Here is a 56577-nt window from a genome sequence, read left to right as displayed (position 1 = left end):
AGGCTAAAGAATGAATAGAAAAAGAGTAGGCAACTGCTGCCGCACATGGCTTAAGCTATCGCCTACTCATTTCATGCTACCATTGTATCTTTTTTGTTTTCCCATGTAAACACCACGTTTTTACCACGATATTACCCGCTGCTGCTCTGTTATCATTTCTCTTACTGGCACGCCTGCTGCTCTTAGCTGCTCGTATATACTCCTTATCTCGTGTCTAAACCAGCCTACATACTGCATGGGTACTGGCTGATATTGCCGCCCCATAAATGGGTTATCTGCATACGCTGCCACCTGTGAAAACTCATATAGCAGCAGTGGCTTACTCTGGTCTAATAATAGCCGCAATATATATGCTGTCGTTCTTCCGTGTAGCCGTCCCTCTGGCGGCTGCCATATCCCAGTTATTATATATAACCTCTGCCACTCGTAAAGCTCAAATCCTAACGCCTGCTCTATATGCTTTATCAACCTGTCTGCCGCCTGCTGTTCTCTCGCTGTTTCCCGCTTTCTTTTTATCCATGCTTTTATTTTTTCAAACACTTACTTTACCCTCTCTTCGTCAATCCCCCACAATAATACTGACAGCTCGTTTATGATGCCCGTAACCCAGCGCCTCGGTGTGTTCTTTCCTGTGTCCAGTTCCTCTGCAATTTCCGCATAGTCCATACCCTGCATGAAATACATTTCAAAAGCCTTGTACTCTACGCCTCTGCCTGCTGCCTCTCTGCGACGCTCTATCTCTTCTACTGCCTTGTCTATATGTGCTGTCATTATCAATGTCTTAAAGCGTGTGCGTCTGATACTCTCTAAGTATGTACGCTGCTGCTCGTCCGTCATGCCCTTAAGCTCTAACTGCTGCCCGTCGCTTATGGCGTTCTCGATATGAAAAACCGCATCACGGTAACATTTCATAAGCGTAAAAGTGTTGTGGTATTTCTCTTTCTTCCTCTCCTGCTTTTCCTGTCGTTTCAGTTCCGTTATTGCAGCCTTTGCCTGTTTCTGCATCAGCTCTGTTAATTCGCTTTCATGCAGTTGTACCCAGCTTTCAGCCTCTGGCGGCATTTCTACCCCTGCCGCCGCTGTTGTCTTTGTTTCTTCCTGCTCCATGTTCTGTACCTCGCTTTCTGTTAATTAAACGGCAGCTCTTCGTCTGCTCCCTCTGGGATATTCATAAACCCGTCACTCTCCGGCAGCTGCTGCCCTCTCGCCTCTGCCTCTGCTTTGCTCTCTCCAAAGCCTACGCTATTTGCCACAACCTCTGTGTAATATACCTTACTGCCCGTGCGCTGGCTCTCGTAGCTGCCTGTTTTAATCTTGCCAGTAACCTCTGCCCTACTGCCTTTGCTTAACCATTTCTGCGCCCATTCCGCAGTACGTCCGAAACACTTAATATTTATAAAATCTGTGTCTTTCCCGTCGTCTACCGCAAGCGTAAAGCGGGTAATAGCTGTGCTATTGTCCTGACCGCCATATCTAAGCTCTGGCTCTCTTGTAAGCCGCCCTGTAAGTGATACGTTATTCATTCTCTCTGCCCCTCTCTTCCAGTTTGTCCAGCTTTGAAAATATAGCCAGCAATTCCAGTGCTATAATTCCCAGTAAAATATTAGTCATTTTCTACCGCCTCGCTTTCTTCTCTCAATCCCGCTGCCATATTGCTAAACGCCGCTGCTACGTTCTCGCATAATGTCGCCAGTGCTGGCTTTATACTCTGCACCCAGCTGTTAATAGCTGCCGTCAATGTTTCTGCTGCTGTTGGCAATGTTTTATTTATCTGTCTTGCCATTTTTCTTGCAAGCCTGCGCTGTTTTCGCTTGTCCAGCTCTAACGGCGGGTTTACTCCGTGCTTTTTCTTGTAGTTCTTTTTCCACTGTCTGTATTTCATTCCTTGCGCCCCTTTCTCCACATTTTATACGGCAGTAGCCATACTGGCGCTGTTATTATCAACGCCAGTATAGCTACACATATCAGCATATATACCGCTATGTCTACTGCTGCCTGTCCAAATTCTTCCACTGCATTTACTATGCCGTCCATATACTCAAACATTTACTACCCCGTTTTCCTGCTTAATCTCAATATTTCTGCCGCCTCGCTGCTTTATAATTGCCTCTACGTGCAAGTATGCAGGCAGCATAACCACGCTGCCTGTTCGTAACTGATATTCTGCGCTTTTCCTCATCTTCTCGTATTGCTCTGCCTTGCAAAATGCCGTACAACCCAGAATAATTGTAAATACCTGTGCTTTCTTCTTTTTCCGCTGCCGTCTATTCATGCTCTACCCCGCTTTCTGTGTCCGTTTCGGACACCTTACCCGTATAGTCTGTTACTCTGATACCCAGAATACAGTAGCCATCTGTAAGCCCTGTATAATCTTCCAGCATATAAATAATATCTGCATCAATCGTGCGCCCTGTATGCTTACCGTCCTTAAATTCCAGCATTTTAAGGCTGTCGCCCTGTTTATAGCCTCTGTCATTCTTCCGCAGTTCAAAGCCTTTTTTTCCGCTTACTACGTCCTCGTAATAAGATGCCGCTATTTTTATCTCATGCTGCTTATGCTCTGTGTTTCCCTCGCTTGGCAGATGCTCCATTTTTTCTGCGTCTGCCCGCTCCTGCAATTTCTTCTTTGTCTGGCGGTCTATAGCGTCCTGCTCTTCGCTGTACCGCTGTTCGTCCGTCTTTTCAGCCTCTGCCTTGTTTATGTACTGGTCGCATTTCTGGCACGTTCCCGTTTTTACGTTGCAGTCCTTGTATTTCTGGCAGGAATAGCACAAAGACGTTATGCTTTCTGGGTGCGGTGTCTCGTAATCGTCGCCCGCCTTTTTCTCGGCTACTTTTTCCGCTATCTCTTTTGCCCTTACGTTCTCGCCTGCTGCCGCTTTCTCTGCTATTTCTCTCTGCTCGTCCTCTCCCAGTTTTGCTGCCTCATACGCTGCTGTAATTCCTAATTTTCCCTCTTTCAGCTGCTCTTTAATCTCTGGCGTAGCATTGTTGTTGATTGCGTCCATTCTGGCTACGTTTGTGCTGCTTTCGTTTATCATAGCCGCCACTAAATCACGCATTTTGCCTTGTATCTCTAAGCCGTCCTCTTCCTTGGCTCTGATAAGTGCAGCTTTTGTGCGCTCTACTAATCTGGTTTTTTCATAGGCTGTAAGTTCCTGCGTATATCCGTTGCCCGCCAATAAGCGCAGCTCATACATTGCCTCGCTCATATCCATAAAGCGGTAAAGCACTTTCTCATACTCCTTATGCCCCCGCTCTAAGTTCAAAATATTTGCCGCATTACGTCTGTGTCCGTCGATTATACGGTATTCCCCATTTACTCTCGCCAATACTGTAGGCTGTTCCTGTCCTACGTGTAAAAAGCTGTCTGCCAGCTCTTCTATGTTCTCTAATTTCTGGTGTGTATTCTCCTGCGCTGCCTTTACCTCATAAGGGCTTAAATAAATCTCTTTGTATCCCTCTGTCTGTGCCTGTTGCCCTGCCGCTTTCGTCTTTGCGTTCAGAATGTCGTTAATGCCAAACTTTGCCATATTCTCTACCTCGCTTTCTTCTCTGTTCCCGTTCCCAGTCTTAAGCAGCCGCCGTTTTTATATGCCATGCACTTACTGCCGCTGCATCTTACAAACAAATTACGCACATTCCTTGCACCGTTCCTGTAATCTACCTGCATACTGCTTTTGAACGGGCAAAACCGTTTTTCTTTATCCATGCCCGCTACCTCTCTTTCCCTGTATACGCTGTTACAAATTTCTTGTATCCCTGCGCCGCTCCGCAGCATGGGCTATACTCATAAATCGGCTTACGCATGAAAGTATTTTCTGCTACTTTCTTGGAATACCGAATAATACCCAAAATATTAAAATCTGTCTTTTGTTCCAGCCACTCTACGCCTGCTGCCTCGCCGTCTGTGTTCTGGTATGACGTAATCAGCACGCCTGCCAGCTTTAATGCTGGGTTAAATGCCTTTGCGTCCTCTATCTGCTCTGTCACAATGTCCAGCCCCTCTAAAGCGTCCTCGTCCACCTTTACGGGTACTATTACCTCGTCCGTGATTGCCAGCGCATTTACAACATTAAGCCCAATATCCGGCGGGTTATCAATGATGCAGTAATCATACTTGCCGTATATGGTGCAATCTCCGTAATACTGCATCTTTGCATATACCAGTGCTTTATATCTCTCTATCTGGTTTTCGCTGTCCTCTTTGGTTAAATTCCATGTAGCCCCAAATAATGACATATTCGCCGTTACAATGTCGATACCCTCATACTCTGTATGCTGTATCAGCTCGTCTGCGTTTTCCCAGTCCCCAGCCAGTAGCCTTGTAACTGGTGCTACGTTCTCTGCATCATATCTGCTGTACGCCTTGCTTAAGTTTCCCTGCTTATCGTTGTCAATCAGCAGCACCTTATAACCTCGCCTGTAAAGCTCATACGCCATGTTTGCCGCTGTAAAGGTCTTGGCTACGCCGCCCTTTAAATTCAAAATGCTTATTGTTTTCATTCTTTGCCTCTCTTTCCTGCGTCGCCCCTAACGCATGGTTACTGTTTCCTGTTCTTTTGTAAGCTCGTCTGAATGTAATAAATACTGCTCTATCAGCTGCGCTGCTGGCTGCCAGCCGTAGCAGACGGCGGTATAATAGCCCTGCTGCCGCAGATACTCTAACCACTCTTTCTGTTTCTTGGTCGTCGTGTTCTCGCCTGCCTTAAGCTCTATGTAAAGCCCATGATACCCAGCCCTTGCGGCTGGTAGCATAATGTCTGGCACGCCAGCCTTTACGCCCTGCCTCTTAAGCACCGCTGCTGTTGCTTTATCACGTTTGCCGCCGTTTGGCACATGATACATATATTGCAGTTCCGGCATAATCTCTGTTCTGTATGCAGCCCAGCTAAATAATGCCTCTTGATGCCCGCTTTCGTCGTCCAGTCTAAAGTTTCTCATTTTCTCGCCTCGCTCTCTGCTTAAATTCTACATACTGGCAAATTCTAAAAGGTAGCCCGTCCTTATGCGGCTTGCTGTTCTCTATCACCAAAAGCGTTATTGTTTCCTCGCTTTGTAGTCCTGCATTTCCCAGTACGTCCCAGCGGCATATATCGTAGTATCTGCACCGCAGGCAGCAGCGCTTACAGTCCTTGCCTTTCTGGAATAACCAGTATTTAATTTTTTCTATCATGTTTTCTGCCCTTTCTGCTGCCGCTGTCTTTCCAGCTCTCTTGCTGTTCAAAAATAGCCGCCGCAATTCTAAACGCCAGATATGCTGCCACAATCAGCGCCAGCAGTCCGGCTATTATCAACACTGCTGCAATGGCAATGCCCTTGATTATCTGCATTTCAGCCCCCCTATCTGTTATTTTTACTAAGGTGTATCTTAAATACCCATAGCCGTAATACTCTGGGCTGTGTACCCCCATGCTTACGCTGTTCTTGTCCACGTAATAGCCCTTTATTGCCTTTGGCTCTTTCTTGAAATACTCACGGTCTGAAATTATGTGATACTCTGGCTCTGGTCTTACTAAATTCTTGCTGCAATTCCAGCGCTTACCCTGTAATGCTCCGTCAGTACCCTTTTTGTGCGTTCCTGTGTACTTGATTAAATAGCTTGCCAGTTCTGCATAGTTGCCGCTGTCGTCCAGAGGGAATACCTTTACTCTGTTATGCCCCTCGTATGCCTTATACCAGCAGCGCTGTAAAATCTCTGTGTCAATTTTATTTACTACAAGGTGGTGATGCCTCGCACCTTTCTTGCCTATCTCCATAACGTGTATGTATTTGAACTCTAACCCTGCTTTTCTGTACTCCTTTCTGCACTCCCTCAAAAATACGTCTATGTCCTGCCGCATCTGCTCCGGCGTTCTGTCCGACTCTCCTTTCCTGCGGATATAGTCAAGCACTAAATGGTAGTCCCCATAGCCATAGTTTGCATTTATGAGTATCCTTAACTTTCTCTCTGCCTGTCTGGTGTTTACTTTCTCCTGCTCTTCTTTTGTTGGCTTTACCTTATCCCCTCTGCTGATACCTTTCTTTTTGTATCTGCTGGTAAAGTACCTCTCTATCTCTATCGTATTTCCCGCTTTTGTTACCCTCTCTACGTACGGCATATATCTACCTCTCTGTCGGTTCGTTAATACTTTTATCAAGTGTTAAAACGGGCTGCCTGCCCGTTAAATTTCTTGACTTTGCGCCATACATAGCTTATAATTTTTATAGTATTTCAAAGCTGTATAGCTTAGCGCCTATGGTGTTTCCCCACCGTAGGCGCTTTTATTTTTCATGTTTCCTGCCACTCTCTTATGCGGCTTAAGGCATACTCATAAGCCCGTTTATATGCAGCTGTGCAAGCGCTGGCGGTACAGCAGTTCTCATGCCCCATAAGGCTACATAATCTACGCTCGTAACAATGCTTGCACTTATGCAGCTTTGCGTAGTCGCTCGCTACCCGCTCCTGTCGCTTTTCCTCATATTCCAGATGCCGTTTAATCTGGTTTGCATCTATAACCGCAATTCCCAGCATATTTGCTGTATGTATTTCTCTGTCCATTTCCTCTGTTATGCCGTATTTCACGCCAGCAATAACAAAATCGCAGCCTTTCAGCAGCGTAAGCCCCGCAGCCATACCTCTTGCCCGCTCTTCCGGCTTTTTATCGTCCATGCACTGCGTCATATATAAATGCGGCGTAATGGGTGCTAAGCCCGCCTCTAACGCCTGCCGTGTCAGCTGCTGCGCATAATCTATGTTTCTGTCCAGCTCTGCGCCGTCTTTCGCCCTGTATGGGCTGCATATATAAACCTTTCTCATGCCTTTTTACCCGCTTTCTGTTGTGCCTCTGCCCGTGCCTGTTCATTTCCTGCCAGATATGCTGCTAAGCACATCAGCTCGTCTGCTCCCTTTTGGTCTATAAAATTACAATCAACGCAACATTTACAATACCCCGTAATCTGTAAATATCTGTCGTATACTTCCTGCGGTGTCTGGCACTGCTTTAAGCTGTCCACCATGCCTGCAAGCTGCTGTATTGCCTTTATGCCTGCCTCGCCGCCCTTTCCGTGTATCCCTACTGTAATCTGTCGCATTTTTGTTGCGCCGTCTGCTCCTAAAATTGTTTTACTCTTCATTCTGTACCTCGCTTTCTTCCTTAAACCCAGCCAAAAGCATAGTCATTGCATCTATCGCCGTATCAAAATGTTTTCCCAGCTCTGCTGCGTCAATAAGCCCCTGCTTTGTGTTTCTTCCATTCCCTTTCATTACTTGCGTTTGCAAAATAGGTTTTAACTGGCTAAGCCCAGCTATGCTGTTCTCTAACTCTTCCTCACTCACGCAGATTTTTACATAGCCCTTACCAATGCGTTCAACGCTCATTTTCTGCCTCTTCCTTTCTTCTAATCAGCCGTACCGATACCTCATAAGCTGTACGCTGTTCTCTTTCTCCTGTGGCTGCGTCAAGCACCTTTTCATACTGGCGGCTCTGATACCGCCCCAGCAGCTCTACAGTATCGCCCTGCTGCCACTGCGCCGCCTCGTCTGCCTGTTCCTGCCAGCAGATGCACGGTAAATAGCAGCTGCCGCCTGTAAGCTCATTTCTTACCCTTACCGTAATATCAGTAATGCGCTTGCCTCTCGGCGTTTCTCTGTGTGTTGGCGTATTTGCTATAATGCCTCTTACTGCTACCTCGTCCTGCTCTACTGCCTTTTCTGATACCGCCACAAAATCTGCCAGAATATATACCAGCAGTCTACCGCTCTGGAAGTCCTTAAGCGTCTGCGCCTTGCCCGTCAGTAAAAGCCTGCTGCCCTCTACAAATTCCTGCATAACGTCAAACTCTATGCCGTTGCAATCCCTGTATGGTACGTCCTCTGCAAATACTACCGTTACCTCGTCCGGCACGCCGCTTGGTCTTACCGTTTCCAGCTTTGCCATATAACCACAAAACGGCAGCCCGCATAGCTGCTTAATTTCCTTAATCTGTGTAAGCGTTCCTACCAGTCCCGCTGCATTTTCCTTGATACCGCCACCTGTAAGCTCGTCCATGATTGCAGTATCTAAATCCCGTAAAAAATCCGGCTTTTTCTTTGTCATACTTCCTGCCCTTTCCTTTCCTGTATGTATATGGTGTAGTAAAGTGACATCTGCAAATCACTAAACTTATACTGCGCTGTCTGGTCTGGCTCTAATGGTTTCATAAGCCCCAGCTCTTTCCAGCGTCTGTGCGTTATCTCCGGCACTGCCCTAAACTTCTTTACCTCATGCTCGCTGTATTTTCGGTATTCCTCGCTTATCTCATGGTCTGCAAACGGTCTGAACGCTGCCAGATACCCTACGTAAACCTCTGCTTTGCCCTCGATAATGCGCAGGCGGTCTGAACTTTCCAGCGTGCCTATAAATTCCTTTACTGTCACTGTCTGCCTCTCCTATTTCTCCGGCATTTCGTACAGCCTCGGTATTACTACTGCAAACGGCTGTACGTCCATGCCGCCCCTTACTATGGCTGCGCCGCCAGCCGTAAACAGATAGCTTACGCACGCTTTCTGTATCTCGTCCAGAACCTCTAAGCAGCGCTCTTTTGTGGCATACTCTCCGATTTCCTCTAAACACCCGTCACTTATGCAAATTACGTGGCGCTTTTTGTCTGCCTCTGCGCCGCCTCTCTTTTTCTTTACGTCCTCGTACTCTCCGTACTCTACGCAGGCGTAATTACCGCCCAGTCTATACAGCTTTTCTTTATTCTGGCTGCGTATGTATACCTCACTCATTGCCTGCCTCGCTTTCGTCCTTATGCTCTTGGTAGCCCTCTAAGTAGCCTATTGCCTCTACGTCAATGTCCTTGCCGTTCTTACCGTCGTTGTTTATCCGAATTTTGCCGTAGTAGGCATAAATACAGCAGCCGTCATAGTCGTATACTCTTATGCTGCCCTCTGCGGCTGTCTCTGGTGTTTCAATAACCAGCGGCTCTGCCTGCTGCATCTGCGCTGCTACCTGTTCGTCTGTTACTGGCTCGCTGTTCTTTCCTCTGTACCAGATAGCCAGCATAAACAAAATGATTGCCAGCACGCCTGCCGCTATAATGGCTACGCACTGTATCAGTTTCTTAACTGTTTGTCGTTTTCGTTTTCTCATTTCCCGCCTCGCTTTCCTCTATCATTGCAGTCCTGCTACGCCGTTCTATCCCAGTAGCCATAAACGCTATTTTCATATCTCTTTCGTTAAATTCGTCGTAGTCTCCTGTTGGTGCATCTTCTGGGAAAATCTGCTGTGCTTGTATGAAAGCGTCCATAAATGTGCTTAATTCCTCATAAAATACATTTCTGTAAAATTCAAACTCTAACTCTATTTCGATTTTCTGCGCTTTCGTGCAATATATGCCGATTTTCTGCCGCCGTCCGTATGGCTTGTATGCTGTTCTGTCAGATTTAGCACCCATGACCTTATACATACACTGTCGCAGCAGTTTTATTTCGTGCTTTCCGTTGTAGGAAAATATCGTATATTCATACTCTTCCTTTTGCAGTTCGTCTAAGGAATTTATACCGTTATCCTTAAGCAGCTTTGCAAGTTTCTTTTGCGCTGTCGTTTTCTCGCCGCCTACGCCCCGCTCTGCCAGTGCTTGCAGCTTTTTAATACGCTGTATTGTTTTTTCGTCCATGTATTGCCCTCTCTTCTGTAGCAAAATAGTAGTCGTCTACTATCATCATTTTTTTACTGAAAAGGCACATAAGCCCCAGCGGTACGGTAATAACCGCTATTGTTATGTCGCCCTCTGTCGCCCATACCGCCAGCACGGTAACTGCCAGCATTGCAAGCCCGTAGGCTTTCTGCTTAATGAAATACCAGCGGCGGGCTTTCTTTGCCTGCTCCCGCTGCCGCCTCTGCTCTTTTTTCTTTCGCATATCTGCTATGGCATCTGCATAGCCTCTCTGGTATGCGTCCTCTACTATCAATGCCTCTGCTGCCATTCTCTGCCTCTCTTCCTTTCGGCGGCGCTCTCTGTCTTTCCATGTGTGCCGCTCTCCTGTTCTGGCGTTTGGTTTTACCGTGCGGGCTGCTTTTCGCATTAAAAAGCAACTGAAAACCTGTTGACTGTCCACATACTTTCTGGCTGGTATGACCGCCGCTATTTTTCCACGGTATACAGATTGCAGCTATTAGCCTGCTGCCCTCTGCCGCAGGCTCGCCATGCCTGCTACGCAATGTGCCGTGTGGGACTTGAACCCACGACTTGCCGCTTATGAGGCGGCTGCTCTAACCAACTGAACTAACGGCACTCGTGGCGGCTGCTGCCGCCTATTATTCTCCTCTATTTCCAGATATGAACCATAAATATAATGCTTTCACTTCGTAACCGCTTAATAATTCCATTTGCTCCATGCACTCTAAAAACCCTCTAAGTTTTCCTCTGTTCCGTTCGTTCTCTTCTTTAAGTCCTTTTATCTTTGCCCTATCAATCAGCGCTGAAAGTGTTTTACAGTAATTCATTTGCTTTTCATTTAATTTCTTAAGTGCCTCTCTTGTCATATCTCTTTTACCTCTCTTTCGTTATCTTATCTCGGTCTATCTGCTTTCTTATTTCCTCGCTTTTCTTGCTATACCACCCGTCCACGGTATAGCGTAAATATCTTATGTACGCCCCTTTACTGCCTCTGGTTTTATCGTATGGATTTTGTTTTAATGCGTCCTCTAATTTCATTATTTTCCCTTTTTTATAGTGCCTGCTGCCCCGCTGCTGCCGTGTAGGTTTTCAATGTAAGCCCGCAGCGTTTGAACTCTCTATAAATCGTGTCTCTGTGTGTTCCCAGCACCTCTGCAATATCACTTACACTGCTGCCCTGCTTACTCATAGCCTCTATGGTCTGCCTGTCCTCGTAATGCAGACGCTTGTACTTTCGTTTCGCCATGTTCTATGCTCCTTTCCGTCCTCATTTGCTTTTATGGTAAAAAAATAAGCGTGTCAGAGTTTTTACGCTCTGCACGCTCTTCTTTTCTGCTGTTTCCTATAAAAAAGAAAATCGGCAGAGGCTTTATTACCTCTTGTCGATTTTCATTCTAAAACTTATCCAATTTCCTCTTGTTTTTATTCGAAATCCTTCTAATTTCCCTTCAAATTTCGGACATATCCACACTGCTCGTTTGCGCAGACCAGTTTATTCCCTTTTTCCACCATGTATCCGCCACATTCCGGACATTTTTCTTTGGACGGTTTCTGCCATGACATAAAATCACATTCCGGATTATTTTCACATCCGTAATACTTTCTTCCCTTCTTCGTCTTGCGGATCACAACTTCTTTTCCACAGACCGGGCAGGCAACACCGATCTTCTCCAGGTACGGTTTTGTGTTGCGGCAATCCGGAAATCCCGGACAGGCCAGGAATTTTCCGTGAGGACCGTATTTGATCACCATGTTTCTTCCACACTCTTCACAGATTACATCCGTTACTTCATCCTCGATCTTCACGCTCTCTAATTCTTTCTCCGCAGTTTTCACTGCTTCATCCAGATCCGGATAGAAGTTACTTACGACAACTTTCCACTGCACTTTTCCTTCTTCCACCATATCCAGAAGCCCTTCCATGTTGGCCGTAAAGTTGACATCCACAATACTAGGAAACGACTGCTTCATAATATTGTTGACTACTTCTCCGATCTCTGTGATATACAGATTCTTGGCTTCTTTGGTAATATAACGTCTTCCGAGAATTGTGGAGATTGTTGGTGCATAGGTACTCGGACGTCCGATTCCAAGCTCCTCCAGTGCCTTTACAAGTGTTGCCTCTGTATAGTGTGCCGGAGGCTGTGTGAAATGCTGTTTGGTATCAAACTCTTCTTTCGTCAGTTCCGAATCCATGCTCAATCCGTTGACCAGAACATTGCTCACTTCTTTTTCTTCATCCGCCTCTGTATATACCGTACGGAATCCCTCAAATGCCACTTTAGATGTCGCTACGGTAAACATGTATTCTCCCGCTCCGATCTTCACAGAAGTCGTCTCATATTTTGCAGGCTGCATCCGGCTTGCGGCAAACCGTTTCCAGATCAGCTGATACAGACGGAACTGATCTCTGGAGAGAGACTCTTTCAACGAAGCCGGTGTCATGGAAATGTCCGTCGGTCGGATTGCCTCATGCGCGTCCTGTATCTTCTTCTCAGTCTTTTTATTTGCTTCTCCTGCTGCTGAATACTCTGCGCCGTAATTCTCTGTGATGTACGCTCTCGCCGCTGCATCTGCTTCCTCTGAAATACGGGTAGAATCAGTACGCAGATACGTGATCACACCGATCGTACCGCTGCCCTTTACGTCAATTCCTTCATACAGCTGCTGTGCAATACGCATCGTCTTCTGTGTACCGAAGTTGAGCACCTTTGCTGCCTCCTGCTGCAAAGTGCTGGTTGTAAACGGAAGCGGCGCTCTTCGGATACGCTCTCCCTTTTTGATATCTTTTACTTCGTATGTTTCTTTTTCCAAAGCCTGTAAAATCTCATCCAGCTCCTCTTTGGAATGGATCGTCATCTTCTTTTTCTCGGTTCCATAGAACTTGGCAGTGAGCGGTCTTTTCTCTCCTTTCACCTTTAAGATTGCATCCAGACTCCAGTATTCTTCCGGAATAAATGCATTGATCTCTTCCTCCCGGTCCGCAATGATACGAAGTGCTACAGACTGCACGCGTCCGGCGCTCAATCCCCGTTTTACTTTTGCCCACAAAAGCGGACTGATCCGATATCCTACCATTCTGTCCAGAACACGTCTTGCCTGCTGTGCGTCCACCAGATCCATATCAATATCTCTTGGTGTTTTTAATGACGCCTTGACTGCATTCTTTGTGATCTCGTTGAATGTAATACGGCGCATTTTTTTCTCATCCAATTTCAGCGCTGCTGCAAGATGCCATGAAATTGCCTCTCCTTCACGGTCGGGGTCGGTCGCCAGATATACTTTGTCGGCTTTCTTCGCTTCCTTTCTCAGGTTTGCGAGAATCTCCCCTTTTCCCCGAATGGTAATATATTTGGGCTCAAAGTCATGCTCCACATCGATTCCGAGCTGACTTTTCGGCAAATCTCTGACATGCCCGTTTGATGCCGCTACTGTATAGTTCTTTCCAAGAAATTTTTTGATCGTCTTCACTTTCGCCGGTGACTCCACAATTACCAGATAATGTGCCATTGAAACATTTCCTCCATCCGGCGCCCTCACGCCGTCATTTCACTTTTATATAATAATTTTTTGAGATTTCTCTGATATATCCCTGTAATTCCAAAGACACTAAAAGCTTTAAAACTTCCTCCGGGCGCAGCTTTGTTTCTTCTGTCAGCTGCCCCACGCTCTTTGGATACAGACCGACACAACTATACACCATATATTCAGGACTTTCAAGCATTTTTTCATTTTTGTCTGATTTTTCACATTCCCCGCTATATGCAATGCCCATCTCATCCAGCAGATTTTCCGGGCTTAAAAGAATTCCGGCCCCCTGAAAGATCAGGCGGTTACACCCTTGACTTAAGCTGCTGTTAACAGGCCCCGGCAGCGCATAGACATCCTTTCCCTGCTCCAGTGCCAGATCTGCCGTGATCAGTGATCCACTCCTCTCTCTTGCCTCCATAACGAGCACAATATCTGACAGCGCGCTGATGATCCGGTTTCGCCTCGGAAAATGCTGCGGAAGCGGCGGTGTGCCGGGCGGGAGTTCTGAAAGGATCCCGCCTTCCTGCTCCAGGATATCCAGATATAATCCCATATGGTTTTTCGGATAACAGACATCTACCCCGCTCCCCAAAACAGCAAAGGTCTTTCCACCTCCCAGCAGAGCACCTCTCTGTCCGATCCCGTCTACGCCGCGCGCAAGTCCGCTGATCACCTGAATTCCACATTCCGCCAGTTTTTTCCCATATTCCAGCGCATATTTTTCTCCATAGGGAGTACAGCTTCTCGCTCCCACAATGGCTGCCGCACGCGCAGTATTATCCGGCAGCTTTCCTTTCACATACAACGCATACGGCGGATCATAGATTTCTTTTAAACGACCTGGATATTCCTTTTCTCCCCACGGGATCACCGAGATTCCTTTTTGTCTCATTGCTTCATAATTTCTGTCCAGCTCCTCTTTCTTTTTCGCCTCCAGCAGCTTCCAAATTTCCTGTTCCTTGAGCAGCTGCATCTTTCTGAGTGCAGTTTCTTCTATATAATAAATGGCTTCTGCTGTCCCTGCTTTTTCTTTTAATTTTATTTTTGTCCGATCCGGAATATTTCGGATTCCGGCAAACCAGTATTCATACTTCATGCGTTCTTCCTCCTATCGTTTCCAGTACTTCTTATCCGGCGTCCGATAGCCGATTGCCTCACACAAATGCTGCTTTAGAATTTCCTGACTTCCGTCCAGATCTGCGATCGTTCTCGCCACCTTTAACACTTTATGATAAGTACGTGCTGTAAATCCAAAGGCAGCAAATGCCTGCTTCATCACTTCTTTTTCCGGCTCTCCCAGACGGCAGAATTCTTCTGTCTCCCGGCTGTCCAGTCTTGCATTTACCTTTGTTCCTCCATAACGCATTCTCTGCAGATTTCGCACTTCACATACTCTCTGCCGGATTGCTTCCGAAGATTCCTGTGCTTTCTTCTCCACCAGTGAGTCATATTCCACCCGGGGCGCCTCTACACACAGATCGATTCGATCCAGAAACGGCTGACTGATCCTTCCTAAATAATTCTGAATCTGCACAGGCGTACAGGTACATTTCTGCATATCCGGATAGCATCCGCAGGGACATGGATTCATCGCCGCGATCAAAATAAAATCCGCTGGAAATACATAATTTCCGTGTGTTCTCGCAATCCGCATCTGGTGCTCTTCAAGCGGCTGTCTCAGTACCTCGATCACACTTTTCGAAAACTCCGGCAATTCATCCAAAAACAAAACACCGCCGTGTGCGAGTGTGATCTCTCCCGGCGTCGGGATCATCCCGCCTCCAGCCAGTGCTGCCCTTGTGGCCGTATGGTGTACACTGCGAAAAGGCCGGCTCTGGATCAGCGGTTCTTTCTCATCAAGAAGTCCCATAATACTGTATATTTTTGTAATCTCCATGCTCTCTTCTAATGTCAGAGGCGGCAGAATTCCGGCAATCCGTTCCGCTGCCATGGTCTTTCCGCTTCCCGGGGGGCCGATCAAAAGAAGATTATGTCCGCCTGCCACTGCAATCTCCGCTGCACGCTTGACGGCTGCCTGACCCTGCATTTCAGAAAAATCCGGCTGCGGATTTTTTACCGTCTGCTTTTTGGCTTGATTCCTTGCTTTTTCTTTTTTTCTCTCTCCTGAAAGAATCTTTGTAATCTGCTTAAGATGCTTTACCCCAATGATCTCGATTCCTTTTACAAGTGCGCCTTCCGCCTCATTTGCTTCTGGTACAATGCAGCGTTTCACTCCCGCCTTTTTTGCCTCCAGAACGATCGGCAGAACACCCGGTACTTCCAGCACACTGCCATCCAGTCCCAGTTCTCCTATAAAAAGCGTATGCCTTACCCCCTCTGAAATCTGACATCCCAATGCAATCATCACTGCCACTGCAATGGGAAGATCAAACGACGCTCCTCTCTTTCTTACATTTGCCGGCGCCAGATTGACGATCGTCCGCTTGGCTGGAAATGAAACTCCACTGTTTCTGATTGCTGTGCGCACACGCTCTGCTGCCTCCTTCACTTCAGAAGAAAGGTATCCCACCATATGAAATACCGGAAGCCCGTTGCTGACGTCAGCTTCCACATGAATAAATTCTACCCGCAGCCCGATCACTGCTGCAGATAATACTGAGCAAAAACTCATCACACACTCCTTTTCCAAGAGCCGGTACGTTCAGTCCCCACATAACTGATCTTCTAATAAATTTGTAACTTGAAAACGTTGGCCGATACGGCCTTTTGAATCAATAGATCTTATACTCTCCAGAGCGGATCGCTCCGGGAATGTAGTCTTACTATATCTCTCCTACCCGCTGTTTGTCAACTACTTTTTTCTGCCCGTCCTCTTTTCAAGTGGAAAAGCACAAATCATGCCTTCTTTACATACACTGTTATCAAATGTGCTTTGAGGTGCTGTCTTGAAATCATTTCCAAATCCCCTCACCCCTTCCGAAGAAAAAGAATATATTCAAAAATATACTGAGGGTGACCTGCAGGCAAAACACATTCTGATTGAACGGAATCTGCGGCTCGTTGCACATGTGATCAAAAAATATCAGTATGTGGACGAAGATCCCGAAGATCTGATCTCAATCGGAACCATCGGTTTGATCAAAGCCATTGTCACCTTTAATCCAAGCAAAGGAAACCGGCTGGCAGCTTATGCCTCCAAGTGTGTGGAAAACGAAATCCTGATGCATTTGCGCGCACGGAAAAAGACGTCAAAAGAGATTTCTTTATATGAACCCATCGGTACGGACCGGGAAGGAAACGAGATCAAATTATACGATATTATCGAAACGGATGAAGACGACATCCCGGAACGGGTATGCCTGAAAGAAAATATCCAGAAGCTGTATGAAAAAGTAGAAAACGAGCTCTCCCAGCGGGAAAAACTCGTTTTAAAAATGCGGTATGGACTTTATGGCGGCGAGGAATACACGCAGAGGGAAGTCGCCAAACAACTGGGGATCTCCCGTTCTTATGTATCCCGGATAGAAAAGAGCGCGGTCGAAAAGCTACGCGTCTTTTTCTGCTCTTCGTAAGATATCATATTTGTCCGCCTTCTGATCCAGCGCCACATATAACACCTGTTTTGAGTGAGGAGCACTCTCCTGCTCCTCTCCTTCTTCATTAAGGATACGCTCTACTTTCGCTTCCACATTTTCCCCGTTCGGCTTCATGATCTCAATGATCTCACCCACAGAAAACTTGTTGCGCTGTTCGATCCGGCACAGACCGTCCCTGACCTCTCCGATAATTCCGAGATAGGTATACTCTTTCACATACGTGTTGCTGTCATAGATCTGTGTTGTCTCATCCGGTTTTCCAAAGAAGAATCCTGTCGTAAACTGGCGGTACGTACAATTGGAGATCTGCTCCAGATACCACGGCATATTCTTTTTATATAATTCCGGATCCTTCTGATAGTCATCGATCGCCTTTCTGTAGGTTCTTGCAACTGTTGCCACATAGAGCGCGGTTTTCATACGTCCTTCGATTTTCAGACTGTCAATACCCGCGTCCAGAATCTCCGGGATATACTGGATCATGCACAGATCCTTGGAGTTGAAAATATAAGTTCCTCTTTCATTCTCATAAACCGGCAGATACTCTCCCGGTCTCTTCTCCTCCACAACCGCATATTTCCAGCGGCACGGGTGGGTACATGCCCCCCTGTTCGCATCTCTGCCTGTGAAATAGTTGCTCAGAAGGCATCTTCCGGAATAAGAAATACACATCGCTCCATGTACAAATGTCTCGATTTCCAGATCCTCCGGAATATTCGCGCGCAGCTCTTTGATTTCTTCCAGAGACAGCTCTCTGGCGGAAACCACGCGGCTCGCGCCTTGTTTATACCAGAAATTATAGGTTCCATAGTTTGTATTGTTTGCCTGAGTACTGATATGTCTCTCAATCTCAGGACACACTTCTTTTGCGATCTCAAACACTCCCGGATCCGCAATAATAAGAGCATCCGGCTTGATTTCCTTGAGTTCCTCAAAATATTTACGCACTCCCGGCAGATCCTCATTGTGTGCCAGGATATTGGCTGTTACATACACTTTCACATCATGTTCATGCGCAAATGCGATTCCTTTTTTCATGTCCTCCATGGAAAAGTTCTTCGCTTTTGCGCGGAGTCCAAATGCTTCTCCTCCGATATAAACCGCATCTGCTCCAAAAATGACTGCTGTCTTTAATACTTCCAGGCTGCTTGCCGGTATCAAAAGTTCAGGATGTCTTGCCATTTTATTCTCCTTCCTGTTTCTTCACACTGACAGCCACTCCATCCCCAAGCGGAATAATGGACGTTGTCAGCAGTTCATGGTGTTTTAATTCGTACAGATACTCCCGCATTCTGGAATGAATCGTTCGGTTTCTCCGTTCCACCGCAAAACGGGATTCGATAATATCCCCATCCTGCAGTACATTATCTGTCACAAGAGTTCCGCCCGGACGAAGCAAACGCAGCACCTGGGGCATATACCGGATATACTGTCCCTTTGCAGCATCCATAAAAATAAAATCAAAGCTGCCCTCCAGTGTTTTCAGCACATCCATAGCATCTCCCTCTATGAGCGTGATCTGCTCTTCTTTCCCTGCCCGTCTGAAATTCTCCCTGGCGATCGGAATTCTCTTTTCGTAATTTTCAATTGTTGTGATCCTGCACCCTTCTGGTGCCGCTTCACTCATCAATAACGCAGAGAAACCTACTGCGGTCCCTACTTCCAGGATGCACATAGGTTTTTGTATCATCAGAAGCACTTTCAGGAAACTCTGCATTTCTTTTCGTATGATCGGCACATATGTGCTCAGAGCTTCCTGTTCCACTGCTTCGAGTATTTCACTGTTCTCTGTCTCTAAGGAATTGATGAATGTCACGATACGTTCATCTACTATCATATCTTACACATCCATAATAATCGGAATGACCATTGGTCTTCTCTTTGTCTTCTTCCAGATAAAATCGTTCATTGTGTCACGGATCGTCATCTTGATCTTATTCCAGTCCGCATGTCTTCCGGAAAGACATTTATCCAGACTGTCTGTCACAACCTTTCTGGCTTCTTCCATCAGTCCTTCGGATTCTCTTACATAGACAAATCCTCTGGATACGATATCCGGTCCTGCCAGCAGATTGTTGCTGCCTTTTTCCAGTGTCAGAACAACGATCAGAATTCCGTCCTCTGCCAGATGCTGTCTGTCTCGCAATACGATATTTCCGACATCACCGACACCCAGACCATCTACCAGAATCGCTCCTGTATGGACTTTATCCACTATTTTTGCTTCTGCATCACTCAGCTCGATCACATCTCCGCTCTGGATGATAAAGATATTCTCTTTCGGAATTCCCAGAGACTGCGCGATCTCCGCATTTGCTTTTAAGTGGCGGTACTCACCATGCACCGGAATGGCATACTTTGGTTTTACCAGCGAATAGATCAGCTTTAACTCTTCCTGACAGGCATGTCCGGAAACATGCGCATCCTGGAATATCACGTTCGCACCCTTTGCAGAAAGCTCATTGATCACACGGGATACTGCCTTCTCATTTCCAGGAATCGGATTCGAACTGAAAATGATCGTGTCATTCGGCTGAATCGTCACTTTACGGTGTACATCCCCTGCCATTCTGGAAAGTGCAGCCATGGATTCTCCCTGGCTTCCTGTTGTGATCAGAACGGTCTTCTCCGGTGGATAGTTCTTCAACTGATCGATCTCGATCAGTGTATTCTCCGGAACATTCAGATACCCAAGCTCAGATGCTGTCGTGATGATATTTACCATGCTGCGTCCTTCTACCACAACTTTTCTTCCGTACTTATATGCAGAGTTGATAATCTGCTGCACACGGTCTACGTTCGATGCAAATGTCGCGATGATGATTCTTGTGTTCTGATGCTCTGCAAAAATATGATCAAACGTAATTCCCACCGTACGCTCTGACTGGGTAAATCCTTTCCGCTCTGCATTCGTGCTGTCTGACATCAGAGCCAGCACACCTTTCTTTCCGATCTCCGCAAAACGCTGCAGATCAATGGCATCTCCGAATACCGGTGTATAATCCACCTTGAAGTCTCCGGTATGCACAACAGTTCCTGCCGGTGAATAGATTGCCAGTGCGGAAGCATCCTGAATACTGTGGTTCGTCTTGATAAATTCAATTCGGAACTGTCCAAGATTGATGGACTGTCCATGACGCACCACTTTTCTCTTTGTCGTACGGAGCAGATTATGCTCTTTTAACTTGTTCTCGATGATTCCCATTGTCAGCTTTGTAGTATAGATTGGAAGATTGATCTCCTTAAGTACATACGGCAAAGCTCCGATATGATCTTCATGACCATGGGTGATCACAAATCCTTTTACTTTGGATATATTATCCTTCAGATAAGTCACATCCGGAATGACCAGATCGATTCCGAGCATGTCATCCTCCGGGAATGCAAGCCCGCAGTCTACCACAATGATACTGTCTTCATATTCGAAAGCAGTAATATTCATACCGATCTGCTCAAGACCTCCCAAAGGAATGATTTTTAATTTTCCACGATTTTCTTTTTTCAAAAATATACACCTCCATGAGTTTTTTATGTATTCTCTTTCCGCATGGAAGCTTCGGCACATTCCTTACACTGACCATAAAATTTCAGTTCATGATCCAACACATGAAAACCGGTATCGGCTTCGATCTGTGCCTCCAGATCCTCCAAAAAATCATCTTCAAACGGCATCACACGCCCACATGTTCTGCAGATCAGATGATGATGACTGTGTTTGGAGTCTCCGTCAAATATATGACCGATCTCATACCGGATACATCCATCATTGAAATGAATCCGGTCGATCAGCTGAATCTCATACAAAAGCTGCAGCGTACGGTACACGGTCGCAAGCCCCATTTCCGGATATTCATCCTTCATCAGCTCAAAAATGTCTTCCGCCGCCAGATGCTGCCCTTTATGTTCTGCCAGGGTCTGCAAAATAGAAAGTCTCTGGCTGGTCACTTTCCAGCCTTTTTCTCTGAGCTTTTCCTTGAGCATCCCCTGTACTTTTTCTTGTTCTACTGTCATCCTCCACGTCCCCTGCGGTAAAGTAATATTCTAAGTTACATTTCAATCTCTACATCTTCCAGCAGTTCCTCAAATACTTTGGAAACCGCCTGTAATTCTACGTCGTCCTCTACGATCTCATAGACACTCTCTTTCGCGTCCTGAGATTCACCTTCTTTTAAGATCAGACACTCCGCGTCATCCTCCTGTGAATCTGTCACAAGAATATAGGATGCCCCGTTGATCTTTGTCTGTTCCAGTACAAAAAATTCAACGCTGTCTCCCGACTCGTCAAAACAAAATTTAATCTTTTCCATGCGTTCTTCCTCCTGTGGGCAGCTTCTAGTTTTCCTCTTCGGCTTTCTTTTTCAAATAAATCGAATCCAGATATCCCTGCAGGATAAAAACAGCTGCGATCTTGTCAATATACTGCTTTCTGTTCTCGCGCCGCACCTGACTCTCGATCAATGTACGCTCTGCCTCCACGGTAGTAAGCCGCTCGTCCCACATCACCACATCAAGTCCTGTCCTGCGCACCAGCATCTCTTTGAATTCCAGAGACTTTTTTGCACGTTCACCCACATCGTTATTCATATGCTTCGGAAAACCAAGCACGATCGTATCCACTTCATATTCCCTTACCAGCTCTTCAATCCGGGCGAGTGTACGGCGCAGCTTGTTTTCCTCTTTTCTCTGAATGGTCTCTATCCCCTGCGCAGTCAGACCAAGAGCATCGCTGATCGCAACCCCTACAGTCTTCGTGCCATAATCCAGTCCCATGATCCGCATAGTCGATTATTCCCATGAATTATGCTCGATATACGCTTTTAACAGTTCTTCGACCAATTCATCCCTTTCCACCTTCATAATCAGGCTTCTTGCTCCATTATAGCTGGTAATGTAAGTAGGATCTCCTGACATAATGTATCCCACGATCTGGTTAACCGGGTTGTATCCTTTTTCTTTCAGTGCCTTATACACGATTTCCAGAATATCTTTTGCAGAAATCTGTGGTCCCGGTTCTACCTGAAAGAACTGTGTATTACTCAAATCGCTCATCGTATCTCCTCCATTTTTCTTTTATTCACGCGCAGATCTGATTCCCTGGAATCAGCATAATTGCGTTAGTATCCTACTTATCATTCTAATATAATCTATTTTAAAATTCAATGAATAATTTCCCGGCCATCTTTAATTTGCACGTTTAGAATACAATTCTGAAGATTTTTCTCTGACTCTAGTGCAATTTTCATATACTCTTTTGTGTGCCCTGTCCACATTTCTTTTCCGTTCACATCCGATTTTTCTTCCACCAGCACTTCCACTGTTTTTCCAAGGAACGATTCTTCATATGCTCTGCGGTTTTTCTCCCCCAGTTCGATCAGTCTGGCGCTTCTTTTTGCCTTGATCTGCTCCGGGATCTGTCCCTGCATCACTGCCGCTTTCGTGCCTTCTCGTTTGGAATATTTGAAAATATGAGTCTCATAGAAGCAGATCTTTTTCAGAAATTCATACGTTGTTTCAAATTCTTCCTCTGTTTCCTGCGGAAATCCCACGATCACATCTGTTGTCAGCGCCGGTTTTTCAAAATACTTTCTTAATATCTCACACTTTTCATAAAACTCTTCACTTGTATATCTGCGGTTCATCCTCTTTAAGGTTTCATTGCAGCCACTCTGCAATGACAGATGGAAGTGCGGGCACATCTTCGGAAGCGCTGCGATCGCCTGTACAAACTCTTCTGTGATGATCCTTGGTTCCAGAGATCCCAGACGAATCCTTTTGATTCCTTCAATCTCATGCACTGCACGAATCAGACTGAGCAGATTGTCTTCATTTTCAAAATCAATGCCATAGGAGCTCAGATGAATTCCCGTCAGCACGACTTCCTGGTATCCGTTTTTCGCCAGATCTGTCACTTCTGCTACTACATCTTCTTTTGCCCTGCTTCTGACTCTTCCTCTCGCATACGGGATAATACAGTAAGAACAAAACTGGTTGCAGCCATCCTGCACCTTGATATATGCTCTCGTATGCTCCCCCTGTTTTGTCAGATGCAGATTCTCATATTCTTTTGTATGATTGATATCGATCACTTCCCGCAAATCACCGTGTGCTTCTTCATATGCCTGCAGCGCTGTCAGAAGATCCTGCTTTTTATTGTTTCCGAGTACAATATCAATACATGGATCGATCACCTGCTTTTCAGCCTGTGCCTGCACATAACAGCCGGCTGCGACCACAACAGCATCCGGATTCATCTTTCTTGCCCGATGCAGCATCTGTCTTGATTTGCGGTCCGCAATATTGGTCACTGTGCATGTATTGATCACATAAATGTCCGCTCCTTCCTGAAACGGAACGATCTCATATCCGGCATGTTCCAGCATTTCCTGCATGGCTTCTGTCTCATATGCATTTACCTTACATCCCAGATTGTGTAACGCGACTTTTTTCATAAAAATATTCTCCTGGTTTTCCTTGTTTTTCCTGTTTGTTCCTTGACTTTTGCAGTTACTTCTCGTAGAATATACCTAGAGTACAGATACTCGAAGCATTGTATATCAAGGAGGGACTTTTATAATGAAAACAGTACAGATTTCTTTAAACTCAATCGACAAAGTAAAATCATTTGTAAACGAAATCACAAAATATGACAACGATTTTGATTTAGTGTCCGGAAGATATGTGATAGATGCCAAATCAATTATGGGAATTTTCAGTTTGGATCTTTCTAAACCGATCGATCTGAATATTCACGCTGATTCTAATCTGGATGACATCCTAGCTGCACTGGATTCTTACATCATCAAATAATGAAATCATTTATTTTTAGGCTGTCTCTTTATGAGGCAGCCTTTTTATTGTCCTATTTTACCATGATCGTTTCAACCGTATCGATTGCTGTCTGCATCAGCTCATCAATCTTCTCATCCAGATTTCTCTCGGATTTCTCAATACGCTCCAGATTCGGTTTTGTCACCGGATGCTTGGCAACAAAAATCGTACAGCAGTCTTCATACGGCTGGATCGATGTCTCGTACGTATCAATCTTTTCAGAAATATCCACGATTTCTTTTTTATCAAATCCGATCAGCGGACGGTAGACCGGAAGCGTACATGCTGCATTGGTTGCCATAAGGCTCTGCATCGTCTGGCTCGCAACCTGTCCGATACTTTCTCCGGTGATCAGTCCCAGGCAGCCATCCTGTTTTGCAAAATGCTCTGCGATCTTCATCATGTATCTTCGCATAATAATCGTCAGTTCTTCATGCGGACACTTCTCATAGATATACAGCTGAATGTCTGTAAAGTTGACTACGTTGAGCTTGATCGGGCCGGAATACCTGGAAACCAGTCTTGCCAGATCCACCACTTTTTCTTTTGCACGTTCACTCGTATACGGTGGTGCATGGAAATACGTTGCTTCCAGAGCGACACCGCGTTTTGCGATCATATATCCGGCAACCGGGCTGTCGATACCACCGGAGAGCAGGAGCATGGCACTTCCGTTAGTTCCTACCGGCATTCCGCCCGGCCCCGGAATAATCTCTGAGTACAGATAAATCTCTTCCCGTACTTCCACATTCAGACGAATCTGCGGATTGTGTACGTCTACTTTCATCTCCGGGTACGCATCCAGGATCACACCGCCCAACTCACAGTTCAATTCCATAGAATTCAACGGATAAGACTTTCTGCTTCTTCTTGCTTCAATCTTAAATGTCTGGTTTTTCTCAGGGTACACTTCTCCGATATATTTTTCCACATCTTTTTTCAGCTGTTCAAATCCATTGTCCTGCAGACGCACAACCGGGCAGATTCCTACGATACCAAACACTCGTTTCAAACTTTCCACAGTCTCTTCGTAATCGTATTCGCCTTCACAGTCCACATACACTCTCCCCTGTGCTTTGTGTACATTAAATTCTCCGTCCACATCCTTCAATGCAAAACGGATCTGACGCACCAGAGCGTCTTCAAACAGATACCGGTTCTTTCCTTTGATCCCGATTTCTCCGTATTTAATCAAAAATGAATGAAATCTCATGATATTCTCCTTTATTTATCCTTTTCTTTTGGACTCTTTATCAAGCATCAATGTCTTGTATATCTTCTCAGCATCGGTACACAATTATATAGCGTTTCCAATGTATAGTCAATTTCTTCTCTGGTTGTAAATTCAGACATGCTGAAACGGATCGTCGCATCCAGATACTCTTTTCCTGCTCCGATGCCCTTTAACACCCCGCTGATTGCCGGATGGTTGGACGCACATGCAGAACCTGAGGATACGTAAATTCCTTTCTCTTCCAGCGTATGCAGAAGCACTTCACTTCGAATCCCTGCAAAGCCCACACTGATGATATGCGGTGCACTGTTTTCATCGGTCATCCCGTGAACGGTTGTATTTTCAATCTTCGCGATTCCTTCAATAAAATACTCTTTGAGTTCCCGCATCAGTGCAGTCTTCATATCCAGATCATGGTAGATCATCTTTGCCGCTAACCCGAGTCCTGCAATCCCCGGAACGTTCTCTGTACCGGAACGGACATTTTTCTGCTGTTCTCCGCCAAACACGATTGGTTTGATCTTAACTTTCTCACTGACATATAAAAATCCAGTTCCTTTCGGTCCGTGGATCTTATGTCCGCTTCCTGTCAGCAGATCGATCTTCTGACGCTTCGGATAAATCTTATACTTTCCGAATCCCTGTACGGCATCCGAATGGAACAGAATATCCGGATTATATTCCTTCACAATCCGGACAGCCTCATCGATCGGCTGCACTGCTCCTACTTCGTTATTCACATACATGACGGAAACCAGAATTGTCTCGTCACACAACGCCTCTTTCAGAGCTTCCAGCTTGATGCGTCCCATGCTGTCCACCGGAAGATAGGTCACACGAAAGCCTTCTTCCTCTTCCAGATAACGCATCGTATTCAAAATCGCCGGATGCTCTATAGATGATGTGATCAGATGATTTCCTCTTCTTTTGTTTGCTTTTGCTGTTCCAATGATCGCCAGATTGTCACTTTCTGTACCGCCGGACGTAAAATAAATTTCTTTTGCATTGACCTTCAGAATTTTTGCCAGAATTTCTTTTGCATCCTTGATATAATGCTCCGCATCCACACCTTTACGGTGCATGGAAGACGGATTTCCATAGTCCTGACACATCACTTTATATACCAGTTCTCCCACCTCTGTGTAACCTCTGGTAGTCGCCGAATTGTCCAAATATACTTCCATGATACCTTCCTTTTCACTTCTTCTCAATATTAAACTATGTTACTCTCTTTCCAGATGATACATCAGAATTGACAGGATCGTCATCCCCGCTGTCTCTGTTCGTAAGATTCTTCTTCCCAGAGTCACCGGAACTGCCCCTATCTCTTTTGCAGCTTCCACTTCTGCCTCTTCAAAGCCGCCTTCCGGACCGATAAAAATCCCGACTGACTGTCCAAAAGAAACAGAGGCGATCAGCTGCTTTGTGGCGTTTATCCCTGCTGCCTTCTCATAAGGGATCATCTTAACATCCAGCTGACGCGCGTATTCCAGCGCCTCCTTCCATTTCATCACCGGAAGTACTTCCGGAACGATCCCTCTTCCGGACTGCTTCGCCGCACTCTCTGCGATGGCATTCCATCTGTTCACTTTTTTCTGCGCTTTCTTCTCGTCCAGCTTTACAACCGCCCGCTTCGTCGCGACCGGCACGATTGCGTGTACGCCAAGCTCTACACACTTCTGAATGATCCATTCCATCTTATCTCCCTTTGGAAGACCCTGGAACAGATAGATCGGGCAGGAAAGTTCCGTGTCCGACTCCTGCTGCTCCACAATAGAAAGCACCACTCTTTCTTCCAGCAGTTTCTCGATCCGGCACAGGTATTTCCGGTTCACATCATCGTGTACACTGACTTCCTCTCCAACCTTCATACGAAGAACATGTACGATGTGGTTTACATCGGTTCCCTCTATATAAATGTTTTCCCCCTGCACCTGAGAGTCATATACAAAAAAATTCTGCATGGATCTTAATCCTTCCTTATCCGTTCTTTCTCGCCGTCACAGAAACCCACTCGCCCTGATACGTCACTTCCAGGACTTCCAGACCTGCTGCTTTAACTGCCTCTACCACTGTCTCTTCTTTGTCATCAATAATTCCGCTGGTGATGTAGATTCCACCGTCTTTGAGCTGATCCACGATCACCGGTGTCAGTGCGACCAAAACATCTGCCAGAATATTTGCAACGACAATGTCATATTTTCCATAACCAACTTTGTCCTGCACGTCTTTGTCATCAATGACATTTCCGATCATCACTTCGTACATCTCTTTACTGATTCCGTTGACTTCCATGTTCTCATAAGTTGCCTCGATCGCACATGGATCCAGATCTGTTCCAACGGAATATTTTGCGCCGAATTTCAAAGCCAGCATTCCCAGAATACCGCTTCCGCATCCCACATCAAGGATTGTTGTCTCCGGCGTTGTATATTTGCGGATCTGCCGGATACAAAGCTGGGTTGTCTCATGCATTCCTGTTCCGAATGCAGTCCCCGGATCGATATGGATCACCATTTTATCATTGTCTTCCGGTTTTACTTCCTCCCAGGATGGGATAATCAGAATGTCATCCACATAGAACTGATGAAAATACTGCTTCCAGTTATTTACCCAGTCCACATCCTCTGTCTGAGACTCTTCGATCGTACACGCCCCCACGTTCAAATAGGATGCCATATCCTGTAATTCTACACGCACATCAGCAAGTACCTTTTCTTTATCTTCATCCTCCTCCAGATAAAAACTCAGGTATGCCACACCGTCATCTGCCTCTGTCTCCGGCAGGATATCAACGAACATCTGCTCTTTGTCCGACTGTGTCAGCGGAACTTTATCTTCAATCTCGACCCCCTGGATTCCCAGATCCATAAGCATACTGCTGACAATATCCTCCGCCTCTGTTGTCGTTGTCAGACGAAATTTATTCCATTTCATATTTGTTCCTCCGTTTACTTTTGCTTTTTACACTATATTACGTTTCTTTTATTTCTGCAAGAAAATCTTCTCTCACTTCGTATCGAAATGGTTACTGCTCACCTTGACCCAAAATGTACATCTCATCCCCGCAGGAAATCCGTCCGCCGTGAATGACCCTTGCAAATACACCTTCTCTTGGCATGATGCAGTCTCCCATCTTCTGAAAAATCTCACATCCGTGATGACATTCCTTTCCAATCTGTGTCATCTCTAAAATAACTTCGTTGCACTGAAACCGGGTTCCCACCGGAAGATTTTTAAAGTCAAATCCCTCTACCACCAGATTTTCTCCAAATGCACCATCTGCAACCTCTGCTCCTCTTGCCCGAAACGCCTCAATCTTTTCATAGGAAAGAAGACTGATCTGACGATGCCACTTTCCCGCATGGGCATCCTCTTTGATTCCAAAATTTTCTATAAATTCCGCACTTTTCACGTTCGTCTTTTGCGTTCCCTTTGCCGGGCTCGTACACACTGCTCTTACAATTCCCATTTCAACCTATCCTCCGATTTTTGACATCTCACGCTGTTCGAGACTTTCGTCCGCTTTTTCTGTTTCAAACTGATGGCAGCGCAGCTTTTCATAAATCAACCGCTCGAATACCTGCTTCAGTTCTTTATCATCCGTCTGCCCTCTTAAAAGGGATCTCATATCCACTCCCTGTGCGAACTGCAGACAGGGCTTCACAAAACCTTCAGCCGTCATCCGAATCCGGTTGCAGTCTTTGCAGAACTTATGGGAGATCGCACTGATAAATCCAATCTTTCCCTGAAACCCAGGAAACTCCCAGTATACTGCCGGACCATTTCCACGCACTGCCCCTGAATCCGGCTTTGCTGCACCATATATATTTTCCAGGTTCTTCTGTATCACTTCCTGCATACTTCCCTGATAAGCTTTTCCAAGACCGATCGGCATCATTTCAATAAAACGCACATCCAGCGGATACTCTTTTGCCAATGCTGCAAGCTTTCCCCACTGAAACTCATTACATTCATTCAGCGCCACGCAGTTTATTTTCACACGCATCCCCTGCTCCAGTGCCGCCCGAATGCCTTCCATTACCTGCAACAAACAGTCCTTTCCTGTCAATTCCTGATACTGCGCTCTGTCCATCGTATCCAGACTGATGTTAACCGCAGAAATCCCAGCCTTTTTGAGTGCAGGCAATTGATCTTTTAACAGGATTCCGTTTGTCGTCAGCGTCACCTGCTCGATTCCCGGAATCCGGCAGATCATCTCTGCAAGGTCTTCAATACCCTTTCGCACCAGCGGTTCGCCGCCTGTCAGCTTGATCCTGGAAATCCCAAGTTCTGCCCCGATCCGGCACATCCTTGCGATCTCATCAAACGTAAGGATCTCATCGTGAGAAATCTGTCTGATTCCCTCTTTCGGCATGCAATACACACAGCGCAGATTGCACAAGTCCGTGACGGATACTCTCATATAATTTATGTTTCTTTCAAACTGATCCCGCATTCTCCTGTCACTCCTTTTAAAATTTCCAGTCCATGTGACAGTGTAGGCAAAATATACTCCAGATTTTCTTTCACCGCTTTCGGACTACCCGGAAGGTTAATGATCAGTGTCTGATTTCGAATCACCGATACCCCGCGGCTCAACATCGCTCTGGGGGTAATAGCCAGTGACGCATACCGCATTGCTTCTGCAATCCCCGGCGCATTTCGGGTAGCTACATTCATCGTTGCTTCCGGTGTACAGTCTCTTTGCGAAAACCCGGTTCCTCCTGTCGTGAGGATCAGATCCATCTCTTTCTCATCACTCAACTCTTTTAATACCGTCTCGATCTGCGTCTGCTCATCCGGAAGTAACCTGTATTCCGCCACTTCATATCCGGCTTCTTTCAACATCATCTGTACCAGCTCTCCGCTTTTATCTTCCCGTTCGTTTCGAAATCCCTTGTCGCTCAATGTCACAACTGCTGCCTTCATCTTCCCTCTTCTCCTCTGTCTTCCATTCTCGGATTTACGATCTCTCCACTCTTTCCTCCGGTCTTTTTACAAAGATAAATATCCTGTATTTCCATAAATTTATCCAGAGCCTTACACATATCATAAATCGTCAGAAGCGCCACACTGACACCTGTCAGCGCCTCCATCTCCACTCCGGTCTTTCCGGTCACTTTTACCGTACAAAAGCAGGTGATCTCCAGATTTTTAGGATCCTTTTCAAAACGGATCTTACAGTTCGTGATCGGCAGGATATGACACATCGGAATCAGATCCGCCGTCCGTTTCACACCCATGATCCCGGCTGTGGTCGCCACAGAAAGCACATCGCCTTTTCCGACCGTTCCGGCTTCAATCGCATCATACACGTCCCGGCTGACTTTGATCTTTCCGGTTGCTGTTGCTTCTCTTACCGTCTCTTTTTTCTCTGTCACGTCTACCATGCGGGCTTTTCCCTCCGCATCAAAATGTGTCAACGGCATACTCTTTTGCCCCCTTTTTTGTCATATTTTTTAGTATAACATATTTTTTCACGAAACACAAAACCGACAGGAAAGTCTCCTCTCCTGCCGGTTCTTATATTATGCCACTTCCGTTGTTTTCTCAAACTGTGAGTTATACAGATCCGCATAGAATCCGCCTTTTGCCAGAAGTTCTTCGTGATTTCCCTGCTCTACGATATCTCCGTCTTTCATAACAAGGATCATATCTGCATCCCGAATCGTTGACAGACGATGAGCAATCACAAAGCTGGTACGTCCCTTCATCAGGTTATCCATGGCTTTCTGGATCAATACCTCTGTCCTTGTATCTACAAAACTTGTCGCCTCATCCAGAATCAGGATCTTCGGATCTGCCAGAATTGCCCTCGCGATCGTCAACAGCTGTTTCTGACCCTGAGACACATTGTTTGCTTCTTCATTCAGTTCCATATCATATCCGCCCGGCAGTGTCTTCACAAACTGATGCACATGAGCTGCCTTGGCTGCCTGGATCACTTCTTCATCCGTTGCATCCAGTTTTCCGTATTTGATGTTGTCCCAAATACTTCCATTGAACAGCCAGGTATCCTGCAGCACCATTCCGAACATTTCACGCAGTTCACTTCTGTTGAAATCTCTGACGTCATGTCCGTCAATCTTGATCGCACCGCTGTTTACATCGTAGAATCGCATCAGAAGCTTGATCATCGTTGTCTTTCCTGCTCCGGTCGGTCCTACAATTGCAATTTTCTGCCCCTCTTTTACTTCTGCTGAGAAGTCATTGACAATGATCCTATCCGCATTGTATCCAAAATGAACATGATCAAAGCTTACATTTCCTTCCAGATTTTCTACCGATACCGGATGCTCCACAGTCTGATCTTCCTCTTCTTCCTCCAGAAATTCAAACACTCTCTCGGACGCCGCAGCTGTCATCTGCAGCATATTTGCAACCTGTGCGATCTGCTGGATCGGCTGTGTAAAACTTCTGACATATTGAATGAAAGACTGAATATCTCCCACTTCAATCGTTTTCTTGATCGTCAGAAATCCTCCCAGAATCGCAACGACTACATAGCCAAGATTTCCGATAAACTGCATGATCGGCATCATCATTCCTGAAAAGAACTGCGATTTCCATGCAGAGTCATACAATTTGTCATTGGTTGCATCAAACTCATCAATTACATTTTCTTCTTTATTAAAAGCCTTGATAATACTGTGACCACTGTAAACTTCTTCCACCTGTCCATTCACATTTCCCAGATACTCCTGCTGTCCGCGGAAATATTTCTGAGAATGCTTCATGACAAATCCGATCAGCAGCATGGAAATCGGGAGAATAATCAGTGTCACAAGTGTCATCAAAGGACTGATCGTAAGCATCATGATCAGCACCCCAATCAGCGTTGTCACGGATTGAATCATCTGTGTCGCACTCTGGTTCAGACTCTGTCCCAGTGTATCAACATCATTGGTCACTCTGGATAACACTTCTCCGACTGGTTTTGTATCAAAATAGTTCATCGGCATACGATTGATCTTCTCTGAGATTTCTTTTCGCAAACGGTATGTTGTTTTCTGAGAAACCCCCGTCATCAGATATCCCTGAATAAACGAGCACAATGTGCTGACCAGATATAATGCAAGTGTCAGCAGCAGGATCTGTCCAATCTTTTCAAAGTCCATCCCGCTTCCGCCGGATACTTTGCTCATCAGACCGTTGGCAATTTCCGTTGTTGCTTTTCCAAGAATCTTTGGTCCGATAATCGTAAATGTTGTTCCGCAGACTGCAAAGATCACGATCAACAGCATCTGCACCTTGAATACACTCATATAATGAAGCAATTTCTTAAGTGTTCCCTTTAAATCCTTTGCTTTTTCATCCGCTCCTTGCGGACCCATATGTCCATGTCTAGGCATTTGCTCCCGCCTCCTTCCCACTGAGATTCAATTCTGCCTCCGAAAGCTGTGAAGCCGCGATCTGGCGGTATACCTCACAATTTTCCAGAAGTTCGCTGTGTGTTCCGATTCCGGCAACTCGTCCCTCGTCCAGCACAATGATCTGATCTGCATGCAGGATCGTACTGATTCGCTGCGCCACTATCAAAACCGTACTGTCTTTTGTCTTTTCTTTCAATGCTCTTCTCAAGATAACATCTGTTTTATAATCCAGCGCCGAGAAACTGTCATCAAAGATAAACAGCTCTGGATGTTTCGCGATCGCTCTTGCAATGGACAATCTCTGTTTCTGTCCGCCAGATACGTTGGAACCGCCCTGTGCAATGTGACTGTGATATTTCTCCGATTTTGCTTCAATAAACTCTTCCGCCTGTGCGATTTGTGCAGCTTCCTTCATCACAGCTTCGCCACCATCCGGATTTCCGAATAAAATATTAGAAGCAATATCTCCGGAAAACAGAACTCCCTTCTGTGGAACATATCCGATCTTATCTCTCAGCATATGCTGGGATACTTCCCGGACATCCACACCATCCAGAGTGATCGATCCTTCTGTCACATCGTAAAATCTCGGGATCAGATTAACCAGCGTAGATTTTCCGCTTCCGGTACTTCCAATGATCGCTGTAGTCTCTCCCGGCTTTGCTGTAAAATGGATATCGTGAAGCACATCTTCGTCCGCTCCCTGATATCGAAAGGATACATGTTCAAATTTCAGGACACCTTTTTCCGATTTCTGGAACTCTGCGGCTTCTTTCGGATCCTCAATTACAGATTTGCTTGTCAAGATCTCTTCAATACGATCTGCAGATACCGCTGCTCTTGGAAGCATGATCGAGATCATACAGATCATCAAGAATCCCATGATAATCTGCATCGTGTACTGAATAAATGCCATCATATCTCCAACCTGCATCTGGCCGTCACTGATTCCATGTGCTCCATTCCATACGATCAGCACAGAAATTCCATTCATGATGAACATCATGGTAGGCATCATAAACGTCATCGCACGATTGACAAACAGACTGGTCTTCGTCAGATCAATATTTGCCGCATCAAATCGTTTTTCCTCATACTTTTCCGTACTGAATGCCCGAATCACCGGAAGTCCTGTCAGAATCTCCCTTGTCACCAGATTCAGCTTATCGACTAATTTCTGTAAAATCTTAAACTTTGGCATTGCAACTACAAACAGCACCAATACCACACATGCAATCAGACCAACCGCAAATGCAATGATCCAGGACATAGAAACATTCGTCTGAAATACCTGATACACTCCTCCGATAGCCAAAATCGGTGCATACAGAACCATCCGCAAAATCATCACTGACAGTACCTGTACCTGCTGAATATCATTCGTGCTTCTGGTAATCAGGGATGCGGTAGAAAAATGGTCAAATTCATTGTTGGAAAATCCGACCACCTTTCGGAACACATTTCCTCTGATATCGCGTCCCACTCTGGCACCCACTCTGGCTGCCAGATAACAGACCAGAATACTTGCTGCCATTCCAAGAAGTGCCAATGCGATCATCTTTCCCCCTGTAGCAAAGAGGTAGTGATACTGTAGTCCCTCCACATCAATTCCCAGATCCTTGTAAACCCCTTTTGCATAACTCATCGCTGCCTGCTCCAGGATCATATCCGGCATATCCTTCATTTCTTTCTGAAGTTCCTTCGTCAGCTCCTCCCTTGCTTCTGACGGCAGCATCTGCAAAATATCAAATACTGTCGTATCTTCTGTCAGCATTTCTTTCGGAATCTGTTGTTTTAACATCTCTTCCGCTTCCTGCGTCTTCTCGCTTCCGGACTCAAATCCGGAAGTGATCATCATTGGAAGCGCCAATGCGTCTTCCACTTCTTTAAGCTCTGTCTCATTTTCTTTCACAGCTTCCTTGAGCACAAATGCCGGTTTGTCATAAGAATCCTCATTTTTTTGATAAGCATCCTTCACGGTCTGTAAATCATTCTCTGACACAAACAGCATTAGCTTATTCCATTCTTCTTCTGAAATTGCTGTTGGTGCCTTGTCTTCAATTCCGCCCTGTAGGATTCCGACATTGACAATATCCGACGTATATGCCGGAAGCGACAGATCGCAATATGCCTGTACGATCAAAATCGCCACGATTGCGATCACCGCCTGCCAGTAATGCAGAATATACTTAAATAAATTTTTCATACGCTCTCCTTTCCTGCCTTATCTCTCTGTTTTACTTTCTCCTGATGTATGAAACCTTGGTTCTTCTTTTAAGTTGTCAAAAATCTGAATCATAATTCTTCGCAAAAGAAGCTTCTCTTCCTGACTGATGCCTCGGAACATGATTTCATCCATCTGCATGGCTACTTCCTTTACATGTTCAATGCAAGCCTTTCCCTTTTCATCCAGATACAGACGCATGATCCTTTGATCCTTTTCGTCCGGCTGTCGTTTGATAAATCCAGCCTTCTCCATCTTCTGAATCGCAGATGTAATAGACGGCGCCGTCACATTCAGCTTTTTTGCCAGCTCCTTCTGAGAAAGAGGCTTTTGAGAAACAGCTTCCTCATGATGCAGCATAAACAGGATGCCTGCCTGACTCTTATTCAGCCCATACTTGTCAAACATCTTCTGTGCCCGCAGTCCGCCCTGATGAACCACCATCCCAAAGAGTCCGACACTTGGAACCTTATCCAGATCACAGCGCATTGCTATACCTCCTTTTTAATTAGTTAGATATCTAATCGATATATTAGTATTATCTTCCAAAAAAATCAAGCATTAATATAATTTTTCACATTTTTTTAATATTTATGCCAATAAACTAGTTAGATGTTTAATTATTTTCATTTCGTAAAAAAGCAGTCTCTGATCAACATCTGAGACCGCCAGATAAAAATCCCGTTATGTTCTATTTTATTCCTCTTCTTCTGTGCTTTTTTTGCGCTTCAGAGTCCTTACATTTACTCCATTAACTTCAATATGATCATCTACAGCAATGACCAGACACTGCCTTCCATCTATCACTCTCGTTTCGATCAGATCCGCCCGTTCCGGATTGACTTTAATCACAATATCCGGCGTTTCAATCTGAAACTTTTTTGTCTCCGTAATATTGGTTGCAAGAAGAGAAGTCTTTTTCCCTGCTGTCTCTTCATAATTTTGATCAAAACACTCCATTTTTTCCGAAGAAACGCCGCTCTTTTCAAATACCTTGCGTACATCGGTCTTATCCAACTGCAGCGGTTCCTGTTCTTCTTTATGTTCCTCAATCATGTCATTCAAAGTATCATGGATATTGCGGATCGTCTCATAATCTCCGTCTTCTCCCAGAGTATCCTCGATCAGCATCTGAAATGTCTCCTTCTGCGTGTTGGCTGACATCGGCATCCTTGCTCCCAGCAGCTGCTCAATCAACTCCGGCTGCAAATCCTCTGATTTCTTCGTATAATAGAGTACTCCATGAATATCCGTGCTTCTGTCATTAAAAGCCGGAAACAAAAATCCCTTGTCCGGCATATCTACCACCCAGTCCCGGATACGATCCTGAATACAATTGCTCTCTGCATTGTAACTTAATCCTGCCTTTGACAACGAAACCGGACAGATACTGCACACCAAATACTCATACACTTCATCGGATGCGTCAAACATCTCCAGATTGTCAGACGATCTGCCCGGCACATCATACATTGCATGGATTAAAATAATATAATAATTCTCCGCATACTCATATGTAGCGATTACTTTGTCATAAAATTCTTCCAGGAGCATGTCATCTTCCAGCTTACTGGCTTTTAGTTTCATTAAAAATTCCTGTGTCCCGCCTGGCATCTCCTGGTCGATCGGGAATTCCATATTCAACATATTTTTCCCCATCGTCCCGGAAAGTGTCTTTTTAAAAATGTCAAAATATTTAAACGCCTCTTCCTCAGGCAAAGATAAAAATGCCGATTTTGATTCCATCTTTTTATTTTTCTCATGATCCACATAGCAGCCGGCAATTCTTGTGATCGCGCAATTTGCCGGTGTAAACTGCTTACGGATTTCTAATACTTCTTTTTTATTCATAATAAATTTCTCCCTCCAGAATATAAGAAAGGGTCCTGCAACAACCAGAACCCTTTGATACAACTGCTAATTATATTATATGGACAGCCTGTATGGATGTCAATATTGTTTTCTATTTACCATGCTCCTATTACTCCATTCTTTTACTGTTTCATTATTTTATTAGCTCTTCTTATATCAATAATAATTACTATTATTATAATTAATTACAAATTTCTATTTTTTAGTAGACTTATCGTTTTGTTTTGGTTATAATACATATGTTAAATGCTTTCGTTAAAAATTAAAGGAGGACTATTTTTATGAAAAAATATTTATGTGAAGCATGTGGATACATTTATGATCCTGAAGTAGGCGATCCAGACAACGGTGTAGAGGCTGGAACAGCTTTTGAAGATATCCCGGAAGACTGGTTATGTCCACTGTGCGGACTTGGAAAAGACGCATTTGTTGAAACAGAATAATGCATAAAAAGTATCGCTCATCATCTCAGGCGGATGATGAGCGATTTCTTTTTTATTTTCCTGTATGAAGCAATTCATTCGCATTGCGGATCCGCTCTTCTGTCGGAGGCTCGATCCCCTCCAGCGGATATTCCATCCCCAGTTCTTTCCACTTATACTCTCCCAATGTATGGTACGGAAGTACTTCCACTTTCTCTACATTGGAGAGTGTCTGAATGAATGCATCCAGCTTTTTCAGATATTCATCATTATCACTTCTCTCCGGAACCAGTACGTGACGAATCCACACCGGTTTATTGATGTCACTTAAATATCTCGCCAAATCCAGAATATTCTGATTCGTATGACCAGTCAAAATCTTGTGCTGCTCATCGTCAATATGTTTGATATCCAAAAGAAGCAGATCTGTATATTTCATCAGTTCCTCAAACTTACTAAAAAACGGTTCTTCTCTTGTAAAAGGTGCTCCACTTGTATCGATTGTTGTGTGGATTCCTTTTTCTTTTGCTTTCTTAAACAATTCCAATAAGAAGTCGATCTGCAAAAGCGGCTCGCCTCCGCTGACTGTAATTCCACCGGATTTTCCCCAATAACTGCGGTATTTCCATGCTTTGTCCAACAATTCATCTGCTGACATCTGCGTTCCTGTCTTCATACTCCATGTATCCGGATTATGGCAGAACTGACAGCGCATTGGACATCCGCTCACAAAAATAAGAAAACGGACTCCCGGTCCGTCTACGGATCCAAAACTCTCTGTTGAGTGTATATATCCTTTCATTTGCTTGATTCCCTTTCTCTTGATATTTAAAAAGGGACGTAGCATCCTGTTTGTACTACGTCCCTGTGAATTACAAATTACAGTGCTTTATGGCATGTTCTTGCAATTACGTCTAACTGCTGCTCACGTGTCAGGTCGATAAATTTAACAGCGTATCCTGATACACGGATTGTGAAGTTTGCATATTCTTCTTTCTCTGGGTGCTCCATAGCATCGATGAGTTTCTCTGTTCCGAATACGTTTACGTTCAGGTGATGTGCTCCCTGATCAAAGTATCCGTCCATTACGTTAGCCAGATTTACTTTTCTCTCATCGTCATCATGTCCAAGTGCTCCAGGGCTGATTGTCTGTGTATTAGAAATTCCGTCCAGTGCTTCTTCGTATGGAAGTTTTGCAACTGAGTTCAGAGAAGCTAACAGACCATTCTGCTCTGCACCGTAAGATGGGTTTGCTCCTGGTGAAAGTGGTTCCCCAGCTTTTCTTCCGTCTGGAAGAGATCCTGTAGCCTTACCATATACAACGTTAGATGTAATTGTAAGGATAGATGTTGTTGGCTCAGAGTCTCTGTATGTGTGGCATTTTTTCAGTTTGCTCATGAATGTTCTTAACAGCCATACAGCAATCTCGTCAGCACGGTCATCATCGTTACCGTATCTTGGGAAGTCTCCCTCTGTCTCGTAGTCAACAGCAAGTCCGTTTTCGTCACGGATTACTTTAACTTTTGCATATTTGATCGCACTTAAAGAGTCTACTACGTGAGAGAATCCAGCGATACCTGTAGCAAATGTACGTCTTACATTTGTATCGATCAGAGCCATCTCTGCTGCTTCATAGTAGTATTTATCGTGCATGTAGTGAATCATGTTCAATGTATCTACATACAGTTTAGACAGCCATTCCATCATCTGGTCATATTTGTCCATTACTTCATCATAGTCAAGGTACTCTGATGTGATTGGGCTGTATTTTGGAGCAACCTGTGTTTTTGTCTTCTCATCAACACCACCGTTGATTGCGTAAAGCAGACATTTTGCAAGGTTTGCACGTGCTCCAAAGAACTGGATCTCTTTTCCTGTCTGTGTTGCAGATACGCAGCAGCAGATAGAATAGTCATCTCCCCATACTGGACGCATTACATCATCGTTCTCGTACTGTACAGAACTTGTCTTGATAGAAATATAAGAAGAATATTTCTTGAAGTTCTCTGGCAGATTAGAAGAATATAATACTGTCAGGTTTGGCTCTGGTGAAGGTCCCATGTTCTCCAGTGTATGAAGGAAACGATAGTCGTTCTTTGTTACCATAGAACGTCCGTCCATTCCGATACCACCCATTTCCAGTGTAGCCCATACCGGGTCTCCTGAGAACAACTCGTTATAAGATGGAATTCTTGCGAATTTAACCATTCTGAACTTCATAACGATGTGGTCGATCAGTTCCTGAGCTTCTGTCTCTGTCAGTGTTCCGTTCTTTAAGTCTCTTTCAATATAAATGTCAAGGAATGTAGAAATACGTCCAACGCTCATTGCAGCACCATTCTGAGTTTTGATTGCTGCAAGGTATCCGAAGTACAGCCACTGCACAGCTTCTTTTGCGTTTGTAGCTGGTCTGGAAATATCAAATCCGTAAACAGCAGCCATTTCTTTCATTTCTTTTAATGCTTTGATCTGATCAGCGATTTCTTCACGAAGACGGAAATCTGTTCCTTTCATTCCGTGTCTTTCACCCTCGATAAAATCATTCTGTTTCTGCTCGATCAGGTAATCGATTCCGTAAAGAGCTACACGACGGTAGTCACCTACGATACGTCCTCTTCCGTATGTGTCCGGAAGTCCTGTGATTATCTTGCTGTGACGGGCTTTTTTCATCTCAGGTGTGTAGATATCGAATACTCCCTGATTGTGTGTTTTATGATATTTTGTGAAGATCTCGTGCAGTTTCGGGCTTGGCTCATATCCGTATGTTGTACAAGCCTGCTCAGCCATTTTAATACCACCGTATGGCATAAATGCTCTCTTCAGCGGTTTGTCTGTCTGAAGACCAACAACCTGCTCTAAATCTTTCATTTCTTCGTTAATATATCCCGGGCCATACGCTGTCAGTCCAGAAACTACTTCTGTCTCCATATCCAGAACGCCGCCTTTTGCACGCTCTTCTTTCTGCAGTTTCTGAAGCTCTCCCCATAATTTGTCAGTTGCCTCTGTAGGTCCAACCAGGAAAGATTCATCACCTTCATATGGTGTGTAGTTGTTCTGGATGAAGTCACGAACGTTAACTTCCTCTTTCCAGAGTCTTCCGTTAAATCCTGACCACTGTTCAAACTGTGCCATCGTTTAAAATCCTCCTTCAATGTACATGAATAATTTTCTCTTTCTTACGGGTCTTAGTATACCATTATGTTAAAAGAAAGACAAGAGAAAACAGGAATGATTCTCGTTTGTATTTGATTTAGTACAATCTGAAAATTTTAAAAAAATATTGCCAAAAACGCACTGCATTTTTGGCAATATTCTCATTTCTTATAACCGAAAACCGTCTATTCGTTTTTCAGATTATTTGAATTTTTTTACTAATACTGCAAGGATTGCTGCAAGACTGACACCTGCCGGTAATGCTGCAGCTGCTGCACTTGTCTCATCTCCGGTCTTTGGAGAATTTTTCTTCTTATCTTCTTTCTTAGTATCCTCTTTTTTGTCGTCTTTATTATTTGTGTCTTCTTTGTCAGGATCTTCTGGTTTCTCTGGTTTATTTGGCTCCTCTGGATCCGGAGTTTCCGGTTTATCCTCTTTGATCTTTGTTACGCTCAGCTGTAATGGTGTCTCTTTGTACAGCTCTACCTGGAAATCTCCAACTTCCTGTAACTCATATCCTTCCGGTACCCACTCTGTGATCTCTCTTGTGTGGAAGATTCCGTCTCCATCACCATCAACAAAGTAATCTCCGCCTGCTACTACTTCATCATTATTCTCAGCATCTACAAACTGGATTTTTACGATGGAAGAAAGGTCACCTTTTTCTACAACCATTGTATGTCCGCCTGTGGATCCAAATGGAATTGTGATTTCTGTTACCTGATCTCTGTCGTTGGACAGCTTGTATCCTGTTGGAAGATTGAAGTCTACACCAAGTCTGAATACCGCGTCTTCTCCATCAGCGCCTTCTGCTGTTACTGTTTCTGTTGTAACAACTTCTCCGTTCGGAGTTTCAAATGTAATGTGAAGCACTGCTTCTCTGATCTCTACATCTTTCTTTACAGAAACATATACGTATCCATCTCTAATGATGCAGTCTGAACTTACCAATGCATATCCTTCCGGCATATATCTTGTCAGAATTGCCATGTTTACGCATGATGTATCAATTGACACCTGTACCGGTACTTCTGCTACCTGTTTCTCAGCATCCTCATCATAGTAATTGATCTTTACATTCTGTACTTCTTCTGCTGGTGCTACGGATACATATACATATCCGTCTCTGATGATACAGTCTGTACCTTCGATTGTATATCCTTCTGGAAGATATCTTGTCAGGATTGCCATATTTACACATGATGTATCAATTGATACCTGTACCGGTACTTCTGCTACCTGTTTCTTTGCTGCTTCATCATAGTAATTGATTTTTACATTCTGTACTTCTTCTGCTGGCGCTACGGATACATATACATATCCGTCTCTGATGATACAATCAGAACCTTCAAGTGTATATCCTTCTGGCAGGTATCTTGTCAGGATTGCCATATTTACACACGATGTATCAATTGATACCTGTACCGGTACTTCTGCTACCTGTTTCTTTGCTGCTTCATCATAGTAATTGATTTTTACATTCTGTACTTCTTCTGCTGGCGCTACGGATACATATACATATCCGTCTCTGATGATACAATCAGAACCTTCAAGTGTATATCCTTCTGGCAGGTATCTTGTCAGGATTGCCATATTTACACACGATGTATCAATTGATACCTGTACCGGCACTTCTGCTACCTGTTTTCCAGCTGCTTCATCATAATAATTGATTTTCACATCCTGTGTTTCTTCGACAAGTACTTTCTTTACCTCGGCATATACAAAATAAGAATCCTGTGTCTCTCCACCTGCTACCGAATAGATACCTTCTACCAATTCATATCCTTCTGGAAGATATTTTTTCACAGTTTCTGCCGGCAATACTTCATATGTATCTTTCGGATCATCACCCCAACGATAATCCTCCACTTTTTCATTGTTAAATTGCACAAAGATAGATTCATTGTTGTCTGTATCTCTAAAATTAATTTCACCAGAAATACTATCCCAACTATCGCTCTCCGTCTCCACCTTTTCCACTGGCTCTGCTGCAAACACTGGTGCAACGTTCGCTGTTGCAATTGAAACAACCATAACACCCGTCAGGCATACGCGCATTAATTTTTTCCTGTACATACTACTTTCCTCCTATTATAACTTTTAGTTTCCCCTTAAATAACAAACCATTTCAAATTTCCGTAACGTTTGCTACCTAAACACTTCTAGTGTATATTCGAATCTTTTTTTTGTCAATACTTTCCAATATTCTATGAAAAATTGCTGTATTTTTTATATTCTTTGTCATAAAAAAATACCGGTAACCTGATATCTCTCCAAAACTGATATCCCTTTACCGGTATTTCTTATTCCCACGTAATATCCTCAACCTCATACACTGATACAACATTTGTCTGATAATTGACTACCATCTGCATAGTATATATCTTTTCAAATGCCTGGTCATTTCTCATTCCTCTTACAGTAGTCTTGCAATCAACAACAGCAACTTCTTTCTCATTGTATGTTGCTTTTTTTGTACTTTTAATTTCTGGAGACACATCTTCTATTATGACTACACTGTCTTTATAAAATGATTCTCTATCTTGTTTCAGTTTTTCTTTCTGTTCTTTATTGGCAATACTCTGATATAAACCTTTATTTATCGCTTCTTTATCTCTTGTATCACTGCTAATTGCTAAAAAAGATTTTACCCAATTTGTAATTCCTTCTTGAATCACTCCGGTATCAGCTTCTGAAAGTGATTTATCTGTAATCTTCAATTGCTCGTATATCGTTAATGGAGTTGCTTCTTCCGGCTTATTCTTACTACATCCACACATGCAAATCCCTACTATACATATAATTGTCAAAATCTTCATATACTTTTTCATTGTATATTCATTCCTCTCGTATAGAAAAATATTGCCAAAAACGCACTGCATTTTTGGCAATATTCTCATTTCTTATAATTGAAAACTGTCTATTCGTTTTTCAGATTATTTGAATTTTTTTACTAATACTGCAAGGATTGCTGCAAGACTGACACCTGCCGGTAATGCTGCAGCTGCTGCACTTGTCTCATCTCCGGTCTTTGGAGAATTTTTCTTCTTATCTTCTTTCTTAGTATCCTCTTTTTTGTCGTCTTTATTATTTGTGTCTTCTTTGTCAGGATCTTCTGGTTTATTTGGCTCCTCTGGATCCGGAGTTTCCGGTTTATCCTCTTTGATCTTTGTTACGCTCAGCTGTAATGGTGTCTCTTTGTACAGCTCTACCTGGAAATCTCCAACTTCCTGTAACTCATATCCTTCCGGTACCCACTCTGTGATCTCTCTTGTGTGGAAGATTCCGTCTCCATCACCATCAACAAAGTAATCTCCACCTGCTACCACTTCATCATTATTCTCAGCATCTACAAACTGGATTTTTACGATGGAAGAAAGGTCACCTTTTTCTACAACCATTGTATGTCCGCCTGTGGATCCAAATGGAATTGTGATTTCTGTTACCTGATCTCTGTCGTTGGACAGCTTGTATCCTGTTGGAAGATTGAAGTCTACACCAAGTCTGAATACCGCGTCTTCTCCATCAGCGCCTTCTGCTGTTACTGTTTCTGTTGTAACAACTTCTCCGTTCGGAGTTTCAAATGTAATGTGAAGCACTGCTTCTCTGATCTCTACATCTTTCTTTACAGAAACATATACGTATCCATCTCTAATGATGCAGTCTGAACTTACCAATGCATATCCTTCCGGCATATATCTTGTCAGAATTGCCATGTTTACGCATGATGTATCAATTGACACCTGTACCGGTACTTCTGCTACCTGTTTCTCAGCATCCTCATCATAGTAATTGATCTTTACATTCTGTACTTCTTCTGCTGGTGCTACGGATACATATACATATCCGTCTCTGATGATACAGTCTGTACCTTCGATTGTATATCCTTTTGGAAGATATCTTGTCAGGATTGCCATATCTACATATGATGTATCAATTGATACCTGTACCGGTACTTCTGCTACCTGTTTCTTTGCTGCTTCATCATAGTAATTGATTTTTACATTCTGTACTTCTTCTGCTGGCGCTACGGATACATATACATATCCGTCTCTGATGATACAATCAGAACCTTCAAGTGTATATCCTTCTGGCAGGTATCTTGTCAGGATTGCCATATCTACATATGATGTATCAATTGATACCTGTACCGGTACTTCTGCTACCTGTTTCTTTGCTGCTTCATCATAGTAATTGATTTTTACATTCTGTACTTCTTCTGCTGGCGCTACGGATACATATACATATCCTCCTCTAATTTCACAATCAGAGCCTTCAAGTGTATATCCTGCTGGAAGATATCTTGTCAGAATCGCCATATCTACTACTGATGCATTGCTGGACACCTGTACCGGCACTTCTGCTACCTGTTTTCCAGCTGCTTCATCGTAGTAATTGATCTTTACATTCTGTACTTCTTCTACAGGTGCTTTCTGCATAACTCTAACTTCAATCACAGCACCCTGTAACGCATGGAAATCTCCCATTGATTTTCTTTCATATCCAGCTGGAAGATACTGATCCAACATCTCATAATTGTAAATGCCTTCATCGAAGCTAAGGTTTTTCTCGTCAATTACATTGCCTCTCTCATCTACAAATTTAACTGTTACATCTGCTCCTACTGCTCCTGCGCCTGGTTCCTGTACTGTCTCTTCTGCTGGTGCTTCAGCTGCAAATACTGGCGCTACATTTGCTGTTGCAACAGTCACAACCATAAGTCCTGTTAAGCATGCGCGCATTAACTTTTTCCTATACATGTTTCTTTCCTCCTAAACATTCTCTTAACTATAAATGAGCAAGTTCGTGATTTTGCATAAAAGAAAGACACCTCGATTCCGTGTGTTGTATAATGAAAGTGCCAAAACAAACATTTGCAACATTTACGAAAGAAGGTGTCCCTCGCAAATACTATACATCATTCCTCATTCATATACAACCAGTTTAAGAAATTAAATTTATGCAAATTTTATTCAAATCGAGTGATGAACCACCTCATGAGCATCCTGATTAGCATATTTATTTCAGGATACCATGGAAAAACCACGGACTTTGCTAAAAACAGTTCCTGCCACAGAACTACGATTGCCCATTTCCTCAATTCCGGAAAATGGGATGATTCATTACTTTCAGATACGTTAAAATGCTCTGTCATTGAGATTATTTATTCAGAAGCAGCACGCACCGGAAAGTCTGTTCTCTGTATTGTGGACGATACGATCGCTTCAAAGACAAAGCCTTCGTCACAGGCTTTACATCCGATTGAAGATGCGTATTTTCACCAATCCCATTTAAAGGGAAAACAGGATTACGGGCATCAGGCAGTTGCTGTTATGCTTTCCTGCAATGGCATTGTTCTGAACTATGCTTTTGTAATGTACAATAACTCCATTTCCAAGATTGACATTGTACAAAGCATTGCAAAGGAGCTGCCTGTTCCACCGGTAATGTCCTATTTTCTTTGTAACTGCTGGTATGTTTCTGAAAAGATAATCAATACCTTTGCACAGAGAGGGTTCCATACCATCGGTGCTTTGAAAACAAACCGTTTGCTGTATCCATCGGGAATGAAGAAGAAACTTCGTGAACTGGCCGCCGAATTGTCTGTTACACATCGTGAATTTGACCTTGTGACAGTCAAAAAACGAAACTATTATGTGTACCGGTACGAGGGAAACCTCAACGGCATAGAAAATGCGGTAGTTCTTTTGAGTTATCCGGAAAAAGCATTTGGTAATCCCAAAGCATTGCGTGCTTTCATCAGTACAAACGCAGCCCTGTCTACACAGGAGATTCTTTCCTGGTATGTGTGTCGATGGCCGATTGAAGTATTTTTCCGCCAGTGTAAGGATAAACTGGCACTGGACGGCTATCAGATACGCTCTGCACAGGGAATCAAAAGGTACTGGCTGCTTATGTCACTGGCACATTTCATGTGTGCAGTGGGTACTGGTAGGTTCTGTTCGTTTGAAACTGGATATCACGAAATCTGTGATACCATTCAGCTGGAAAAGTATCGTTATCTTTTTCAATGCGCAAAGGAAAGTAATGATTTTGATTCATTTATGAAATTCGCAGTGTAGTTTTGTGCAATTTTTCAAATTTGCTCATTTATAGCTCTTAATTAATAAGTTTTACCCCAACAGTACAATTACGACTTTTCCCTTTCATTTTCTAAGCTACAAATTCTAGTCGTGCCTATATTTATACTCCCAAACGTGTATAAACTTAGGCTTGGTAAGCCTAATAATCCCTCTATTTGGTATTATCATGGTATTCCTCTTAGCACAGTTTGTCAACACTTTACATCCATTTTATTCAAAATTTTTCCATATTTTTTTCACATTCTCCAGCTTCTACCATCATTTCCCCCCCCCCCCTATTTTTTTCTTCAATTTGCATTTTTTCTTCTTATCACTTACAATAAAATCTAATATATCAGGGAAAGGAAATTGCACTTATGAAAATCAGAATTGCTACTTTAAAAGATTTAGATTCTATCCTTCGCATTTATGAACATGCCCGTTCTTTTATGGCGTCTCATGGAAATCCGACTCAATGGGGAACCACATATCCTCCTGTTGATATGATAGAACATGATATCCGGATGGGCAACGCCTATGTCTGCGAAGAAAACAATCGCGTTATTGCTGTTTTTTACTATGCATTTGAAAATGATGTCACTTATACCACAATCTACGACGGGAACTGGTTAAATGACGCACCTTACGGAGTCGTTCACCGAATTGCTTCTGACGGTACAGTAAAAGGTGCAGCTTCTTTTTGTTTAAGCTGGGCATTCTCACAATGTCACAATCTGAAAATTGACACCCATCAGGATAATCTCGTCATGCAGAGTCTTCTCGCTAAACTGGATTTCAAAAAATGCGGAACCATCCTGACAGAAGATGGATCAAGCCGAATTGCTTATCAGAAACAGGACAGCAAATAAACTTATCCTCATGATACCTTTCGTTCTAAAGCTTCTACTCGCTCTTCCAACTTTTCTGTCCGCAAAGCAAGTGCGCAATCTGGCGCACTATTGCCATTGCGTTCAAGACACACCAAACGGTTTTCAATACGCTCAGATCGATTGTTCGCATGTTCCTGCACTGTATCCAATTCTGACAGGACATTGCTTTCCACTTCTATGATCGTATGCTCCATATCCTTTAATTTTTGCTCCACACAATCTAATCTTCGATTCGTACCCTCTAGTCTTTGGTTCATATCCTCTAATCTTCGATCTATCTGTTCGAACTTCTGATCTATTTGTTCCAACTTTCGATCCATCTGATCAAACTTCTGATCTATTTGCTCAAACTTCCGGTCTATCTGTTCAAACTTCTGGTCTATCTGTTCGAACTTCCGGTCTATCTGTTCGAACTTCTGATCTATCTGCTCGAACTTCCGGTCTATCTGCTCGAACTTCCGGTCTATCTGTTCGAATTTCTGGCCTATCTGTTCAAACTTCTGATCTATTTGTTCAAACTTCTGATCTATTTGTTCAAATTTCTGTCGGAACTCGGTGTCCATTTTATCTACCCGCTGTTCCAACCTCTCGATTCTTCCATCCAGCATATCAAAACGGTCTACAATAACCGTAGTGATAGACTGCAGCAATTGTTCATTTGTCATACCCATACAATAAACTCCTTCTTTTATTTTTATATTGTTTTTTGGAAACATATTTTCATAAGCAATGCATTGTTTATTTGACTGAGATTTTTACAACATTAAGAAATGTATGCAGATTAATAAGAATAAGAATTTACCAGATTTGTTCTTATTGATGTAGATGATTATAACATGCTTCTGTAGAGCAGTACAGCTGTTTTTTCTATTTTTCTCGTTTTTGTTACTCTTTCACAAAGTCACTTTCTAAAAAAATCTCCACATCCGATTTTCATCGGATATGGAGATTTTTCTTAATCTTCTTCCTGCATCCCCCAGAATACTTTTTCTGCGGTGATCGGAAGTTCTCTCACTTTTACTCCGACCGCATGGCTGACTGCACTTGCAATCGCAGGGGACGGCGTATTGATCACAATCTCGCCTATCGATTTCGCTCCAAACGGGCCTGTCGGCTCGTAGCTGCTTTCAAATTCCACCCGGATATTGCCCACATCCAGACGGCTTGGGATTTTATACTGCATAAAGGAATTGCTGTAATTTTTTCCTTTTGCATTATAGATGACATCTTCATACATGGCCATTCCGATTCCCTGCGCAAGTCCTCCCTCTGTCTGTACTCTCGCCAGACTTGGATTCACTACCGTTCCACAATCTACTACTGCCACATAATCAATCAATTCCAGTTCTCCGGTTTCTTTGTCAATCTCCACTTCCGCCATTCCAACCATAAACGGCGGCGGTGAAATCGGTGAGCTGTATGCCTCACTGGCATAGAGCGCCTCTTCATTGTTGCACATCACACGGTTTCCGATTTCCGCTCTCGAAATGGATGTACCTGTTTTGATATTCACAACACACTGTCCGTCAAAATCCACATCGTCCACATCACATCCCAGGTACTGTGCACCTTTTTCGCAAAGTTTGTCTTTTAGTGTTTCACAGGTACGTACGACTGCCATTCCTGTCACATATGTAGTACTTGATGCATAGGAACCTGTATCATAAGGAGAAGAATCTGTATCCACTCCATGCACAATAATCTCATCCATCTCACAGTCCAGACATTCTGCTGCCATCTGTGACAAAATCGTGTCACACCCTGTTCCCATATCTGAAGCACCAATCAAGAGACTGTAGAATCCATCATCGTTCACTTTAATTCCAACAGATGCTGTATCTACAGCGGAAATACCTGAGCCCTGCATTGCCATTGCCACACCGACACCTCTGACTTTTCCATTTCCCATATCACGGCTCGGGAATTTTTCATCCCATTTCATCATTTCTTTTGCCTTTTCCATACACTTATCCAGGGCACAGCTGTTTGCCGTCTCCCCGTAATATGCAGGCATTACCTGCCCCTGACGAACCATATTTTTCTCACGCAGCGTGACCGGATCCATATTCATTTTTTCTGCCAGCTCATTGACTGCAGACTCTACTGCAAACAAGCCCTGTGTTGCACCATATCCACGATAAGCACCGGCTGACATTACATTCGTGTATACCACGTCATAAGCAAAACGGAATGCTTTCGCCTTCCCGTACAGAGGAATCGATTTGTGACCGGAAAGTCCAACTGTTGTCGGTCCGTGTTCCCCAAACGCTCCTGTATTGGAAAGCGTATAGACATCTATTCCCTGAATAATTCCGTCTTTATCAGCTCCAAGACGGACATGAACCTCCATCTCATGCCGCGGAGAGGATGCAATCATAGATTCTTCTCTTGTAAAAATCATCTTTGCCGGTTTTCCCGTTTTCCATGTTACCAGTGCCGGATAAACTTCTGAGACAACAGACTGTTTTGCCCCGAAACCGCCTCCGATCCTTGGCTTGATCACACGAATCTTCGACTTTGGAATATCCAATGCATTTGCAAGAATCCGCCGTACATGGAACGGAACCTGTGTGGACGAAAGGACATTCAATCTTCCATACGTATCCAGATATGTATATGTTCTGAATGTTTCCATCATTGCCTGCTGGTTTGCCTTTGTATGATACACCTGATCAATGATATACTCACAGTTTGCCAGAACCGCTTCTATATCTCCCTCTTCACAGCTGTCATGTGCACAGAGATTTCGCTTGTTGTCTGCCCCTACCGGACACAGACTCTTCCAGTTTTCTTCCGGATGCACCAGAATCGGATTGTCTTTGGCTTTATGAAAATCAAGTACAGGCTCTAATACCTCATACTTTACTTTGATCAATTTTAACGCCTTATTTACCGCTTCTTTTGTCCGTCCGGCAACGATCGCAACTGCATCTCCTACAAAACGGACTCTCTGATCCAGGATCAGTCTGTCATAAGGACTCGGCTCCGGATATGTTTGTCCCGCCATCGTAAACCGCTTGTCCGGACAATCTTTGTATGTCAGAATACATTCAATATCCGGAACCAGTTCTGCCCTTGTCAGATTGATATCCTGAATCAATGCATGTGCATGAGGACTCCTTAATACTTTAACAACAAGACTGTCTTTTGCCGCCAGATCATCTGTGTAAACTGCCTTTCCTGTTACCAGCGCCTTATAATCCACTTTCGGAATGGCCTGACTTACCACTCTGTTCCCCATGCCTGCACCTCCTTCTCTTTCTCACTCTGCTTTTTCACCGCCATATATTTCCGGATTGCCCGAAGCTGTCCCATATATCCGGTACATCTGCACAAATTTCCTGATAAATATTCTTTCATTTCTTCAATCGTTGGATTTTCTAACTCCCGCACCATTGCCAGCACATTCATAATAAATCCCGGAGAGCAGAATCCACACTGTTCTGCACCTTCCTGTGCAAGAAATGCACCGAACTCTTCTGCTTCCTCTTTCAGCCCTTCCAGAGTCGTCACTTCCTGCCCCTCGATCCCTGCTGCCAGAATCGAGCAGGAAAGTCTGGATTTTCCATTGATCCAGACTGTACAAAGTCCGCAGTTTGTTGTCTCGCACCCACATTTCACACTGTAGCATCCTAAATTTCTCAATACATCCAGAAGTATGGTATCTCCGGATACTTCTGCCGATACCTGTTTTCCATTTAATTTAAACCTTACTTCCATGCTCTTCCCTCCGTGATGATTGAACGCATCTCTCTGAAGATCAGTACCTCTGCCAGATGCTGACGATACTTTGCACTTCCTCTCATATTGGTTCCATACTCAAATTCTGAAGCTACTATTTTTGCATATTCCCGGATTTCTTCTTCCGAAATATCTGCCGGAATCTCCCACTGCTTTTCTAACAGTGCTGCTTTCATCGGTCTTGCTCCCACTGAAAAGTACCAGGACTCTACTCCGTTGACCATTCCAGTGACAACAGAACATGCAATCACCGGAAAATCTGTTTTGGTTTGCCGTACTGAATCATAGCGGAAGGAACGCTTGCTTTTTCTTATTATAATAGAGAGAAGAAGATCCTTATCTTTTTTACGATTTACAAATTCCGAAAGTCGAATAATTCCTCCATTATATAACTCCACAAATGTATCCAAAGCCAATAATGCCGTCAGTACATCTGAAAATCCAAATCTTCCATATATACTTCCGCCGACTGTCGCCTGATTTCGAAACTGCACTCCAACAATGTGGCGGACACACTCTGCAATTCCGTCGCCATACATTTCACGTAATCCCTGATGTAACTCCAGCTGTCTCAAAGTACACATCGCCCCGATTTTAAATACATGGTCTGTCTCTTCAATCTGATCAAGACCAAGCTCTGACAGATCGATTACTGTCTTTACTCTCGCATTTCCAAGACGCATCCACATCATTCCGCCCATTACACGGCTGTTTCTCGCCTGGTTCAATTCGTAAGCTTCTTCCAAAGTCTTTGCTTTCACATAATCTGTAATCGTAAGCAAAATTCTTCTCCTCTCTTTTGTATCTTTCACTCTTTTGTTCTCAAGGCATAAAAAAAGTGCAAATGTACTTATCATTCACACTTTATTTTAACCTTATAAATTTTATCACATGTTTTAGAAAAAGTCAAAACTTTTTATCGTTGGTTCTGTTCAAGAGGAACTTTGATTACCTCTATATTTTTGATAATAAATAAAAGCCGTAAAATCTTCCATTTCTAGAACTTTTCACGACTTCCTAAGAACAGGGGATGAGAGAATCGAATCCTGTCTTTTTTAGAATTAAAATCGCTTAAATTCCTTTATTTCTTCAAGTTTTTTCTCTCTTCTTTCTTTACGTTTTTTGATTACTTTTGATTACTTTTTGATTACCTTTTCAAATATTAACCGCTCGTTTGATCTGTTCAATTTGATGTGCCTTTGTCTTATTTGAATAGTAGTAATATTTACGACTTGTTTCTATTGTAGTATGCCCCATTTGCTTCATTACTAAAGAATCCTCACAACCAGAATCTATTAGTGTTGTACCATATGTTTTTCTACCTTTATGGATAGACCTATGATGCAAATCCACTTTATTCAATACTATGTCTAATCGTTTATTAAAAGTATTTCCACGAATACGTTTTCCAGACTCATTTTCAAAAAGATTTTCCCCATCTGGATTCAATTCAAGAATTTTCTTCAATGTTTCTATCCCACCATCCGAAAGAATAATATCTCGCATGCCTGCTTCTGTCTTTGCAAACTCTCTCACATCTACAACATTTTTCCCTTTTTCATTCTTATACCGAATCTCTGTACGCCGAACTCTTAAAATGTTTTTGCCATCCCAGTCACAAGGTTTTAATGCTGATAGTTCTCCAACACGAACTCCCGTTTGTAACACAAGTAAAACACCTAAGTTCCAAATAGTAACATTCTTTTTCAAATAGTCTACTATAACTGGAATTTCATCTTCAGAAAAAACCTCGTTTTTCTCATCTTTAACAACTTTCTTAAAGGCTCTCCTTGAAATATCCAAATCTCCAAAAAATTGTGATATAGATATATCTGTCCACTTTTTCTTTTTGGCAAACATCCAAGTACCTCTGATAATTGTTCTAAGTCCAGAATATGCTTTCATGGTCAATTCATTCTGTGCAACTTGCAATCTAATAAAATCTTCTAACTCATCAGCAGCTATTTGTTTCATTCGTCTTTTAGAGAAATTCGTTTTCACAAGAAATCTTTCAAAATCTGTTTCATAACGGTCTGCGCTTCCTTTTTGAATCTCTTTGTATTCTAACTTTTTACTTAACCATAGTCTGAACACTTCTTCAACCGTTGGATTTTCCTCTTTCTCCTTGTAAAATGCAATAATCAAGTCTTCTATTTCTTCTCTTGTATTCCTCTTCTTTAAAACTCTCCCTTTTTCTTCATCTGGAAAATAAGTATACCATTTTCCATTTTTACCTCTCCATATATCATATGAATGTTTACTTAATAATTCCTCATATTTTTTCATCTCATATTCTATACGGATCTCATCTAGCTTGATTTTATCATTCTCTTTAATATAATTCAACAACTCTGCTTCTGTAACTTCTTCTTTTTGCATATTATTACTAATTCATACGCTGCTTTAAAATCAATAACTTACTGCCCGAAAAATTTGAACTGCTTTACTTTACATAGCTCTACATTCGATACGTTTGGCGTATTGATTTTACTCCTTTCTGTTCCTACTATCAGAAACTTTTTTGTTTCTGGATTTTTCATCATGCAATGGATAACCTGCTTCGCCTAAGACCTTTCGTAGTCCATCCAGTTTGATCCACTCTAACAAAATCTTGTTATCTGAATTTCTAATCAGATTATAGCGTTCTGTATAACCTGCTCTGCGGTTTGCTTTGTATCCCTGCCCGACTTTTTCCAGTCTGTAATCGTAGTCCTGCTCTAAAATTCGTTTAATCCGCCAAAAGGAATATTCACAATTTTCTCCATGCATATGAAAATTATTCATAGCAAATACGGTTCCAGTTCCTGCAATCGTCAAAGACATAGCAGCTACCAACGCAACAACAACTTTTTTCCTCATTCTTTTTTCCTCCTAGTATTATCTCATTTTGTGATATTCTTCGCGTATAGTATATCTCATTTTGTGATATTAAACAATATAAAACTAAGATTTTGATAATATATTCTATAAATGAGGTATAGAATATATATGGAATATTGGGAAAGAATCAAAGCATTAAGAGAAGATCGTGATCTTACACAGAAAAATATTTGTGCTTACTTAAACATTGCACAAAATACTTACTCACAATATGAAAACGGAAAACGTGAAATACCAATTTCAATTCTAATTAAACTTTGTCTTTATTTTGGTGTTTCCTCGGACTATATCTTGGGTTTATCCGACAAAAAGTAAATAAAAAATATAATAATGCAAGCATTATTTTGCATATTCTAAGCACCGTTTTGGTGCTTTTTTATTATTTTCTAATTCATATATTTAGAGTAACAACAACTATCATGACATAAGACGCTTGCCCCGCCGACCCGCCGCCCTGTTAGGAACCGTCGCTCGGGGCATCCTGCGGAACGCTGTTTACTGAAAATAAGCAGACAAGGAAATGATTTTGAGCAGAAAAAAAGTAACCAAACATTTGTTTGATTACCTTTTTGATTACCTCTATATTCTCGGTAATAGATGAGATCCGTAAAAACCTCCATTTCTAAGGCTTTTCACGATCTTTTTAAACAGGGGATGAGAGAATCGAACTCCCACCAAAGGTTTTGGAGACCCCTATCATACCATTTGACCAATCCCCTATATGGTGTATCTCTTGAATACTCGTTAAGTATACCTGTTATTCCTCTGTTTGTCAAGAAAATTTTTGAATTTTTTCTACAATTCAAAATATTTTATTTCTAACATCATTTACAAACAAACAGTGCACCCAAAAAGTCAGGTGCACTCTGTTTTTATTGTTCAATTACATCCATTGCCATCACTTTCCCATCTATTTTAGAAATGTCTTCATCAGCAATCGTATATACATTTTTATCATCCTTGTTTACATGTACTGTAATCGTCTCCGGATCCCCGTATTTCATCCCCTGATCCAGATAATTCCGCAAAATATCATGATAAATTTCAAAAACATGTGTCTGCATATCTGTCTCAGACGGTAAGGATGCTCCATTCATCACTTCATTACTAACCTGAGTAGCATAATCTTCTGTCTGTTTCTGAAGCTCCTGATAGGTATCATTAAAGATTAACATAGGCTCTACTTTTACATCTACCGTGAAATTTTTATTTTCTACTTCTTTTGCCTCTGCAACTGTATATTTTACTTGCTTCATCATATCGCTAAACAACTTTCGATACTTTTCTTCCAACTCATCCGGCAATTCATAGCCGGAAAATTCTTGTAGCATTATATCCATGTTGTTTTGAAGATTATCTTCAAATATTTTATCCGCTTCCTTTTCATCCGCCCCTGTTAATTCTACATACTTCTGAATTTCGTTTTTATAACTTACATCCAAAACTGCCTTGGTATAACCACTGGCATCAAATTTCTTCCCACATCCTGCAAGCAAGACACATACTCCGATAAAAAATGCTATGTAGCGTATCTTTTTCCCCATATTCTTCATAAGTTCTCTACTCCTTTTCTTATTTTTCTTCATTATAGCATTAATATACATCCCAGTCACCGTCTTCTTATCGCCAAATTTCGTCATTTTAAAGCAAAAGATTCGTAGAAACAGTAACAACACAAAAAAACAACACCATACGGTGCTGCCTCTCATTCCATCTGTATTTCCTGTACCTTCAAAACTGCATACAAAGAATCATCCTTTTCCTATCACCTTGCTTGGTTATGCCCTCGACCTATTAGTAACAGTCAGCTCCATGCGTTACCGCACTTCCACCTCTGCCCTATCTACCTCGTCGTCTTCAAGGGGTCTTACTAACTTGACGTTATGGGATATCTCATCTTGAGGGGGGCTTCACGCTTAGATGCCTTCAGCGTTTATCCCGTCCCGGCTTGGCTACTCTGCTATGCATTTGGTAATACAACAGATCCACCAGCGGCCAGTCCACCCCGGTCCTCTCGTACTAAGGGCAGCTCCTCTCAAATATCCTACGCCCACGCCGGATAGGGACCGAACTGTCTCACGACGTTCTGAACCCAGCTCGCGTACCGCTTTAATGGGCGAACAGCCCAACCCTTGGGACCTACTTCAGCCCCAGGATGCGATGAGCCGACATCGAGGTGCCAAACCACTCCGTCGATGTGAACTCTTGGGAGTGATAAGCCTGTTATCCCCAGGGTAGCTTTTATCCGTTGAGCGATGGCAATCCCACTTTATACCACCGGATCACTAAGTCCTACTTTCGTACCTGCTCCACCCGTCGGTGTCGCAGTCAAGCTCCCTTCTGCCTTTGCACTCTTCGAATGGTTTCCAACCATTCTGAGGGAACCTTTGAGCGCCTCCGATACCCTTTCGGAGGCGACCGCCCCAGTCAAACTCCCCACCTGACATTGTCCCCCAGCCGGTTCACGGCTGCTGGTTAGAAATCCAATACTACAAGGGTGGTATCCCAACAGTGACTCCCTGACAACTGGCGTCATCAGTTCTCAGTCTCCCACCTATCCTGTACATGCAATATCGAATCCCAGTATCAAGCTGGAGTAAAGCTCCATGGGGTCTTTCCGTCCTGGCGCAGGTAACCAGCATCTTCACTGGTATTTCAATTTCACCGGGTGCATTGTTGAGACAGTGCCCAAATCATTACGCCTTTCGTGCGGGTCGGAACTTACCCGACAAGGAATTTCGCTACCTTAGGACCGTTATAGTTACGGCCGCCGTTTACTGGGGCTTAAGTTCAAAGCTTCGCCTTACGACTAACCTCTCCCCTTAACCTTCCAGCACCGGGCAGGCGTCAGCCCATATACCTCACCTTTCGGTTTTGCATAGACCTGTGTTTTTGCTAAACAGTTGCTTGGGCCAATTCTCTGCGGCCACTTTTACATGGCACTCCTTCTCCCGAAGTTACGGAGTCATTTTGCCGAGTTCCTTAACAATGCTTCTCCCGTCGGCCTTAGGATTCTCTCCTCATCCACCTGTGTCGGTTTACGGTACGGGTATATCATAAACAATAGCGGCTTTTCTTGGCAGCCAGCTCACATACTTCCGGCTTTACGCCCCACATCACGTCTTCAGATTGTGCACC

The 56577-nt window shown here is 43.5% G+C and carries 62 protein-coding genes, 2 tRNA genes and 1 rRNA gene (1 of these 65 running past the window's edge); 6 read left to right on the top strand and 59 right to left on the bottom strand.

Going from position 1 to position 56577, the window contains the following annotated elements:
* Positions 1-120: 120 nt before the first annotated feature.
* From FXV78_RS10375 to FXV78_RS10245, 25 genes are all read right to left on the bottom strand, one after another.
* Complete coding sequence (locus FXV78_RS10375; protein ID WP_002591263.1) at positions 121-540, bottom strand: hypothetical protein; 420 nt, start codon at positions 538-540, stop codon at positions 121-123.
* Entirely contained in the window at positions 541-1107 is a 567-nt protein-coding gene (locus FXV78_RS10370; RefSeq protein ID WP_003023366.1) for a sigma-70 family RNA polymerase sigma factor, read from the bottom strand. It lies immediately after the preceding gene.
* A gap of 20 nt (positions 1108-1127) precedes the next feature.
* Positions 1128-1523: a single-stranded DNA-binding protein gene (locus tag FXV78_RS10365; protein WP_002591261.1), complete on the bottom strand. Its 396-nt coding sequence runs from the start codon at positions 1521-1523 to the stop codon at positions 1128-1130.
* Positions 1524-1603: 80 nt separating this feature from the next.
* Entirely contained in the window at positions 1604-1882 is a 279-nt protein-coding gene (locus FXV78_RS10360; protein ID WP_002591259.1) for a hypothetical protein, read from the bottom strand.
* A 156-nt stretch (positions 1883-2038) separates the two neighbouring features.
* On the bottom strand, positions 2039-2272 hold the full coding sequence (locus tag FXV78_RS10355; RefSeq protein WP_003023374.1) for a hypothetical protein: 234 nt from the start codon (positions 2270-2272) through the stop codon (positions 2039-2041).
* A complete protein-coding gene (locus FXV78_RS10350) occupies positions 2265-3533 on the bottom strand; it encodes a ParB/RepB/Spo0J family partition protein (RefSeq protein WP_003023376.1) in 1269 nt (422 codons plus the stop codon). The genes FXV78_RS10355 and FXV78_RS10350 overlap by 8 nt, the downstream gene beginning before the upstream one ends.
* A gap of 5 nt (positions 3534-3538) precedes the next feature.
* The gene (locus tag FXV78_RS10345; protein WP_003023380.1) at positions 3539-3712 is read right to left on the bottom strand and encodes a hypothetical protein; all 174 of its coding nucleotides are present in this window, start codon (positions 3710-3712) and stop codon (positions 3539-3541) included.
* A 5-nt stretch (positions 3713-3717) separates the two neighbouring features.
* Positions 3718-4506 (bottom strand): ParA family protein, encoded by a 789-nt coding sequence (locus FXV78_RS10340; protein WP_003023383.1) that lies wholly within the window; start codon positions 4504-4506, stop codon positions 3718-3720.
* Between the two features lie 27 nt (positions 4507-4533).
* On the bottom strand, positions 4534-4944 hold the full coding sequence (locus FXV78_RS10335) for a VRR-NUC domain-containing protein (RefSeq protein WP_003023388.1): 411 nt from the start codon (positions 4942-4944) through the stop codon (positions 4534-4536).
* A gap of 215 nt (positions 4945-5159) precedes the next feature.
* On the bottom strand, positions 5160-6101 hold the full coding sequence (locus tag FXV78_RS10320; protein WP_004843020.1) for a rolling circle replication-associated protein: 942 nt from the start codon (positions 6099-6101) through the stop codon (positions 5160-5162).
* Positions 6102-6271: 170 nt separating this feature from the next.
* Positions 6272-6799, bottom strand: a complete 528-nt coding sequence (locus FXV78_RS10315) for a DUF7768 domain-containing protein (protein ID WP_003023400.1) — start codon at positions 6797-6799, stop codon at positions 6272-6274.
* On the bottom strand, positions 6796-7116 hold the full coding sequence (locus tag FXV78_RS10310) for a hypothetical protein (RefSeq protein WP_002591249.1): 321 nt from the start codon (positions 7114-7116) through the stop codon (positions 6796-6798). The genes FXV78_RS10315 and FXV78_RS10310 overlap by 4 nt, the downstream gene beginning before the upstream one ends.
* The gene (locus tag FXV78_RS10305; protein ID WP_003023403.1) at positions 7106-7360 is read right to left on the bottom strand and encodes a hypothetical protein; all 255 of its coding nucleotides are present in this window, start codon (positions 7358-7360) and stop codon (positions 7106-7108) included. The genes FXV78_RS10310 and FXV78_RS10305 overlap by 11 nt, the downstream gene beginning before the upstream one ends.
* Complete coding sequence (locus FXV78_RS10300) at positions 7350-8078, bottom strand: single-stranded DNA-binding protein (protein WP_003023406.1); 729 nt, start codon at positions 8076-8078, stop codon at positions 7350-7352. The genes FXV78_RS10305 and FXV78_RS10300 overlap by 11 nt, the downstream gene beginning before the upstream one ends.
* Entirely contained in the window at positions 8075-8398 is a 324-nt protein-coding gene (locus FXV78_RS10295; RefSeq protein ID WP_003023408.1) for a hypothetical protein, read from the bottom strand. Before FXV78_RS10295 ends, FXV78_RS10300 begins: the two co-directional genes overlap by 4 nt.
* Positions 8399-8410: 12 nt before the next feature.
* Positions 8411-8752, bottom strand: coding sequence for a hypothetical protein (locus tag FXV78_RS10290; protein WP_003023411.1), 342 nt, complete (start codon positions 8750-8752; stop codon positions 8411-8413).
* Positions 8745-9116: a hypothetical protein gene (locus FXV78_RS10285; protein WP_003023414.1), complete on the bottom strand. Its 372-nt coding sequence runs from the start codon at positions 9114-9116 to the stop codon at positions 8745-8747. The genes FXV78_RS10290 and FXV78_RS10285 overlap by 8 nt, the downstream gene beginning before the upstream one ends.
* Positions 9088-9642, bottom strand: a complete 555-nt coding sequence (locus FXV78_RS10280) for a hypothetical protein (RefSeq protein WP_003023416.1) — start codon at positions 9640-9642, stop codon at positions 9088-9090. Before FXV78_RS10280 ends, FXV78_RS10285 begins: the two co-directional genes overlap by 29 nt.
* A complete protein-coding gene (locus tag FXV78_RS10275; protein WP_233447370.1) occupies positions 9614-10084 on the bottom strand; it encodes a hypothetical protein in 471 nt (156 codons plus the stop codon). Before FXV78_RS10275 ends, FXV78_RS10280 begins: the two co-directional genes overlap by 29 nt.
* Before the next feature lie 103 nt (positions 10085-10187).
* Positions 10188-10261, bottom strand: a tRNA-Ile gene (locus FXV78_RS10270).
* A 22-nt stretch (positions 10262-10283) separates the two neighbouring features.
* Positions 10284-10511, bottom strand: a complete 228-nt coding sequence (locus FXV78_RS10265) for a hypothetical protein (RefSeq protein WP_003023421.1) — start codon at positions 10509-10511, stop codon at positions 10284-10286.
* 185 nt (positions 10512-10696) lie between these two features.
* Positions 10697-10891 carry a helix-turn-helix domain-containing protein gene (locus tag FXV78_RS10260; protein WP_003023424.1) on the bottom strand — a complete coding sequence of 65 codons (195 nt, stop codon included), beginning with the start codon at positions 10889-10891 and terminating at the stop codon, positions 10697-10699.
* A gap of 191 nt (positions 10892-11082) precedes the next feature.
* Positions 11083-13155: a type I DNA topoisomerase gene (topA, locus tag FXV78_RS10255; RefSeq protein ID WP_004843019.1), complete on the bottom strand. Its 2073-nt coding sequence runs from the start codon at positions 13153-13155 to the stop codon at positions 11083-11085.
* 34 nt (positions 13156-13189) lie between these two features.
* Positions 13190-14272 (bottom strand): DNA-processing protein DprA, encoded by a 1083-nt coding sequence (dprA, locus tag FXV78_RS10250; RefSeq protein ID WP_004843018.1) that lies wholly within the window; start codon positions 14270-14272, stop codon positions 13190-13192.
* Positions 14273-14284: 12 nt separating this feature from the next.
* Positions 14285-15808: a YifB family Mg chelatase-like AAA ATPase gene (locus FXV78_RS10245; RefSeq protein ID WP_004843017.1), complete on the bottom strand. Its 1524-nt coding sequence runs from the start codon at positions 15806-15808 to the stop codon at positions 14285-14287.
* A gap of 274 nt (positions 15809-16082) precedes the next feature.
* Here FXV78_RS10245 and sigK point away from each other — a divergent pair, with 274 nt between their 5' ends.
* Positions 16083-16709 carry an RNA polymerase sporulation sigma factor SigK gene (gene sigK / locus FXV78_RS10240; protein ID WP_004843016.1) on the top strand — a complete coding sequence of 209 codons (627 nt, stop codon included), beginning with the start codon at positions 16083-16085 and terminating at the stop codon, positions 16707-16709.
* On the opposite strand, the gene FXV78_RS10235 is transcribed toward sigK, so the two are convergent.
* From FXV78_RS10235 to mtaB, 8 genes are all read right to left on the bottom strand, one after another.
* Positions 16683-17915 carry a peptidase U32 family protein gene (locus FXV78_RS10235; protein WP_004843014.1) on the bottom strand — a complete coding sequence of 411 codons (1233 nt, stop codon included), beginning with the start codon at positions 17913-17915 and terminating at the stop codon, positions 16683-16685. The two genes, sigK and FXV78_RS10235, sit on opposite strands and share 27 nt — an antisense overlap.
* 1 nt (position 17916) lies before the next feature.
* The gene (locus FXV78_RS10230) at positions 17917-18570 is read right to left on the bottom strand and encodes an O-methyltransferase (protein ID WP_004843013.1); all 654 of its coding nucleotides are present in this window, start codon (positions 18568-18570) and stop codon (positions 17917-17919) included.
* Between the two features lie 3 nt (positions 18571-18573).
* Positions 18574-20238, bottom strand: a complete 1665-nt coding sequence (locus FXV78_RS10225) for a ribonuclease J (protein ID WP_004843012.1) — start codon at positions 20236-20238, stop codon at positions 18574-18576.
* A gap of 23 nt (positions 20239-20261) precedes the next feature.
* Entirely contained in the window at positions 20262-20744 is a 483-nt protein-coding gene (locus tag FXV78_RS10220) for a Fur family transcriptional regulator (RefSeq protein WP_004843011.1), read from the bottom strand.
* A 35-nt stretch (positions 20745-20779) separates the two neighbouring features.
* The gene (locus FXV78_RS10215; protein WP_004843010.1) at positions 20780-21040 is read right to left on the bottom strand and encodes a DUF1292 domain-containing protein; all 261 of its coding nucleotides are present in this window, start codon (positions 21038-21040) and stop codon (positions 20780-20782) included.
* 25 nt (positions 21041-21065) lie between these two features.
* A complete protein-coding gene (gene ruvX / locus FXV78_RS10210; protein ID WP_004843009.1) occupies positions 21066-21512 on the bottom strand; it encodes a Holliday junction resolvase RuvX in 447 nt (148 codons plus the stop codon).
* Between the two features lie 6 nt (positions 21513-21518).
* Positions 21519-21782: an IreB family regulatory phosphoprotein gene (locus tag FXV78_RS10205; RefSeq protein ID WP_004843008.1), complete on the bottom strand. Its 264-nt coding sequence runs from the start codon at positions 21780-21782 to the stop codon at positions 21519-21521.
* Positions 21783-21889: 107 nt separating this feature from the next.
* Entirely contained in the window at positions 21890-23182 is a 1293-nt protein-coding gene (mtaB, locus tag FXV78_RS10200) for a tRNA (N(6)-L-threonylcarbamoyladenosine(37)-C(2))-methylthiotransferase MtaB (RefSeq protein WP_004843007.1), read from the bottom strand.
* Between the two features lie 124 nt (positions 23183-23306).
* Here mtaB and FXV78_RS10195 point away from each other — a divergent pair, with 124 nt between their 5' ends.
* Positions 23307-23540, top strand: coding sequence for an HPr family phosphocarrier protein (locus FXV78_RS10195; protein ID WP_004843006.1), 234 nt, complete (start codon positions 23307-23309; stop codon positions 23538-23540).
* Between the two features lie 52 nt (positions 23541-23592).
* On the opposite strand, the gene thiI is transcribed toward FXV78_RS10195, so the two are convergent.
* From thiI to FXV78_RS10135, 12 genes are all read right to left on the bottom strand, one after another.
* A complete protein-coding gene (gene thiI / locus FXV78_RS10190) occupies positions 23593-24774 on the bottom strand; it encodes a tRNA uracil 4-sulfurtransferase ThiI (RefSeq protein ID WP_004843005.1) in 1182 nt (393 codons plus the stop codon).
* 47 nt (positions 24775-24821) lie between these two features.
* Positions 24822-25979, bottom strand: coding sequence for a cysteine desulfurase family protein (locus tag FXV78_RS10185; protein ID WP_004843004.1), 1158 nt, complete (start codon positions 25977-25979; stop codon positions 24822-24824).
* A 39-nt stretch (positions 25980-26018) separates the two neighbouring features.
* Positions 26019-26759: a 16S rRNA (uracil(1498)-N(3))-methyltransferase gene (locus tag FXV78_RS10180; protein ID WP_004843003.1), complete on the bottom strand. Its 741-nt coding sequence runs from the start codon at positions 26757-26759 to the stop codon at positions 26019-26021.
* A gap of 16 nt (positions 26760-26775) precedes the next feature.
* Positions 26776-27732, bottom strand: a complete 957-nt coding sequence (prmA, locus tag FXV78_RS10175) for a 50S ribosomal protein L11 methyltransferase (protein WP_004843002.1) — start codon at positions 27730-27732, stop codon at positions 26776-26778.
* Positions 27733-27823: 91 nt separating this feature from the next.
* Entirely contained in the window at positions 27824-28267 is a 444-nt protein-coding gene (locus tag FXV78_RS10170; protein ID WP_004843001.1) for an MOSC domain-containing protein, read from the bottom strand.
* A gap of 6 nt (positions 28268-28273) precedes the next feature.
* Positions 28274-29254, bottom strand: coding sequence for a GTP 3',8-cyclase MoaA (moaA, locus tag FXV78_RS10165; protein WP_039959705.1), 981 nt, complete (start codon positions 29252-29254; stop codon positions 28274-28276).
* Positions 29227-29727 (bottom strand): MogA/MoaB family molybdenum cofactor biosynthesis protein, encoded by a 501-nt coding sequence (locus FXV78_RS10160; RefSeq protein WP_004842999.1) that lies wholly within the window; start codon positions 29725-29727, stop codon positions 29227-29229. The genes moaA and FXV78_RS10160 overlap by 28 nt, the downstream gene beginning before the upstream one ends.
* Positions 29724-30227, bottom strand: a complete 504-nt coding sequence (gene moaC, locus FXV78_RS10155; RefSeq protein ID WP_004842998.1) for a cyclic pyranopterin monophosphate synthase MoaC — start codon at positions 30225-30227, stop codon at positions 29724-29726. The genes FXV78_RS10160 and moaC overlap by 4 nt, the downstream gene beginning before the upstream one ends.
* A gap of 99 nt (positions 30228-30326) precedes the next feature.
* A complete protein-coding gene (locus FXV78_RS10150) occupies positions 30327-32150 on the bottom strand; it encodes an ABC transporter ATP-binding protein (protein ID WP_004842996.1) in 1824 nt (607 codons plus the stop codon).
* Positions 32143-34377, bottom strand: coding sequence for an ABC transporter ATP-binding protein (locus FXV78_RS10145; RefSeq protein WP_004842995.1), 2235 nt, complete (start codon positions 34375-34377; stop codon positions 32143-32145). The genes FXV78_RS10150 and FXV78_RS10145 overlap by 8 nt, the downstream gene beginning before the upstream one ends.
* An 18-nt stretch (positions 34378-34395) precedes the next feature.
* Entirely contained in the window at positions 34396-34884 is a 489-nt protein-coding gene (locus FXV78_RS10140; RefSeq protein ID WP_004842994.1) for a MarR family winged helix-turn-helix transcriptional regulator, read from the bottom strand.
* 207 nt (positions 34885-35091) lie between these two features.
* A complete protein-coding gene (locus FXV78_RS10135) occupies positions 35092-36246 on the bottom strand; it encodes a DUF4317 domain-containing protein (RefSeq protein ID WP_039959704.1) in 1155 nt (384 codons plus the stop codon).
* Positions 36247-36548: 302 nt separating this feature from the next.
* Here FXV78_RS10135 and rd point away from each other — a divergent pair, with 302 nt between their 5' ends.
* Positions 36549-36710, top strand: a complete 162-nt coding sequence (gene rd / locus FXV78_RS10130; protein WP_004842991.1) for a rubredoxin — start codon at positions 36549-36551, stop codon at positions 36708-36710.
* Positions 36711-36762: 52 nt separating this feature from the next.
* On the opposite strand, the gene pflA is transcribed toward rd, so the two are convergent.
* The 5 genes from pflA to FXV78_RS10105 all read right to left on the bottom strand — a co-directional run bounded on the left by pflA (position 36763) and on the right by FXV78_RS10105 (position 44605).
* A complete protein-coding gene (pflA, locus tag FXV78_RS10125) occupies positions 36763-37491 on the bottom strand; it encodes a pyruvate formate-lyase-activating protein (RefSeq protein WP_009245899.1) in 729 nt (242 codons plus the stop codon).
* Between the two features lie 77 nt (positions 37492-37568).
* Complete coding sequence (gene pflB, locus FXV78_RS10120) at positions 37569-39821, bottom strand: formate C-acetyltransferase (protein ID WP_004842989.1); 2253 nt, start codon at positions 39819-39821, stop codon at positions 37569-37571.
* 222 nt (positions 39822-40043) lie between these two features.
* Complete coding sequence (locus tag FXV78_RS10115; protein ID WP_105084812.1) at positions 40044-41921, bottom strand: hypothetical protein; 1878 nt, start codon at positions 41919-41921, stop codon at positions 40044-40046.
* Between the two features lie 227 nt (positions 41922-42148).
* The gene (locus tag FXV78_RS10110) at positions 42149-42676 is read right to left on the bottom strand and encodes a hypothetical protein (protein WP_044950041.1); all 528 of its coding nucleotides are present in this window, start codon (positions 42674-42676) and stop codon (positions 42149-42151) included.
* A gap of 105 nt (positions 42677-42781) precedes the next feature.
* On the bottom strand, positions 42782-44605 hold the full coding sequence (locus FXV78_RS10105; protein ID WP_105084811.1) for a hypothetical protein: 1824 nt from the start codon (positions 44603-44605) through the stop codon (positions 42782-42784).
* A gap of 237 nt (positions 44606-44842) precedes the next feature.
* Between FXV78_RS10105 and FXV78_RS10100 the strand changes: the two genes are divergently transcribed.
* On the top strand, positions 44843-45928 hold the full coding sequence (locus FXV78_RS10100; protein ID WP_105084810.1) for a transposase: 1086 nt from the start codon (positions 44843-44845) through the stop codon (positions 45926-45928).
* A gap of 377 nt (positions 45929-46305) precedes the next feature.
* Entirely contained in the window at positions 46306-46797 is a 492-nt protein-coding gene (locus tag FXV78_RS10095) for a GNAT family N-acetyltransferase (RefSeq protein WP_004844854.1), read from the top strand.
* An 8-nt stretch (positions 46798-46805) separates the two neighbouring features.
* On the opposite strand, the gene FXV78_RS10090 is transcribed toward FXV78_RS10095, so the two are convergent.
* The 6 genes from FXV78_RS10090 to FXV78_RS10065 all read right to left on the bottom strand — a co-directional run bounded on the left by FXV78_RS10090 (position 46806) and on the right by FXV78_RS10065 (position 53418).
* The gene (locus tag FXV78_RS10090; protein WP_039960239.1) at positions 46806-47489 is read right to left on the bottom strand and encodes a hypothetical protein; all 684 of its coding nucleotides are present in this window, start codon (positions 47487-47489) and stop codon (positions 46806-46808) included.
* A 284-nt stretch (positions 47490-47773) separates the two neighbouring features.
* Positions 47774-50059, bottom strand: coding sequence for a xanthine dehydrogenase family protein molybdopterin-binding subunit (locus tag FXV78_RS10085; protein ID WP_004844856.1), 2286 nt, complete (start codon positions 50057-50059; stop codon positions 47774-47776).
* Positions 50041-50538, bottom strand: coding sequence for a (2Fe-2S)-binding protein (locus tag FXV78_RS10080; protein WP_004844857.1), 498 nt, complete (start codon positions 50536-50538; stop codon positions 50041-50043). The genes FXV78_RS10085 and FXV78_RS10080 overlap by 19 nt, the downstream gene beginning before the upstream one ends.
* Positions 50529-51341, bottom strand: coding sequence for an FAD binding domain-containing protein (locus FXV78_RS10075; RefSeq protein ID WP_009245908.1), 813 nt, complete (start codon positions 51339-51341; stop codon positions 50529-50531). The genes FXV78_RS10080 and FXV78_RS10075 overlap by 10 nt, the downstream gene beginning before the upstream one ends.
* A 373-nt stretch (positions 51342-51714) precedes the next feature.
* On the bottom strand, positions 51715-52938 hold the full coding sequence (locus FXV78_RS10070) for a tyrosine-type recombinase/integrase (RefSeq protein ID WP_004844859.1): 1224 nt from the start codon (positions 52936-52938) through the stop codon (positions 51715-51717).
* A 108-nt stretch (positions 52939-53046) separates the two neighbouring features.
* The gene (locus FXV78_RS10065) at positions 53047-53418 is read right to left on the bottom strand and encodes a hypothetical protein (protein ID WP_004844860.1); all 372 of its coding nucleotides are present in this window, start codon (positions 53416-53418) and stop codon (positions 53047-53049) included.
* 111 nt (positions 53419-53529) lie between these two features.
* Here FXV78_RS10065 and FXV78_RS10060 point away from each other — a divergent pair, with 111 nt between their 5' ends.
* Positions 53530-53754 (top strand): helix-turn-helix domain-containing protein, encoded by a 225-nt coding sequence (locus FXV78_RS10060; protein ID WP_039960243.1) that lies wholly within the window; start codon positions 53530-53532, stop codon positions 53752-53754.
* A gap of 333 nt (positions 53755-54087) precedes the next feature.
* Here FXV78_RS10060 and FXV78_RS10055 read toward each other — a convergent pair.
* The 3 genes from FXV78_RS10055 to FXV78_RS10045 form a co-directional block, all read right to left on the bottom strand.
* Positions 54088-54158 (bottom strand) — tRNA-Trp (locus tag FXV78_RS10055).
* Between the two features lie 153 nt (positions 54159-54311).
* On the bottom strand, positions 54312-54992 hold the full coding sequence (locus FXV78_RS10050) for a hypothetical protein (protein ID WP_009245909.1): 681 nt from the start codon (positions 54990-54992) through the stop codon (positions 54312-54314).
* 221 nt (positions 54993-55213) lie between these two features.
* Positions 55214-56577: ribosomal RNA gene (locus FXV78_RS10045) — 23S ribosomal RNA — on the bottom strand (it continues 1528 nt past the right edge of the window).

The organism is Mediterraneibacter gnavus ATCC 29149 (assembly GCF_008121495.1).
GTDB classification, from domain to species: Bacteria; Bacillota; Clostridia; order Lachnospirales; family Lachnospiraceae; genus Mediterraneibacter; species Mediterraneibacter gnavus.
Note: the sequence above shows the minus strand (reverse complement) of the source record. Positions and strands in the feature narration are given on the sequence as shown.

Coding starts and splice junctions, on each gene's coding strand:
- FXV78_RS10110 (WP_044950041.1), bottom strand. CDS start 42,676: ATGAAAAAGTATATGAAGATTTTGACAATTATATGTATAGTAGGGATT.
- FXV78_RS10145 (WP_004842995.1), bottom strand. CDS start 34,377: ATGAAAAATTTATTTAAGTATATTCTGCATTACTGGCAGGCGGTGATC.
- rd (WP_004842991.1), top strand. CDS start 36,549: ATGAAAAAATATTTATGTGAAGCATGTGGATACATTTATGATCCTGAA.
- FXV78_RS10350 (WP_003023376.1), bottom strand. CDS start 3,533: ATGGCAAAGTTTGGCATTAACGACATTCTGAACGCAAAGACGAAAGCG.
- FXV78_RS10080 (WP_004844857.1), bottom strand. CDS start 50,538: ATGGAAGTAAGGTTTAAATTAAATGGAAAACAGGTATCGGCAGAAGTA.
- FXV78_RS10060 (WP_039960243.1), top strand. CDS start 53,530: ATGAGGTATAGAATATATATGGAATATTGGGAAAGAATCAAAGCATTA.
- FXV78_RS10195 (WP_004843006.1), top strand. CDS start 23,307: ATGAAAACAGTACAGATTTCTTTAAACTCAATCGACAAAGTAAAATCA.
- FXV78_RS10070 (WP_004844859.1), bottom strand. CDS start 52,938: ATGCAAAAAGAAGAAGTTACAGAAGCAGAGTTGTTGAATTATATTAAA.
- FXV78_RS10265 (WP_003023421.1), bottom strand. CDS start 10,511: ATGACAAGAGAGGCACTTAAGAAATTAAATGAAAAGCAAATGAATTAC.
- FXV78_RS10135 (WP_039959704.1), bottom strand. CDS start 36,246: ATGAATAAAAAAGAAGTATTAGAAATCCGTAAGCAGTTTACACCGGCA.
- FXV78_RS10365 (WP_002591261.1), bottom strand. CDS start 1,523: ATGAATAACGTATCACTTACAGGGCGGCTTACAAGAGAGCCAGAGCTT.
- FXV78_RS10205 (WP_004843008.1), bottom strand. CDS start 21,782: ATGAGCGATTTGAGTAATACACAGTTCTTTCAGGTAGAACCGGGACCA.
- FXV78_RS10360 (WP_002591259.1), bottom strand. CDS start 1,882: ATGAAATACAGACAGTGGAAAAAGAACTACAAGAAAAAGCACGGAGTA.
- FXV78_RS10315 (WP_003023400.1), bottom strand. CDS start 6,799: ATGAGAAAGGTTTATATATGCAGCCCATACAGGGCGAAAGACGGCGCA.
- pflB (WP_004842989.1), bottom strand. CDS start 39,821: ATGGCACAGTTTGAACAGTGGTCAGGATTTAACGGAAGACTCTGGAAA.
- FXV78_RS10290 (WP_003023411.1), bottom strand. CDS start 8,752: ATGAGTGAGGTATACATACGCAGCCAGAATAAAGAAAAGCTGTATAGA.
- topA (WP_004843019.1), bottom strand. CDS start 13,155: ATGGCACATTATCTGGTAATTGTGGAGTCACCGGCGAAAGTGAAGACG.
- FXV78_RS10305 (WP_003023403.1), bottom strand. CDS start 7,360: ATGAGCGTTGAACGCATTGGTAAGGGCTATGTAAAAATCTGCGTGAGT.
- FXV78_RS10105 (WP_105084811.1), bottom strand. CDS start 44,605: ATGTATAGGAAAAAGTTAATGCGCGCATGCTTAACAGGACTTATGGTT.
- FXV78_RS10285 (WP_003023414.1), bottom strand. CDS start 9,116: ATGAGAAAACGAAAACGACAAACAGTTAAGAAACTGATACAGTGCGTA.
- FXV78_RS10095 (WP_004844854.1), top strand. CDS start 46,306: ATGAAAATCAGAATTGCTACTTTAAAAGATTTAGATTCTATCCTTCGC.
- FXV78_RS10320 (WP_004843020.1), bottom strand. CDS start 6,101: ATGCCGTACGTAGAGAGGGTAACAAAAGCGGGAAATACGATAGAGATA.
- FXV78_RS10300 (WP_003023406.1), bottom strand. CDS start 8,078: ATGACAAAGAAAAAGCCGGATTTTTTACGGGATTTAGATACTGCAATC.
- mtaB (WP_004843007.1), bottom strand. CDS start 23,182: ATGAAAAAAGTCGCGTTACACAATCTGGGATGTAAGGTAAATGCATAT.
- FXV78_RS10185 (WP_004843004.1), bottom strand. CDS start 25,979: ATGGAAGTATATTTGGACAATTCGGCGACTACCAGAGGTTACACAGAG.
- moaA (WP_039959705.1), bottom strand. CDS start 29,254: ATGCGGGATCAGTTTGAAAGAAACATAAATTATATGAGAGTATCCGTC.
- FXV78_RS10235 (WP_004843014.1), bottom strand. CDS start 17,915: ATGGCAAGACATCCTGAACTTTTGATACCGGCAAGCAGCCTGGAAGTA.
- FXV78_RS10245 (WP_004843017.1), bottom strand. CDS start 15,808: ATGAGTTTTTGCTCAGTATTATCTGCAGCAGTGATCGGGCTGCGGGTA.
- FXV78_RS10370 (WP_003023366.1), bottom strand. CDS start 1,107: ATGGAGCAGGAAGAAACAAAGACAACAGCGGCGGCAGGGGTAGAAATG.
- thiI (WP_004843005.1), bottom strand. CDS start 24,774: ATGAGATTTCATTCATTTTTGATTAAATACGGAGAAATCGGGATCAAA.
- prmA (WP_004843002.1), bottom strand. CDS start 27,732: ATGAAATGGAATAAATTTCGTCTGACAACGACAACAGAGGCGGAGGAT.
- FXV78_RS10355 (WP_003023374.1), bottom strand. CDS start 2,272: ATGAATAGACGGCAGCGGAAAAAGAAGAAAGCACAGGTATTTACAATT.
- FXV78_RS10050 (WP_009245909.1), bottom strand. CDS start 54,992: ATGAAGAATATGGGGAAAAAGATACGCTACATAGCATTTTTTATCGGA.
- FXV78_RS10220 (WP_004843011.1), bottom strand. CDS start 20,744: ATGACAGTAGAACAAGAAAAAGTACAGGGGATGCTCAAGGAAAAGCTC.
- FXV78_RS10345 (WP_003023380.1), bottom strand. CDS start 3,712: ATGGATAAAGAAAAACGGTTTTGCCCGTTCAAAAGCAGTATGCAGGTA.
- FXV78_RS10230 (WP_004843013.1), bottom strand. CDS start 18,570: ATGATAGTAGATGAACGTATCGTGACATTCATCAATTCCTTAGAGACA.
- FXV78_RS10335 (WP_003023388.1), bottom strand. CDS start 4,944: ATGAGAAACTTTAGACTGGACGACGAAAGCGGGCATCAAGAGGCATTA.
- pflA (WP_009245899.1), bottom strand. CDS start 37,491: ATGAAAGGATATATACACTCAACAGAGAGTTTTGGATCCGTAGACGGA.
- FXV78_RS10090 (WP_039960239.1), bottom strand. CDS start 47,489: ATGGGTATGACAAATGAACAATTGCTGCAGTCTATCACTACGGTTATT.
- FXV78_RS10160 (WP_004842999.1), bottom strand. CDS start 29,727: ATGAAGGCAGCAGTTGTGACATTGAGCGACAAGGGATTTCGAAACGAA.
- FXV78_RS10215 (WP_004843010.1), bottom strand. CDS start 21,040: ATGGAAAAGATTAAATTTTGTTTTGACGAGTCGGGAGACAGCGTTGAA.
- dprA (WP_004843018.1), bottom strand. CDS start 14,272: ATGAAGTATGAATACTGGTTTGCCGGAATCCGAAATATTCCGGATCGG.
- FXV78_RS10280 (WP_003023416.1), bottom strand. CDS start 9,642: ATGGACGAAAAAACAATACAGCGTATTAAAAAGCTGCAAGCACTGGCA.
- FXV78_RS10170 (WP_004843001.1), bottom strand. CDS start 28,267: ATGGGAATTGTAAGAGCAGTGTGTACGAGCCCGGCAAAGGGAACGCAA.
- FXV78_RS10180 (WP_004843003.1), bottom strand. CDS start 26,759: ATGCAGAATTTTTTTGTATATGACTCTCAGGTGCAGGGGGAAAACATT.
- FXV78_RS10150 (WP_004842996.1), bottom strand. CDS start 32,150: ATGCCTAGACATGGACATATGGGTCCGCAAGGAGCGGATGAAAAAGCA.
- FXV78_RS10260 (WP_003023424.1), bottom strand. CDS start 10,891: ATGGCGAAACGAAAGTACAAGCGTCTGCATTACGAGGACAGGCAGACC.
- FXV78_RS10310 (WP_002591249.1), bottom strand. CDS start 7,116: ATGAAGAGTAAAACAATTTTAGGAGCAGACGGCGCAACAAAAATGCGA.
- FXV78_RS10100 (WP_105084810.1), top strand. CDS start 44,843: ATGAGCATCCTGATTAGCATATTTATTTCAGGATACCATGGAAAAACC.
- FXV78_RS10085 (WP_004844856.1), bottom strand. CDS start 50,059: ATGGGGAACAGAGTGGTAAGTCAGGCCATTCCGAAAGTGGATTATAAG.
- moaC (WP_004842998.1), bottom strand. CDS start 30,227: ATGCCGTTGACACATTTTGATGCGGAGGGAAAAGCCCGCATGGTAGAC.
- ruvX (WP_004843009.1), bottom strand. CDS start 21,512: ATGCGGATCATGGGACTGGATTATGGCACGAAGACTGTAGGGGTTGCG.
- FXV78_RS10115 (WP_105084812.1), bottom strand. CDS start 41,921: ATGTACAGGAAAAAATTAATGCGCGTATGCCTGACGGGTGTTATGGTT.
- FXV78_RS10340 (WP_003023383.1), bottom strand. CDS start 4,506: ATGAAAACAATAAGCATTTTGAATTTAAAGGGCGGCGTAGCCAAGACC.
- FXV78_RS10065 (WP_004844860.1), bottom strand. CDS start 53,418: ATGAGGAAAAAAGTTGTTGTTGCGTTGGTAGCTGCTATGTCTTTGACG.
- FXV78_RS10140 (WP_004842994.1), bottom strand. CDS start 34,884: ATGCGCTGTGATCTGGATAAGGTTCCAAGTGTCGGACTCTTTGGGATG.